This window comes from Ruegeria sp. AM2, assembly GCF_056540685.1.
Map to the genome: position 1 here is coordinate 1,074,635 of NZ_JBQFXE010000001.1, position 42,624 is coordinate 1,117,258.

The following is a 42,624-nucleotide window of genomic DNA, read 5'->3' on the forward strand; positions in this document are numbered from 1 at the left end:
TTTGCGTTTTGCAATATTAGCTGTGATCACAGCGGCCCCAAGCCCGGGCATTTGACAGAAAGGCACGAGATGAGCGACGACACCACCTATACCCCTCCGAAGGTCTGGACCTGGGACAGCGAAAGCGGCGGACGCTTTGCCAATATCAACCGCCCCATCGCCGGTGCGACCCATGACAAGGATTTGCCCAAGGGCAAGCACCCCTATCAGCTGTATTCACTGGCCACGCCCAATGGCGTCAAAGTCACCGTGATGCTGGAAGAGCTTCTGGCTCTGGGTCATGAAGGCGCGGAATATGACGCTTGGCTGATCAATATCGGTGAGGGCGATCAGTTCAGCTCGGGCTTTGTCGGCGGCAATCCGAACTCGAAAATTCCGGCCCTGTGGGACCACTCGGGTGACACGCCGACGCGCGTGTTCGAAAGCGCTTCGATCCTGTTCCATTTGGCCGAGAAGTTCGGGGAATTTCTACCCGAAAGCGGGCCAGAGCGGACCGAGGTGATGAACTGGGTCTTCTGGCAGATGGGCAGCGCGCCTTATCTGGGTGGCGGGTTCGGGCATTTCTACGCTTACGCGCCCGAGAAATGGGAATACCCGATCAACCGGTTCACCATGGAAACCAAGCGCCAGCTCGACGTTCTGGACCGGGAACTGGCAGAAAATAAGTACATTGCCGGTGACGATTACACGATTGCCGATATGGCGATCTGGCCCTGGTATGGTCAGTTGGTGCTGGGCCGTCTCTATGACGCTGCCGAGTTCCTAGATGTGGAGTCGTACAAGAACGTCATGCGGTGGGCGAAAGAGATTGACGCGCGTCCGGCCGTCAGCCGTGGCCGCATGGTCAACCGTCCCTTTGGCGAACTTCATACCCAACTGCATGAACGCCATGATGCCAGTGATTTTGAGCATCGCACGCAGGACAAGCTTGAACCTGCTGACTAAGTACCCAAAAGCTGCCGGTCCTAACGCAAGATCGGCGGCTTCTCGGGATTCGAACCGGGCATGGGGCGCGATATCTCGGTCGGGGCTGGCTGCGGTAGATCGAATCTAAGGCCAACCCGCGCAAGCAATGCGCAAGCAGGGTCATCCGGATCAAAGAACCCAACGTCCAGCGCCCCCGCTTCGATACCCGAAAAAGTCAGCGCCTCGGACACAGCTCGCGCCAATGCAGGCTTTGCGCCGTCCACCGCGCCGACAAATCCCAACAGGTGACCATGCCCGCCCTCATCGGTCCGCGTGCCGACCAGAAAAGCGGCTGCTGCCAAACCGGTGGCTGTTGCCAGCTTGGTATCCAATGCCTGCAACAGGTGATCAGGCAGCCCGGATGGCGGCAGGAATTCGGCCAACCGCTCCTGAACCTCCTCCGGCCCATGTTGCAATGTGGCCGACAGCCAGCCCAATGCCTCGGCCGGGATCAACATTGACGACGGGGCCGTGTCCAGGTTCAAGCCCAGTCCGATACCCTGACCCGATAGCATGGACGACAAAACCCGCCCCGAAAGGGCAACGTAAGGAACAGGTCGGCCTGCAAAACGCGCCATGCGATCTTCGCGGTCGAAAACCAGAACAAAGCGGCCGTCGGCGACGTCAAACAACTCGGGCGAGATGTTTTCACCCTGCGCCTCTTCGGTGAGCATCAGGAACAGTTCGCTATCTGCCAGCCGTTCAAAAAAACGCAATCGCGCGGCATCATCCTGCGGCGCGGCCTCCATCGCGGCGTGGGCGGCGTCCAGGGCCGTCGTGTCAGTCATTCAGCACCTCTTGCACCCGCGCGCGCAGAACCGGCAGCAAATCCGCCTCGAACCACGGGTTTTTCTTCAGCCAAGCCGTATTGCGCCACGACGGATGAGGCAAGGCAAAGACCCGCGGCGCATGGTCCCGCCAGCGACTGACGGTCTCCGTGACCGGGGTCTTTGCGCCCAAATGATACTTGTGAGCGTGACCACCAACCAGAACGGTCAGCGGAACATCTCCGATCTCTTGCATCACCTTGTCATGCCAGGTGCGCCCGCAAAGGGGAGGCGGCGGCAGATCGGCTTTCCTGTCATTGTAACCCGGAAAGCAAAACGCCATTGGAACAATGGAAACACGCGACAGATCATAGAATTGCGCCTCGTCCACGCCCAACCAATCGCGCAAGCGATCTCCGGACGGATCGGTGAAGGGACGCCCCGAGGCATGCACCCTCGCACCGGGAGCCTGTCCTGCGATCAAAATCCGCGCGTTGGGACGAAACCAAACCACCGGGCGCGGCTCGTGTGCCGTGGCAGTCTGTGCAAAATTGTCGGCGCACAAACGGCAGGCTTGGATATCGGCGGCCAGGGAATTCATCTTATCGAAAGGCTTTCGCAATGCTTTGGCCTCAAGGTAGGTATCCGCAACGGTCGATCAAGCCAGGGCCTGCGTTGTGCAACACATCCGCGCGACCAACCAGAAGACGCATTGATCATTTGTTTCATATTTCGACATAATGTGGCCAACAAGGATCGGTAGAAAGGTGCTTTCAAGCCGACGCGAAACACAACGAATACAGGCCGCGCATGCTGGAGTTTGAGAATGTCAGCAAGTCTTTCTGGACCGGAACACGCCGCAAAGTGATTCTGGACCAAGTGTCGTTTCGTGTCGATCTGGGCACGTCGCTGGGCGTTTTGGCCCCGAACGGGACGGGCAAGACAACTTTGATCAACATGATGGCCGGGCTGGAAAAACCCGATGAGGGCGTCATCCGCCGCGACTGCCGTGTGTCCTTCCCAATGGGGTTTACCGGGGGTGTGGCCAAGCGTCTTTCTGCGCTTGAGAACGCGCGCTATATCGCCAAAATCTATGGCATGGACCCTGACTATGTTGAGGCCTACTGCAGTTGGCTCTGCAATCTGGGTGAGTACTTTAACCAACCTCTGGGAACATATTCCACCGGCATGCGCGCGCGGTTCACATTTGCACTTATGTTGGCGTTGGATTTCGATATGTACCTGATCGATGAAGGGATGCCCTCCTCGACCGATGTCGAATTCAACAAAAAGGCCGGTGCCATCCTGCAAGAACGGTTGCGGACGACGACGTTGGTGATTGTATCCCACAACCCCAAGGTGCTGGAGAAATTCGCGCGGCAGGCGGCGGTTCTATTGGACGGCCATCTTTACATGTTCGAAACCTTGGAAGAGGCAAAACAGTTATATGACTACCAAACCCAAGGCTAGAAAGTACAAACTGGGCGACGAACCCAAAGGCGAAGGCACGGCCGAGGCCCGGTCCGAGGCGATCTCGCGTATCCGCCGTGCAACGCAGGATATCGGAGAGGCAGAACAGCCCCCGGGAATCGAACTGGACGCCATAAAACGCGAGGGTTTGACTGGGCGTCAGTTGCGCGTCGCCAGACGGCTGGCGCAGAAAAACGGACTGGCGGCCACGTCAGATTATGACGCCGTGCGGCTGCTGCGCAAAAACGGAATTGATCCATTTCAGCGGTCCAACCTTCTGGACCTGGCCGCTGTGGATTCGCCGGAGCCTGACAGCGCCAAGGACAAGATAAAGGTCCAGCTTCCGCAGACAGCCAAAACGGCGCAGGAAAACCTGCCCGGGCCAGAGCTTAGCCCGGCGCAACGGCGCGACTATGAAATCGGTCAGATCCAAAAGGACATCGCCCGCCGCCGTCGCCGCAAGCTTTCTATGCTGTTTGCGCGTCTGGCAGCCTTTGTCCTGCTGCCGACGCTGTTGGTCGGATACTATTTCTACCGGATCGCGACGCCGATGTACGCAAGCGACTCGGCGTTTCTGATTCTGCAGGCAGATGGCGGCTCGGGCAGCATTGGCGGGCTATTGGCCGGGACACAGTTTGCAACGACACAGGATTCGGTGGCATCGCAGGAGTTTTTGGAATCCAAGGACGCGCTGGAACTGCTCGACCGCGATGCAGGCTTTGCGGACGTTTTCAAACCGGATTGGATCGATCCGGTTCAGCGCCTTTCGGCGGACGCGAGCTTGGAGGAGACGTACAAACTCTATAAACGCATGGTGACGGTCGGCTATGACCCTACGGACGGCTTGATCCGGATGGAGGTCGCCTCGCCCGATCCCGAGATCTCGGCCGAGTTTTCCAGAAAACTGATTTCCTACGCCGAAGATCGGGTGAACGCCCTGTCCGAAAAGAAGCGCGACGATCAGATGCGGGACGCACTGGATAGCTTTGAGGCTGCACAGGATGCACGTCGGCAGGCACAAGAAGACCTGATCGAATTGCAGCTGCAAGGCGCGATTCTGGACCCCGAAAACGTGATCGTCAGCCTGCGCGCCAGGATCGATCAGTTCGAGCTGCAGCTACAGGACAAGGAACTGCAACTGGCGGCCCTGCTGGACAATCTTCGCCCCAACAAGGCCAAAGTCGACGGCGTGCGCGCAGATATTGCGCGGCTGGAGGCGGTGCTTACCGAGCTGAATTCAGAAATGCTGGATGCCTCGGCAGGCGAAAACTCGCTGGCGCGGCTAAGCGTCCGGATTCAGATGGCCCAAGCTGATCTGGCGGCACGGGATATGATGCTGCAAAACGCCATGCAACATATGGAAACCACGCGAACCGAAGCCAATCGCAAGGTGCGCTATCTGACGGTCTCGGTGAACCCGGTGCCCAGTCAGGAACCCAGCTATCCGCGCAAATTCGAAAATACGATTTTGGCTTTCCTGTTGTTTGCTGGTATCTACCTGTTGATCTCGCTTACCGCGTCGGTCCTTCGTGAACAGGTATCCTCGTAAGACCCATGAAACATGTAAAAATCGCCGATCTGACCGTCGGCAACGACCTTCCGCTGACCATCATTGCCGGTCCGTGCCAGCTTGAAACTGCAGATCATGCACAAATGATCGCAGGCAAGATGAAAGAGGCCTGCGATGCCGCTGGCGCGCAATACGTCTTCAAGGCCTCCTACGACAAAGCGAACCGGACCTCGCTGTCCGGTGAGCGTGGCATGGGAATTGACGCCGGGCTCAAGGTCCTGGACGACATTCGCAAGACAATGGGCATTCCAGTCCTGACCGATGTGCACACCGAGGCGCAATGCGCCATCGCGGCCGAGGCTGTGGACGTGTTGCAAATCCCCGCGTTCTTGTGCCGCCAGACGGACATGCTGCTGGCCGCTGGCAATTCTGGCGCTGTGATCAATGTGAAGAAGGGCCAGTTTCTGGCCCCCTGGGAAATGCCCAACATCATCACCAAGATCGAAAGCACGGGCAATCACAACATCCTGTTGACCGAGCGTGGCACGTCCTTTGGCTATAACACTCTGGTGGCCGATATGCGGTCGCTGCCGCAGATGGCCAAGACCGGGTATCCGGTGGTGATGGACGCCACCCATTCAGTGCAGCAGCCCGGCGGTCAGGGTGGTTCGTCCGGGGGGCAGCGTGAATTTGCGCCTGTCATGGCCCGCGCCGCTGTGGCGGTGGGTACGGCTGCCGTCTTTATGGAAACCCATCAGGACCCCGACAATGCGCCCTGCGATGGGCCTAACATGATCTATTTGGACCAGATGCCCCATCTTGTTGACACATTGATGCGCTTTGATGCGCTGGCTAAAGAAAATCCGATTCAAATATAACGATTGAGATTTGTAATGATGAAACCCCTCCCCGAGGTGACTCCGAACACCTGGAGCTTTCTGCGCGACCCTATGATCAAGCCCACGGGCTTTCGCGAATATGACGCGCGCTGGAAATACCCTGATGAGATCAACCTGCCGGGCATGACGGCCCTCGGTCTCGGACTGGGCACGCAAATGCACAAGCGCGGGATCGCGCCGGTGATCGCGGTCGGAAATGACTATCGCGACTATTCCCTGTCAATCAAGAACGCACTGGTTCAGGGGCTGATGCAGGCCGGTATTCAGGTCAAGGACATTGGCCCGGCGCTCAGCCCCATGGCGTATTTCGCGCAGTTTCATCTGGATGTGCCCGCTGTTGCCATGGTCACCGCCAGCCACAACCCCAATGGCTGGACCGGTGTCAAAATGGGCTTTGACCGGCCCTTAACCCATGGTCCGGACGAGATGTCGGAGTTGCGAGACATCGTTCTGAAAGGCGAAGGGCAGGCGCGCGAAGGCGGGTCTTATGAATTCGTGGACGGCGTGAAAGAGGCCTATATCGACGACCTCGTCGGCGATTTCAGAATGTCCCGCCCGCTGAAGGTTGTCTGTGCAACCGGCAACGGCACCGCATCAGCATTCGCGCCGGAAATCTTTGAACGCATCGGTGTGGAGATAGTGCCCAGCCACAATGAGCTGGACTATTCTTTCCCGCACTACAACCCGAACCCCGAAGCGATGGAGATGTTGCACGATATGGCCGACGCCGTAAAAGCCAGTGGCGCTGATTTGGCGCTTGGGTTTGATGGGGACGGTGATCGCTGTGGTGTCGTGGACGACGAGGGCGAAGAGATTTTTGCCGACAAGGTCGGCGTCATCATGGCGCGCGATCTTGCCAAGCTCTATCCCGGCGCGACTTTTGTGGCCGATGTCAAATCAACCGGTCTGTTCGCCAGCGATCCCGAACTACAGGCGCAAGGTGTCAAAGCCGACTACTGGAAGACCGGGCACAGCCACATGAAGCGCCGGGTCAAGGAAATCGGAGCGCTGGCCGGATTCGAGAAATCTGGTCACTACTTCCTCGCCGAACCTATTGGGCGTGGCTATGACTGCGGCATGCGGGTAGCGGTCGAGATCTGCAAACTGATGGATCGCAACCCGGATCAAAGCATGTCGGACTTGCGCAAAGCGCTGCCAAAGACATGGTCGACGCCTACGATGTCTCCCTTTGCAGCGGATACCGAGAAATACGACATCCTTGGCCGCCTAGTCGACAAACTGGTCGCAAAAGCGGACGCTGGTGAGACCCTCGCGGGCCGTCCGATCAAAGAGGTCGTCACCGTCAACGGCGCACGTGTCATTCTGGATAATGGCAGTTGGGGACTGGTGCGCGCGTCATCGAACACGCCCAATTTGGTGGTGGTCTGTGAAAGCAGCGAATCCGAAGCTGAGATGCGCGCGATTTTTGCTGACCTTGACGCGGTGATCCGAACCGAACCGGGCGTCGGTGACTACGACCAAACCATCTGATTTCACTCGTGGGGCCCGCCAAGGGCCCCGCAACTGAACCTAATTGTTGCCTAAAAGTTTGAGCAGGCCTTTCTTCGCCTCGTCCTCCAGCTTTTTCTTGAGCGCTTTTTCGGTGTCTTCCGTACCTGTGACGGTCGAATCGAGCTCATTCCCAACTTTTTCAAGCACTTTAGCCTTGGCGTCACTTTCAAGCTCTTTCAGCTTTCCGTCGGCCGCCGCCTCAATCACTTTTGACAAGTCCGGCTTGATAGAAGGATTGCTCCAAGGACCTTTGATTTTCACCGGCACCGCCAGGCCTTCACCAGAGTTCGCGCGCAACGCGACCGGGGTGAACAGGTAGTCAATATCCCGCGCGCCCAGGCCCACACGGCCCTTCCCATCGGCACGGAAATTATTCAACTGCATCAGCAGGTCGTTGTTGGTCAGGTTTCCGTCAGTGATGGAAAAACTGGCCGTCAGACTGTTGAAAACTGTTGTACCCCCGGATAGGTCGCCGCGCCCCATCAGACGATCCAGATCGAAGCCCGAGATCACACCCTTGCCTATATTTATGTTCCCCTTGCCGCTGAGCGATCGCATGATCTGGTCTTCGGTCTGACCAACCCCAAGGAACTCAAACGCGCCTGATCCTGTGCCCGAAAGTCTTTCGACCCCGGCCAAAGCCGTCAATGCCTGTTGAACATTGATCCCATCTGCCTTGACGTTGCCACCGACGGAAAGCCCGCTGCGGTTATTGGCCACGACCTGTCCGTTCAACTGACCCGAAAACAACGTCGCCGGATGCATTTTGAGCACTGCCCGCGACTGCTCGAGGCTGAGTGTCAGGTCGCTGGGTCCGAGGGTAAGGCCTGGTACCGCGATCGAATCCGCCTTCAACCGAATGGTGCCGTTGGCCAGCGACAGAGCAGACGCATCGATGGGGTCCTTTGACCACCCATCGCTTTTGGACGACGACCCACCACCACTGCCACCACCGCCGCCGCTGTCGGACCCAGCAGCTCGGGAAAGGTCAAGATCGCCTGCGGACACACGGGCTGTAATCTCAGGTGTGCTGGCAATCTGGATATCCGCTTCGCCGGTCAACCGGTTGTCGTCCAGTTGGGCCGTCATATCGCGCAGCGAGATACGCCCATCACTTGTGTACGTCATTTGGCCCGAGATATCCGCCACCCGCCCCAAACCATCGGGAACGGTCACTCCGCCCTGACCAAAAGCCGCCAGCATCTTGTGCGTGTCTTTGGACGAAACCGTCATCTGGCCGTCCATCTCACCAGCAAGATTCACGCGACCTGAGAACCGAACGGACCCGCCTGGCGCGATCAGGTTGGCCTCTAGCGGTGTCACTGCGCCCGAGGAAAACGCAGGCAGGTCCGGGATGGTCATATCCACATCCACTGACCCACCGGGCACGGGCATCCTGGCCTGCATCTCCAGCGGGGCCGTCACATCTGGCCAACGCGCTGACAGGTCCACATTGGCGAAATCCATGCTGGTTTCGCCGTTTTCGATATAGATCAGGCGCGCGCGCGTCAGCTCCAGTTGATCCAGCGTCACCGCCGCGCTGCTCGTCTGAGCAGACGATGTGCTGCCTCCACCCGTTGAAGACGGGGTGGACGGTGTCGTCAGTTCCCAGTTTCCGCGCCCATCCGACAGCTCCAATCGCAGAACCGGGTTGTCTGCCACAACACGTTTGATCTGCAGATTACCGGCCATCAGGGCGGCGGCATCTACGCCTACGGCCAGACTTTCGGCGCTTAGCATAGGTTCAGGTCCGGCCCATGACGCGTTGCCAAAGCTCACCGGGCCGGTTTCCATTCCCAGAACGGGCCAGAAGGACAGGTTGACGTCGCCGGTCAGCGTCAACTCGCGACCCGTCTGCGCCTTGACCTGTTCAGCCAGAATCGCCGCCAGCTTGTCTCCGGGCATCAACAGCAACGCACCGATCACCAGGCCAATGACGGCCACCAGAACGAATAATATGCGAAACAACCACTTCATAATATGCCCGTGCCTTTCCGGCTTAATTGCTCATCAACAAGTCAGCCCTGACCGCGCGGCATTTGCAAGGGAAAGCTTTCCCCTCTATACGCCCCATCATGAGTAGCAACCCGCCAAATCTTCGCCCTGACCTGGCCCCAGCGGCCCGGATTTCCGACGCGCCCCGGCACGGCCAGCCCACACTTGGAATGGTGTCGTTGGGCTGCCCAAAGGCACTGGTCGATAGCGAGCGTATTCTGACCCGCCTGCGCGCGGAAGGATACGGGATTTCGCCCGACTACGCAGGGGCGGATGCCGTGATCGTGAATACATGCGGTTTTTTGGACTCCGCCAAGGCTGAATCGCTCGAAGCGATTGGCGAGGCTCTGGTCGAAAATGGGAAGGTGATCGTGACGGGCTGTCTGGGCGCCGAGCCCGACTATATCCGCGAGCATCATCCGCGCATTCTGGCCGTCACCGGCCCGCATCAATATGAGCAAGTTCTGGATGCGGTGCATGCGGCCGTGCCGCCTGACCCGAACCCCTTTGTCGATCTGCTGCCCGCCTCTGGCGTCAAACTGACCCCACGCCACTATAGCTATCTCAAGATATCTGAAGGCTGTAACCACAAGTGCAAGTTCTGCATCATCCCGGATATGCGCGGCAAACTGGCCAGCCGCCCGGCACATGCGGTGCTGCGCGAGGCGGAAAAGCTGGTCGAAAATGGCGTGCGCGAGCTGCTGGTGATCAGCCAGGACACCTCGGCCTACGGGTTGGACAGCAAATACGATGTGAACCCCTGGAAAGACCGCGCGGTGCGCAGCCATATCACCGATCTGGCGCGGGAGCTGGGGCAGTTCGATGCCTGGGTCCGGCTGCATTATGTCTACCCCTACCCGCACGTGCGCGACTTGATCCCGCTGATGGCGGATGCGGAATGCAACGTGCTGCCTTATTTGGACATCCCGTTCCAGCATGCGCATCCGGATGTTCTGAAACGGATGGCCCGCCCCGCTGCTGCAGCCAAAACGCTGGACGAGATCGCCGCCTGGCGCGCGACTTGCCCGGATATCACTCTGCGCTCGACCTTCATCGTTGGATACCCTGGTGAAACCGAGGCGGAGTTTCAGACGCTGCTGGATTGGATGGACGAGGCGCAACTAGACCGCGTCGGGTGTTTCCAATACGAAAACGTCAAAGGGGCCCGGTCCAACGACCTTCCGGGTCACGTTCCGGCCGAGGTCAAGCAGGATCGCTGGGAGCGGTTCATGGAAAAAGCGCAGGCCATATCCGAGGCCAAACTGGCCGCCAAGGTGGGCCGCACCCTCGATGTCATCATTGATGATGTAGACGAAGAGGCCGCAATCTGCCGCACAAAGGCCGACGCGCCCGAGATCGACGGCAATCTGTTCATTGACGAAGGGTTTGAGGGTTTGAAACCCGGCGAGATCGTCACTGTCCAGGTCGATGAGGCCAGCGACTATGACTTGTGGGGCAAGATCACCGCGCGCTGACGTGGTAAGGAAGGTTCGGGGTTTCCTGATCCCTGTTCGAAGTTGGCCTTACGCCTACAGCATGCCGAGCAGAACAACCACCCAGGCCACGCCTGCGGCAAGCGCGGTCAAGGCCACCGCAGCACTGGCCGCGTCTTTGGCCTGACCCGCCAGCGGATGGTGATCGGTTGATGTATGATCCACCGCACGTTCAATCGCCGTGTTGAACAGCTCTGCCACCAGGACGAATATCCCGAGAACAAGAATCAAGGCGCGGGCTTCGGTTCCGATGGGCAGCCACAGCGCAAGGCCAGCGGATATCAGGTTGGCCCAGACCCACGCCCGAAAAGAATACTCCTGACGCCAAGTCGCGCTCAGTCCCTGCCAGCTCCAACGAGTGCGGTCTGCCAACCGTTCAAAGAAATAGCGCATGAACCCTCCTGCCCGACCACTTTCATCTTTGCTCGTTCTCGAACTGCCGCGCAAAGGCAAGAAAAAACCGCCCAATGGGCGGTACGAAATGCTGAAATAGTGCAGGTCGGCCTCAATTGGCCGACCTGCGGAACACTTATTGTACGACCGGGTTACACACGGTTTGGCCAGCTTCGGTTGTGGCCAGTTCATAGCCTGCCGCACAGCTCGGCGTGCCGAATTTGTCATAGTCGGGCTGGATGTAAACGGGCGTCGGCTCTTCCTGCTGCGCGCAGGCGGTCAACACTACAGCGGTGGCACAGATGGCAGCGAATTTCAGCTTCATGTCCTTCAGTCCTCTATTACTTTTCTGATATTGCCCAACTTTTCGGGGCCAGAATCAGAATAAGACCAACTCTGCGCTGTGGCAACAGAGTTGATCACAAGGCCGTGAATAGAGGCAAAGCCGCGCCTGTTTTGGGCGGGCTTCCATTTCTACCTGCGCGCGCTAGGCTAGGTAACTGACACCAGAGAAACACGGAGTATCCAGATGTCAGACACCCCGAAAATCGCCCAGAAATCACCCTTTCCAGTCGAGGTGACCGAGGGCAAAAGCTATTTCTGGTGCACCTGCGGAGAATCTCAAAAGCAGCCGTTCTGCGACGGCTCACACAAGGGGTCGAACTTTGAGCCCGTAAAATACACGGCAGAGGCCACTAAGAAGGTGTTCTTTTGCGGCTGCAAACACAGCACCAACCCACCGCTTTGTGATGGCACCCATTCAAAGATGGACGACTGATCAGATCAGGTCGTTCAGAGCCTTGGCATTGACGCAAAATGTTGGTGCGCTGGCCGGTCTGGTTTGTTGGGTGGCCAGCCAGATCTGGCAATCGTGGCTGCAATTTGCCGCCCGACAGCGCGTAACCATTTCTGCATAGCCGTCGGCGGACAGTTTGCCTTCGGCCATCGCTTCGGTCAGCGAGACATCCAGACAGCGTGCGACGGAACGCGTTAGCCAAAAGTGCTTTTCGACGTCGCCCAGTGGAACTTGTGGCATCAGTTCACCTGTGAATTCTGTGCCCTGAGCGCGGCAAACCTGTTTCGGTTGCGGCAGTTTCGCGGCGCTGCATCGGCAGTTTCGTTTTCGTCCAGCCAGTCCGGACAGGAACTGGCCCATTCGCACCCGCGGCAGTATTGAACCATGTCCGCCCACTCCTCTGGCTTCAGCCGACCAGCCTTGTGCGCATCGGCAAGGTCGGTGCCGGTGGCATGTCCCATGCGCGATAAGAGGCGAAGATGGGTCATGATATGTCCCTGCCGCTGCATGGGTATCTCCTTATTCAGGGCTTTACCCTGTTCAACAATTCCTGATTCCGGCAGTAGTCCGGCGTTTGATCTACAGAGTGATTGCGGTCCAGAAACGCCTGACAATTGGCCGGGTTCGGGCAATCGGCACACCGCAGAACAGCGTCCGAGATTTCATCAAACCGCACAGCGCCTTTTATTGCAGCTTCCTGCAGGTCTACGCCCAAAGTCGTGGCCATCTGATCAACCAGACCAGCATGGTGCCGTAACGTTTCCCGTCTGGACATTCGGAGTCCTTTCCTACTTGCACCCCTAGGAACACCTAGCGCAATTCAGGTCTCCAGCCCTTGATGCAGGTCAATCCGGCCCAGGCAGCTGATCCAGGTACAGGCGTGTGGCATCCTGCACGCGACGAAACCGATCTCCGCCCAGCTTTTTGCCGCCATACCAGCGCGTAACAATAATGACGTGGTCCGCCAGCCCGGCCCTTTGCATCATACGCAGAATGACCATACCGGCGCCGGATTCACCGTCATCGGCCTTGAGCGCTCCGGCTGGGAGCGTCGCCGCCCATGTATTATGGGTCGCCTTCGCGTAAGCCTTGTCCGACTTGAGTTCTGCCAAAACGGCATCCACGTCTTCTCGGCTGCGTACCGAGCCGCCAGAAACTGCGTATTTTGAACCTCGGTCGCTGAGAACGACACCCAAACGCGTGATGTTGCTCATTGCGTCAGGCCAAGCGATGCCGCTGTGCGCAAGACGGCCTCAACACGCTGTGCGTTGGGTGGGTGTGTTGCCAGAAACCTGTCGCCCGGGTCGGGAATGCGCTGAAAGAACTTCAGCCCCACCAATGGGCTATACCCAGCGTTGTTTGTGATGATTGTTCCCAACTCATCCGCTTCAAGTTCGAACTCTTTCGAATAGTTTTGCGCCCCGACCTCGGCGCCAAGCGCCTGGGCCCGCTCGACGCCTGCATCATCTTCGCCCTGCTCTCGGGCCAGGTCGCCAAAGATACGGGCGCTTTCCTTGGCGTTTTTAGCCTGTTTTGAAATGTGACCCAGAATGTGATGCGCCGCTTCATGCCCCATGACAAAGGCCAACTCATCGGCATTCTGCGCTGACCGGATCATCGGTTGCGTGAAGATAATCAGTGGGCGACCATCCTCGTCCACAGTCTGAAACGCGTTTGCCGGCGCCCGTGGGTTGAGATCGACCAGAATCACGAAGTCACAATTGACCGCGCGGGTGCGGCGTTTGCATTCCTTGGTTGCGGCTGGGCCGACAGCGCGGCTGACCTCAAGAAACATGCGGGCGACCGGTTGCCACTCCGACGAACGGGGCTGCCATTTGTCCGCCTGTACGGCAATCACCGAAGGAGAAGTGCACGCCGCCAGAAACAGAAGCGACAAAAGTGCAAGACGGCGCATTCCATTTCCTTTCCAAGGGTCTGCCAGCATGTCAACATAGCGCGGCAATTCAGGTGCTTCCACAGCAGATTGCGCGGTTGGCGGGTTGCAATAGCAACTGTGTCCTTGCACTCTGCCCCTATGTTTTCGATTGAGCATGAATTCGACTCGACGGTTATCACGCTTGTGGATGAGGGCCCCAAACCCTTGCAGGAGGATGTCGTCATCAACAGCTTTGCCGAGTGTGTGACGCTGGAACAACTGGACCCCCGGACCGACCAGATGCAAAAGATCACCTTGTCCCCGGAACAAGTGCGAGATCTGGCCGCCGCCTTGGACCTGCCAGAGGGTGTGTACCAAATTCGCGAAACTGGAACCGAGGAAACGTAGCGGCGTTCGTTCTTTGACGCGCAAAGCCTGCGTTGGCCGGCGATCCGCGTTTTCGGTCTCAAAATCTGATTTCAACTCACATTGGCCTTGAAACGGGCGCGCGACTGCACGACATACCAACAGGCCCATGTAAAGAAAGTTAACATATGTCTCTGAAAAGCCCAGAAGCGCTGGAGTTTCTACAGGTGCGCCGGTCACGCCCGGCCAAAACGCTGGTCGCGCCTGCGCCGACACGGGATCAGCTACACCCACTTTTGACAGCGGCGGCACGCAGCCCGGATCATGGCAAGCTGGAACCCTGGCGATTCATCGTTTTGGAAAAAGGTGCCATGCCCCGGTTGTCGGAGCTGACCCGGGAAAGAGGCGCGGCATTGGGCAAAGCGGCAGAAGACATTGCCAAAGCCCGCAGCCAGTTCGACATGGGACATCTTGCCGTTGCGGTCATCGAGGTTCAAAAACCGTCTGAAAAAATACCTGCGATTGAACAGTCGTACTCGGCTGGCGCTGTTTGCCTCGCGCTATTGAATGCGGCGCTGGCGGCGGGCTGGGGGGCGAACTGGTTGTCCGGCTGGCAATCGCATGACAGGGTTTTCTGCGAAAAGGCATTTGGTCTGGCCGAAAACGAACGAGTGGCGGGGCTCATCCACATCGCGACCGAGGGCTCGGCCCCACCAGAACGCCCACGCCCCGATGTATCAGCGCTTACAGAATGGGTCGATGAATGATCATCCTGAACGCCTTCTTCGCTGCATTGGGCCAAGTCGGAGACCCCAGATTCCGCGCCGTCCTGTTGCGTGGCGTCGGGTTGACGATCCTGCTGCTGATCGTCGCTTGCGCTGTGGCGATTTGGTTTATCAACCGTCTTTCGGGTAACGAGATTTCGCTACCCTTCATTGGGGCCGTCCCTTGGCTGAACGATGTCCTGAACTATTCCGGGATTGTGCTTGTGCTGATCCTGCCGGTTTTTCTGATGGTCCCAGTTGCCTCGGCCATCACGTCGATGTTTTTGGAAGAGGTCGCGCAAGCGGTTGAAGATCGCCACTATCCCACTTTGCCCACCGTTCCTGGCATTCCATTCAGCGACGGGCTGCGTGATGCGATTGGCTTTATGGGCGTGCTGATCGTTGCAAACCTGTGTGCTTTGATCCTCTATGCGATTTTCACGCCTTTCGCCCCGTTTATCTTTTGGGCCATGAATGGATTCCTGCTGGGGCGCGAGTATTTCACACTGGCCGCCATGCGCCGTATCGGGCGTGAAGAAGCCCGAAAATTGCGCTCCAAACACTCAACAACCATCTGGGTGGCGGGGACGTTGATGGCTATCCCTCTGTCCATACCGCTCGTGAACCTTGTGATCCCGATCCTGGGCGCGGCGACTTTCACGCATATCTATCACAGCCTGTCTGGGTCCCGACCCTGACTGCTATTCGCGTGGTTCCAACTGGTTGAGCCAGTCAAAATCATGCACGGAAATCGCGCCTGACAGGATGATCCCCGCAATGATCGCCCACAGCACAATCGTAATACCCGTGGTGATCCAGAGTTTTTTCTTGATGTGATGCTCTTCCGGTGCCCCGGCATGGGTTCCGGGCACGATGTCACCCAGGTCGCCTTGCGTTTTGATGCGCACCGGCAGCACGATCAGCAGAGTCAGAAACCAGATAACGGCAAACAGAACGAGCGCGGCTGTGATCGTCATGGTGGACCCTCCGGGCTCAGACCTGCTCTAGCTCGACGAGACAGCCATTAAAGTCCTTGGGATGCAGGAACAACACGGGCTTACCGTGGGCTCCGATTTTGGGCTCTCCGGATCCAAGAACGCGGGCACCGGTTTCTTTCAAGTGATCACGCGCAGCGATGATATCATCGACCTCGTAGCAGACATGATGAATGCCGCCCGACGGGTTCTTTTCCAGAAACCCGTTGATCGGACTGTCTTCGCCCAGGGGATACAGCAGTTCGATCTTGGTATTCGGCAGTTCAATGAACACAACGGTCACACCGTGATCCGGCTCGTCCTGCGGCGCGCCAACCTTGGCACCCAAAGCGTCCCGATATTGCGCGGACGCGGCCTCGAGGTCTGGAACAGCGATGGCAACGTGGTTCAGGCGACCGATCATGGGGCTCTCCTTTGTTCTGCGTTGCAGCGGTTATGCGGACTGTTTGTGCAAAGAACAAGTGCGCCAAATCGTCGTTAACGCCGTGTTAGCCAGAAGTTCCTAGCGTGAGGCATCTGCTGATTAGGAGTTCTGCTATGGACGATTCGGGACCTTTCGCCGCGCCACCACTGCCCACGAAACTGCGGCCGTTGCTGGGCCAGACCATACTTGTTGTTGAAGACAGTCGCTATGCCTGCGACGCCATCCGCCTGATGTGTTTGCACAGTGGCGCGCGGATCCGGCGGGCGGATTGTTTGAAATCGGCGCGGCGGCACCTGCAGATCTATCGGCCTTCGGTGATTATCGTCGATATGGGCCTGCCCGATGGTTCGGGCGCGGACCTCATCGCTGAACTGAATGAGGCGGCCCCAAGGATTGGAGTCATTCTGGGTCTCTCCGGCGATGATGATGCACGGCAAGAGGCACTAATCGCCGGGGCAGACGGATTTTTGGCCAAGCCGCTGACCTCGGTGGCGTATTTCCAGACGTCTATTCTGGAACTATTGCCTGAAGATCGACGCCCGGTCGAATTGCACGCAGTTCGCGACGACTTTGTTCTGCCAGACCCTTTGGCTTACCAGGATGATATGGCCCATATCGCCGATGTTTTGACCGGTCCAACCGACCAGAAAACGTTGGACTATGCGACGCAGTTTTTACGCAGTGTCGCGCGGGATGCCGACGATTTGGTCTTGGCCGAGGCCGCGCAGCAACTGGCACGTTCGCGGGCTCAGGGGGCACCGGTTACAGCGCAAGCCGCGCGGGTCGCCGGGTTGGTTCAAAACAGGCTGGAACGGCAAGAGGCGATCTGAAAATGGTCACCGCATATTTTATCACGGCAAGTCTCTTGTGTGTCTGGTGCTATCGCCAGACCCGTCTGGCTGCCAAGGCCATTCGGGGCAGACGCCGCAGGATACAAGACCAGTGGGGTTGAGGCCGGGCGCGTCTTGATGCGTGCTTGGCATCATCCAAAAACACGCAAAATGAAAAACGCCCGCACAAGGGCGGGCGAAATTCGATCACTCTTGCGGGATAATCCGCAGCCCGAGGTCCATCAACTGATCCGAGGTCGGATCAGAAGGCGCGTCCATCATCAGGTCTTCGGCGCGTTGGTTCATCGGGAACATCATGACCTCGCGGATATTGGCCTCATCCGCCAGCAACATCACGATCCGGTCGATGCCCGCAGCACAGCCGCCGTGCGGCGGCGCACCATAGTGGAAGGCATTAAACAGCGCGCCAAAGCGAGACTTCACCTCATCCGCGCCGTAGCCTGCGAGCTCAAAGGCCTTCAGCATGATCTCTGGCTTATGGTTCCGGATCGCGCCTGAAACCAGTTCGTAGCCGTTACAGGCCAGATCATACTGATACCCACGCACGTCCAGGGGGTTGCCGTTCAGCGCATCCATCCCGCCCTGTGGCATCGAGAACGGGTTATGTTCAAAGTCGATCGCGCCGGTTTCTTCGTCCTGCTCATAGATCGGGAAATCAACGATCCAGGCAAAGGCAAAGCGGTCTTTTTCGGTTAGGCCAAGCTCTTCGCCGATCACATCGCGCGCTTTGCCCGCGACCTTTTCAAAGGCTTTGGGCTTGCCGCCCAGGAAGAACGCGGCATCGCCCACACCCAGGCCCAGCTGCTGACGGATCGCCTCGGTCCGCTCGGGGCCGATGTTCTTGGCGAGCGGTCCTGCAGCTTCCATCCCTTCACCCTGATCGCGCCAGAAGATATAGCCCATGCCGGGCAGACCTTCTTTCTGGGCGAACGCATTCATCCGGTCACAGAATTTGCGGCTGCCCCCGGTCGGCGCTGGGATGGCGCGAATTTCAGTGCCGTCCTGCTCCAACAGCTTCGCGAAGATCGCGAAGCCAGACCCGCGGAAGTGGTCGGAGACCACTTGCATTTTAATTGGATTGCGCAGGTCGGGCTTGTCGGTGCCGTACCACAGGGCCGCGTCCTTGTACGAGATCTGCGGCCAGTCCTGATCCACTTTGCGACCACCGCCGAACTCTTCGAACACGCCGGTCAGAACAGGCTGAATGGTGTCGAACACGTCCTGCTGTTCAACAAACGACATCTCAAGGTCCAACTGGTAGAAGTCGGTCGGGGAACGGTCGGCGCGCGGGTCTTCGTCCCGGAAACACGGGGCGATCTGGAAGTACTTGTCAAAGCCCGACATCATGATCAGCTGTTTGAACTGCTGCGGAGCCTGCGGCAGCGCATAGAACTTGCCCGGATGCAGGCGCGAGGGCACCAAGAAGTCGCGCGCGCCTTCAGGCGACGAGGCTGTGATGATCGGCGTCTGATACTCGCGGAACCCCTGATCCCACATGCGGCGGCGCATCGAAGCCACGACGTCAGAACGCAGGGTCATGTTCTGCTGCATCGCCTCGCGACGCAGGTCCAGATAGCGATAGCGCAAGCGGGTTTCCTCAGGGTATTCCTGATCGCCGAACACCATCAGCGGCAACTCATCGGCCGCGCCCAAAACTTCCAGCTCGCGCACGTATACCTCGATCTCACCGGTCGGCAGTTTCGAGTTTACCAGTTCAGGGTCGCGCGCTTTGACATTCCCGTCGATGCGGATGCACCACTCGGATCGCACTTTCTCAAGCTCGGCAAAAGCCGCGCTGTCGCCGTCGCACAGAACCTGTGTCACGCCAAAATGGTCGCGCAGGTCGATGAACAGCACGCCGCCGTGATCTCGGACCCGATGCACCCAACCAGACAGGCGGACGGTTTCACCGACATTGGCGGCGGTCAGTGCGGCGCAGGTGTGGCTGCGATAGGCGTGCATGGATCATATCCCTTCGGGCGCAGAATTCGTCGCGCCGATACACCCTGTCAGGTCCGGAAAGTCAAGCCAGCTTGGCCCGTCAAAACGGCCTTTGCACGTTGCCCGAGTAGAAATAGATGCCCAGACCGGCAGCGAAGATAATATTGCCCGCAATGGCGTGCAGCAGGACCGCGTAGAAAAACGACCCGCGTTTGCGATAGGCCCAAGTAAACAGCAACCCTCCGCCAAAGGTCATAATGGCGACGATCCAGCTCCAGTACATCAGGTGTGCCAGTGAAAACAGGGCCGCGTTCAGTAGATAGGCGGCTATCCCGTCTGGCAAAATCGCATGGTACCGACGGAAGAACAGCGATCGAAACAGCAATTCCTGCGGCAATGCCGACAGTATCGGATAGAACAACCAGATCATGGCCAATAGCTCGGGGCGAACCCTTAGCAGGGCAAAGGCGGCGTCCGGACGGGTCATCTGCACGAGCGCCGTGCACAGTACCGCCATTGCGACCGTGAAGCCCAAAACCTCGGGCCAGGACCAGTTTCGCCAGTTGTCGCGAAGCTCGGCCCAGGAAAAACCGGGTGTGTAGTGCAGCAGCAAAATTCCAATAGAGGTGAATGACAGCAGCGCGGTGAACATCCGGTTGGGTGGTAAGAACACGGCAATGGCGATGGGCACCACGATGAAGAACAGACAGAATTCCAGACGCAGCCACATATGCGGAGTGGCGGCTCGGGCCCAATCGCTTTGTTTACTCACTGATTTGCTCGCTCTGCTCGGATCAGGCCCCTGAGGGAATTCCCGACATAGATGTTTCTTGCGTTTTCGAGATCGGTCATGGTCAGGACCGCCTCGGTTACGTCACCGTTATCCAGCAACTCTTCGCGAAGGATACCCGGCAACAGCCCGCAGGTTAACGCGGGCGTCAAAAGACGACCACCCGGCATTTCGAGAAAGAGGTTGGTGATCGTCCCTTCACACAACTCGTCCCGCTCGTTCAAGAATATCAGTTCGTTGACATCCATCGGCAACGCGGCGCGGGCATTGTCGTAAACCTGACGTTGCGTTGTCTTGTGCCGCAACCAAATGTCAGAAGAGTCGAGGCGTGTTTCGGCCAAGCCCAATCTCCAATGCGCGGGGTTGGTTGTCATCGGAGAGCTTGTCACCTCGCACCGACCCTCTGTGTCGAGCGTAAGGCGGCACCGCAATTCGCCGTCCCCGTCCACTTGGTTCAGACATTCGATAGCGGTCGGCGTGTCGAATCCGATGCCCAGCGCTGCAGCGGTCCGCGCCATACGGGCTAGATGCCGGTCGCGACGCACAAATCCCTGGCCGGGTTTAAAGCCCAACGTCTCGATTATGCGGAAGTCAGGGTCAGCTGGTGCGCAAAGCGGGCCTTCCATAACGCCTCCTCGTATTCCGATGGGGCCGTGCTGTCCCAAACCACGCCGCCGCCGACGTTGAGCGTGGCTTTGCCGTCTTCGACCATCAGCGTGCGGATCGCCACATTGAATTCCGACCGTCCGTCCGGCGCGGCCCAGCCGATTGCCCCGCAATAAATGTCTCGCGCCCACGGTTCGAGGTCTGAGAGGATTTCCATCGCGCGTATCTTGGGCGCGCCGGTGATGGAACCGCATGGGAACAAGGCGGTCAGGATGTCAGACAGGCCCGCGCCCCGATGCAACTGCGCCTGCACCAGCGATACCATCTGGTGAACGGTGGCATAGGTCTCGACCTTGAACAGCTCGGGCACATTGACTGATCCGGCCAGCGCCACGCGGCTGATATCGTTGCGCAGCAGATCGACGATCATCAGGTTCTCGGCCCGGTTCTTATCGTCTGATGACAAAAACGCACGGCGCCGCGCATCCTCAACCGGGTCTTCGCTGCGCGGCTGTGTGCCCTTCATCGGGCGCGTTTCGATCCGCCCGTCCGCATCGGTGCGGAAAAACAGTTCGGGCGAGCGGCTGAGCAAGTCGGGCAACCCGTCCTGTTGAACCAATGCGCCGTGCCCAACCGGCTGCCCGGCTGAGAGCGCCGCGTACAGCCCCGCACTGTCGCCGTCGACGGTCAGGTCGATGGGGAAGGTCAGGTTTGCCTGATAGATATCGCCCGCACCGATGGCATCATGCACCTGGCGAAAAGCCTTTGCATATCGGGCTTCGTCCCAGCGCGGTGTGAATTCGGCGATCCCACCCGCCGGAGGTGGCAGTTCCTGCGACAAAGGGGCGTTGTAGACCCCAAAGCACAGCAACGGCAGGCGACGACCTTGGGGAAGGCGGTCACTCAGGCGCGGTTCTAACGTATAGCCGAGTTCATAACTGGCGTATCCGGCCAGCCAGGCACCATCCCTGCGCGCCGCATCCAGCGCCGCCATCGCCTGCGGCACGTCCTCCGCCCTGTCTGCGCGGATGACCTGTGCGGGCCGGTCAAAGCTGGTGCCCGGTCCGGCCGGTCCTTGATCGAAACGAATACGCACTTGCATCCTCATTTGCCGTGCTGCGCGGTATAGAGAATACGGCAACAAGGGAAAGGGGGGAAAGCGGCAATTTCACCGCTGTTTCCGATAGCTCTTGCACCTTTTCGCGCGGTCCCTATAACGCAGGACAATTTGGGCGCTGGGGCGGTGCCCTGACTCGCGGACAATCGAAGGAACAAGGCCATGCCGAGAAGAACCGACATCCAGTCGATCATGATCATCGGGGCGGGCCCCATTGTCATCGGTCAGGCCTGCGAATTCGACTATTCCGGCGCTCAGGCCTGTAAGGCGCTGCGTGAGGAAGGATACCGGGTCATTCTGGTGAACTCGAACCCCGCGACGATCATGACCGACCCCGGCTTGGCTGACGCGACATATATTGAGCCGATCACGCCCGAGGTTGTCGCAAAGATCATCGAGAAAGAACGCCCCGACGCCCTGCTGCCCACCATGGGTGGGCAGACCGGTCTGAACACCTCGCTGGCGCTGGAAGAGATGGGTGTTCTGGACAAATTCAACGTCGAGATGATCGGCGCCAAGCGCGACGCCATCGAAATGGCCGAAGATCGCGCCCTGTTCCGTGAGGCGATGGACCGCCTGGGCATCGAAAACCCCAAGGCCGAGATCGTGACTGCGCCCAAGGATGATACCGGCAAGAAAGACCTGGATGCTGGTGTGGCGCTGGCTCTGGACACGCTTGAAACCGTCGGCCTGCCTGCAATTATCCGTCCCGCCTTTACGCTGGGTGGTACGGGCGGTGGCGTGGCTTATAATCGTGAGGATTACATCCACATTTGCCGCTCGGGTATGGATGCCTCGCCCGTTGGTCAGATTCTGATCGACGAAAGCCTACTGGGCTGGAAAGAATACGAGATGGAGGTGGTGCGCGACACTGCCGACAACGCCATCATCGTCTGTTCCATCGAAAACGTCGATCCGATGGGTGTGCATACCGGCGACTCGATCACCGTGGCCCCGGCGCTGACTCTGACCGACAAAGAATACCAAATCATGCGCAACCACTCGATTGCCGTGCTGCGCGAGATCGGTGTCGAAACCGGCGGCTCGAACGTGCAATGGGCGATCAACCCGGTCGATGGCCGCATGGTCGTGATCGAGATGAACCCGCGCGTGTCGCGCTCATCCGCTCTGGCCTCCAAAGCGACCGGTTTCCCGATTGCCAAGATCGCCGCGAAACTGGCCGTGGGTTATACGCTGGACGAGCTGGACAACGACATCACCAAGGTCACGCCCGCATCGTTCGAGCCGACCATTGACTATGTCGTCACAAAAATCCCGAAATTCGCCTTCGAGAAATTCCCCGGCTCGGAGCCCTACCTGACCACCGCTATGAAATCGGTGGGTGAGGCCATGTCCATCGGTCGCACGATCCACGAATCGATGCAAAAGGCGCTGGCCTCGATGGAATCGGGTTTGACCGGGTTTGATGAGATCGAAATCCCCGGTCTGAATGTTGGTGTTTGGGACGAAGCCGACGACAAGGCTGCCGTGATTAAGGCGATCAGCCAGCAGACACCGGATCGTCTGCGCACCATCGCGCAGGCCATGCGGCACGGGCTGAGCGACGACGAAATCTTCGGCGTCACCAAGTTCGACCCGTGGTTCCTCGCCCGTATCCGCGAGATCATCGAAGCCGAGCGTCAGGTCCGCAAAGACGGCCTGCCCGTCACCGAGGACGGCATCCGCAAACTGAAAATGCTGGGTTTCACCGATGCGCGTCTGGGCAACCTGACCGGTCGGGACGAGGCCAACATCCGCCGCGCCCGCCGCAATCTGGGCGTGCACGCTGTTTTCAAACGGATCGACACCTGCGCGGCTGAGTTCGAAGCGCAGACGCCCTATATGTACTCGACCTACGAAGCCCCGATGATGGGCGAGGTTGAGTGCGAGGCCCGCCCAAGCGACCGCAAGAAGGTTGTCATACTGGGCGGCGGTCCGAACCGGATCGGTCAGGGCATCGAGTTCGACTATTGCTGCTGTCACGCCTGTTTCGCGCTGACCGATGCGGGGTATGAGACCATCATGATCAATTGCAACCCCGAGACCGTGTCGACCGACTATGACACTTCGGACCGGTTGTATTTTGAACCGCTGACCTTCGAGCACGTCATGGAAATCCTGACGAAGGAACAGGAAAGCGGCACCCTGCACGGTGTGATCGTTCAGTTCGGTGGCCAGACACCTCTGAAATTGGCGCACGCGCTGGAAGACGCTGGCATTCCGATCCTCGGAACCACCCCGGACGCGATTGATCTGGCCGAAGACCGTGAACGCTTTCAAGCATTGGTCAACGATCTTGGACTGAAACAGCCCAAGAACGGGATTGCGTCTACCGACGAACAGGCGCTGGAGATCGCCGAAGAGATCGGTTTCCCTCTGGTCATCCGCCCCTCTTATGTTTTGGGCGGGCGTGCGATGGAAATCGTGCGCGATATGGACCAGCTGAAACGCTATATCAACGAGGCCGTTGTCGTCTCGGGCGACAGCCCGGTTCTGCTGGACAGCTATCTGGCCGGAGCGGTCGAACTGGACGTGGATGCACTGTGTGATGGGTCGGACGTGCATGTCGCGGGCATCATGCAGCATATCGAAGAGGCTGGCGTGCACTCAGGCGACTCGGCCTGTTCACTCCCGCCCTATTCATTGTCCGAAGATGTGATCGACCGGATCAAGGAGCAGGCGTTCAAACTGGCCAAGGCGCTGAATGTCGTCGGCCTGATGAACGTTCAATTCGCGATCAAGGATGATGAGATCTACCTGATCGAAGTGAACCCCCGTGCCTCGCGCACAGTACCGTTTGTGGCCAAGGCGACCGACAGCGCGATTGCGTCCATCGCCGCGCGCATTATGGCTGGCGAGAAACTGTCGAACTTCCCGTTGCGCCCACCGTACCAAGAAGGCAAAGACACCAAAATCGCGGATCAAATGACTTTGGCCGATCCGGACATGCCTTGGTTCTCGGTCAAAGAGGCGGTGATGCCATTCGCCCGTTTCCCCGGCGTCGATACGATCCTTGGTCCGGAAATGCGCTCGACGGGCGAAGTTATGGGCTGGGATCGCGACTTCCCGCGCGCCTTCCTGAAGGCGCAGATGGGGGCCGGCATGGTTCTGCCGTCCTCGGGGCGCGCATTCATCTCGATCAAGGATGCGGACAAGGGCAAGGCCATGCTTGAGGCGGCACAGGTTCTGACCGCGCAGGGGTTTTCGCTGGTGGCGACACGGGGCACGCAAAGCTGGCTGGATGCTCAGGGCGTAGCCTGCGAGGTGGTCAACAAGGTCTATGAGGGCCGCCCAGACGTTGCCGACATGCTGAAAGACGGTCAGGTGCAATTGGTGATGAACACGACCGAAGGCGCGCAGGCGGTTGAAGACAGCAAGGCCATCCGCTCGATCGCGCTCTATGACAAAATCCCCTATTTCACGACCGCTGCGGGGTCACATGCGGCGGCTTTGGCAATCAAGGCGCAAGCCGAGGGTGATGTCGAGGTAAAGTCGCTGCAGGGGTAACCCGCTAAGTTGGACAATGAAAAGCCCCGGCAGAATTTGCCGGGGCTTTTTTCGCTTAAACAACCGGTTGTGGTGCCAACGCGCGCTTTTCGTCGCGGCCAAAGAACAGCAGATAGAAGACCGGCGCCGCGACCATGGTCAGGATCGTGGCAAAGGCCAGACCGCCCATGATCGTGACCGCCATCGACACGAAGAAGGCGTCCGTCAGCAGAGGTGCCATGCCCAGAATGGTCGTGATCGCGGCCAGCATCACCGGGCGCAGACGCGAAACTGAGGCTTCGATGATCGACTCGCGCAAAGCTTTGCCCGTGGCGCGGACCAAATCGATCTCTTCGACCAGCACGATGCCGTTCTTGATCAGCATCCCCGACAGGCTGAGCAGCCCCAGCAGCGCGGTGAAGGTGAACGGCAGCCCAGTGCCCAGCAATCCGATGACAACGCCGTTCACCGACATTGGAACCAAAAGCCAGATGATGATCGGCTGTCGGATCGCGTTGAACAGCAGGATCGAGATCAGAACCATGATCAGCAGGCTCAGCGGGAGTTGCCTTCCAAGACTGGCTTGCGCATCGCCCGAGTCTTCAAACTCGCCGCCCCATTCCAATTTGTAGCCTAGCGGCAGGTCCATATCCTCAATCGCGCTGCGAACCTCGGCATGAACCTGTGCCGCGGTCAGCTCCGGCGGAATGTCCGCACCGACGGTGATCGTCAGAACACGGTCGCGACGGTGAACAAGCGTGTTAAGCGCCCGATACTCGAACCCATCGACCATCTGCTCGATGGGCACAAATCGTTCTGACTGATCGGAATAGACCACCTGATCGACAATCGAATAATCGCCATCAGCGGGTCGGCGTAAAATGATCGGGATCAGGCGGTCTCGTTCACGCAGGACCCCGCCGGTAATTCCGTCGGTCGAAAACTGAAGAGTTGCAGCAATATCTTCGCGGGTGACACCCGCCGTCTGCGCCCGTTCGGTCGCGTAGATCGGCTGCACCGCCAGTTCCTGCTCGCGCCAGTCGTGGTGGACATGCAGCGCATTGGGCGATGCGGCAGCCATTCGCTGCACAGCTTCGTCCGCCAACTGACGCAGCACCACCGGATCACTGCCCGAGAACCGGGCCTGGATGGGGTCACTGCCACCGGGGCCAAAGATCAGGCGTTTCGTACGAAACTCTCCTTCGGGGAACTGCGCCGCACCGAATGCCTCCAACTCGGCCTGCAGTGCCGGGATATCGTCCAGCGTTTCCGTTCTGATGATCATATGCCCATAGCTGGGGTTCGGCTTTTCCGCCGCATAGGTCAGCATGAACCGCGTCGCCCCTTGCCCGACGAACGTGGTGACCGACACCACGTCATCGCGGTCTACCAGCCAGTTTTCGAACACGGCCATATCCTCGGCGGTGCGGGAAATCGGTGTACCCTGTGGCAGTTTGTAGTGCACAAAGAACAGTGGCGTGTTCGAGTTGGGGAAGAACTGTTGCTTCATCAGGCCAAAGCCCGCGTAGCAGACAACCGTGATCCCGACCAGACCTGCGACGACCAGCCAACGGAACCGCAACGCCCAGCGCAGAATTGCGCCGTAGACGCGGAACAGAATGCCACCATAGGCGTCAATTTCGCCTTCCTTGCCCTGTTTGAAAAAGTAATGTCCCAGCATCGGAGTCACGGTAATCGCCAACAGCCAACTGAGCAGCAGCGAGATGCCGATGACCGCAAAAAGCGAGAACAAGAATTCCCCCGTCGCATCGGGGCTGAGGCCAATACCGGCAAAAGCCATGATCCCGATCACGGTCGCGCCCAGCAACGGGATTTGCGTTTTCGAAGATACATCCTCGGCCGCATCGCGCGAGGATTTGCCGCGCAGCATCGCAATCTGCATCCCTTCGGCCACGACGATCGCGTTGTCTACCAGCATTCCCATGGCAATGATCAGCGCGCCCAACGAGATTCGCTCCATCTCGATGGAGAACATCGCCATGAACAGCACGGTTCCAACAACCGTCAGCAAAAGGGTCGAGCCCACTACGATTGCCGCGCGCCACCCCATGAAGATACCCAGAACAGCGACCACAATGGCGACCGACATCGCAAGATTTACGAGGAAATCGTTCGAAGCCTGCTCAACCACAACATGCTGCTGATAGATCGGCAGGACTTCGACGCCATAGGGAATTGAGCCGTCAAGTTCAGCCAGTTTGGCGTCAGCGCGCTTGCCGACCTCGACGATGTTTTCGGTGGCCAACCCGGCAATACCCAAGGTGAACGCTTCGGTTCCATCAAACCGGATGATGATATCGGGATCGGTTTGGCGGTCGCGGTAGACATCAGACATGTCGAACAGATTGATCACCTGCCCTTGCGACCCCACCGAAAGCCCTGCAATGGCCGACACGCTGTCGGACCCTTCGGCGGTCAGGATCGTGGTTCGGTCACTTTCGGACCGCAGCGACCCCGACGCGTTGACCGAATCCGCATTAGCGATGGCTTCGTTGATCGCCTGCAGTGGAACGTTCTGGTTAACCGAGATTGAAAGGTCAGGTTCCACGAAAATGGCCTCGTCCGGCAGGCCCTGCACTTCGACATCGGCGACACCGTCAACCGTCAGCAACTCGCGCCGCAGGAACGTGGCCAGGTCGTGCTTTTCCGCATCGGAAAACCCATCCGCCGTCACCGCGTAGAACAGGCCGAACACATCGCCAAAACCGTCATTCACATAAGGTTCACTGACACCCGACGGCAATCCACGGGCGGCGTCGCGGACCTTGGCGCGTAGGCGGGTCCAGATATCCGGCAGTTCAGTGCCGTCATAGATCGACTTAATCTCGACCTCGATCAGCGATCGGCCCGGCTGGTTGATCGAGGTGATGACGTCCACCTCTCCCATCTGTTGGATGGCGGATTCCAGCGGTTCCGAGACCTCAAACGCGACCTGTTCGGCCGTCGCGCCGGGATATTGCGTGGCAATGACCGCCTGTTTGATCGTGAAGGCCGGATCTTCCAATCGACCCAGAGACAAGAAGCCCCAGATGCCGCCAATCAGGGCAATCAGGATGATCAACCACGTATAGAGCGGCCGGTCGATCGAGGCGCGTGCGATGCTCATGACGCCCCCCTTTAGTTCGCGAAGCCGGCAAAGCGGCGAACAGATTGGCCATCGGCCAGTGTTGCACCCCCGGCCACCACAATCTCGTCCCCGTCCGAAAGGCCCGTGATCACCTGAACCTCACCAGTTTGAGTGGGCTCAATCGTGACAGGAACACGCGTGACCGTACCTTCATCAGCGCCGCCCGGAGAAAAGACAACCACGCCCAGCCCCCCCTGCGCATCCGCGACGATTGCCGTTGGGGGCACAAAAATCCCGGTGCGCTGGTCCTGGACCTGCACGTTTACCGTCACGGACGAGCCCGGAAGGATCTGCAGGCCCTCAGGCGGCGTTAGACCGAATTGAATGCGGAACGTTTGCCCGACACTTGACGATTCGGCATCAAACTCGCGGATTTCCAGCGGAAAAATCTCATCGCTGACCGGGAACCTGGCCGTGATGGTGATGTCGTCCTCTTGCCCGGACCTTTGGAACAGGATTTCTGGCACGTCCACTTCGATGCGCAATTCGGACATGTCATGGAGACGCACAATCGGAGTGCCCGCAGAAACAGTCGTAAACGCCTCGACCGCGCGGCTAGAAACCAAAGCGTCGAACGGAGCGGTTAACGTCGCATGCTCTAGCGCATATTCGGCATCGCGCGCCGCGATTGCGGCCAGTTGCGCCGCCGTCTCGGCGTCATCGACGGCCACCTGACTGGCCGCCGTTCCGCGCAAGCGGGACAAGCGCGCAACGGTTCGGTCTGCCTGGTCCTTTTGCAGGCGCGTCCGGTCATGCTCTCGCTCGAACGGTTCCTGATCTAAGCGGGCGATCAGTTCCCCCTGCGGGATGACAAACCCTTCAGAAATCGGCATCTCGACGATCTGACCCGAGACCTGAAACGCCAGATCAACCGTCTGACGCGCCGCGACGCGCCCAAAAAATTGGCGCGAGAACCCAGGCGTGGTTTCAGAAACCTGCATCAGCTTTACCGGTTTGGGGGCCTCTTGCGCGAAACCCGGCAGGCCAGCTATGGCAAATGCAAGGGTCAGTGTGGTCAGGATTTTCATTTTGTCAGCCCCTCGGGAATTCCGGTTTTCAAAACGTTTTCGCGTATTTTCTGTGCCAACCGCGCGAAATCGGCTGTTTCTTCCGAGTTCAAGCCCGCAGCGCTGCGGAATAATTCACCTGCCATCGCTACCAGCATGTTCCGTGTCTTTTCGCCTTTGTCAGTCAGAACCAGCAGCCACGCCCTGCGGTCGTCGGGGTCGCGTTCCCGTGTCAGATACCCGGCCTCGGTCAGCGCGTCAGCGGTCGCGGTGATCGTCGACGGGACGGACAGCATATCCGCCGCCAAAACTCCCATTCTTTTTGGAGTCCCAAGTTTAATCAGCATGTGGCATTCTTGATGGCTCAGCGGGGTTTCGATGCGGTCAAAGCTTTCCTCAAGCTTCCAGTAGAGCGCATAGACGCCCATCATTGCCTCTATTTCCGGGCTCATTCGATTGGTTCTTCCGCCAAGATCAACTTCCATGCCGCCCTCCTTGAACAATCGGGTCGGATATACTTCAAAAAATGAACTATTCAAGAGGTGAAGTTTCCCTTTACCCCCTTCCCCAAGGTAACCATCCGTTGATTTGGTCATCATGTCTTGATCAATTCGCATTGTGACTGCATTTTGAGCGAACCCAAAAGTTCAGGACCCACCATGTACACGCCCGCCATCACCGGTTCCGGTGTTTTCACGCCAGAACATGTCATTACAAACGCCGAACTGGTCACAGCGTTCAACGCCTATGCTGATAAAAAGAATGCAGAAAATGCGGAAGCGATCGCGGCCGGCGAAATGGAGCCGATGCAGCATTCCTCGGAGGAGTTCATCATTAAGGCGTCGGGTATCGAGAATCGCTTTGTCGTAGACAAGGAAGGGGTCCTCAACCCCGACATCATGCACCCGACTTTAAGACAGCGCAGTGATGATGAACCGGGCATCATGACAGAAATGGCAGTGGACGCCTGTCGCAAGGCTCTGAAGCAAGCCGGGCGCTCTGCGGAAGACGTCGATCTGGTGATCTGCGCGGCGTCAAACCACGAGAGAGCCTATCCGGCGATCGCAATCGAAATTCAGGACGCGCTTGGAATCGAAGGATTCGGGTTTGACATGAACGTCGCCTGTTCTTCGGCCACATTCGGCATTCAGGCTGCGGCCGACATGATCCGTTCGGGCTCGGTCCGCTCGGCGCTGGTTGTGAACCCCGAGATTTGCACCGGCCATCTGGAATGGCGCGACCGTGATTGTCATTTCATTTTTGGCGACGTTGCAACGGCGACGCTGATCGAACGCATCGAAGATGCCAAGGGCCCGCACTTCGAGATTCTGTCAACACGCTGTGCGACCGAATTTTCCAACAACATCCGCAACAACCTGGGCTTCCTGCGCCGCACGCGGCCTGACGGGGTGGAGGACCGGCGTGACATGCAGTTCATGCAAAACGGGCGCAAAGTCTTCAAAGAAGTGCTGCCAATGGTCAGCAAGCATATCAACGACCACATGGACTCGGAAGGTGTGGATAGCGCAGATCTGAAACGCCTGTGGCTGCATCAGGCCAACAAATCCATGAATGATTTCATCGGCAAAAAAGTTCTGGGGCGAGACCCTGAACCCGGCGAGCAGCCAAACATCCTGCAAAATTATGCCAACACGTCTTCCGCCGGGTCCATCATCGCGTTTTCACAGAACTCCGACGATCTGTCTGCCGGAGATGTCGGGCTTATCTGTTCCTTCGGGGCAGGTTATTCGGTAGGCTCGGTGATCGTAAAACGCCACGAATAGTCGCCGAACCGCCGGTTTTGCCAGTCTACACAATGGGGTACCGGCGGGTTTCCTAAAGGTAAGTTCAGAAGACGGAAATTTCTCCTTAATTCGCCCTCCACATATCGGGATCGGGTGCGTGATGCATCTGCGTGATCTGAAATGAGGAGATTTGGCGATGCGTAAACGCGCAATCAACGGCATGGCGGCGTTTGTGGCCGTTCCTGCCATCAGCCTGCTGGCGACAAGCGCCGCAGCCGAGACCGAAATTTGTACCGCGAACCTGGCAAGGTCGGCCGCCAATTCCGGCGATTATGAAACGCTCTGCGACTGCTCGCAGGTGACCAAGGGCTTTGTTCTGCACCTGCAGAACCGGTCTGACTTTGCCAATGTCCTGCAGAACACCTCTCAGCAATGTGTGGGGTTGGCCGAGCTGTTGACCGACTTGCCCACAGCCTCGGTTCAGAATGCCAATTTCGGAGAGGCGCGCAGCAGCGATGGCTCGTCAGGCTCGACCGGGCCTGGACCGGGTGACAACGCGGGCTCGGGCGGGGGCAGCAGCTCGCCGGGTGATGGCGCCGGACCGGGCGACGGCGGAAGTGACCCGGGCGATGGCGGCGATGGTGGCGGCAAGCCGGGCGACGGCGGCGGCAAACCCGGCAAGGGCGGAGAAGGCAAACCCGGCAAAGGTGATGGCAAGGGTAAAGGCGACGGAAAAGGCAAAGGTAAGGGTGAAGGAAAAGGAAAGGGCAAAGGCGACGGGAAAGAAAAGGGCGGCGGCAAGGGCAAAAGATAAAGCTACGCCCGAAACCTGCGCAGCGCTTGGCAACTTCGGTGCCGCGCTGCGTATTCACCCATACCGAATACAGGAAAGTGTTAGCTGACGCTTTCCTCTTCCAAATGCAGCTTCATCTCGATCAAAACCTGCTGCAGCATACTGGTTTCCTTCAACAGGCGCTTGGCTTCGTTGACCGTAATAATTCCATCCTCAATCGCGGATTGATATTCGGTCATCAGCATCGCAAAACGCTGGCTTAGAGCGATAACGTCAGAATTTACTCCGCCCGTGCGCGGCCCGTCTGAATTTCGCCCGTCATAAGACAGAGTGATATTCTTGAGATCCGCAAGCGCTGAGGTCACATGCGGGTAATTTGCCGCATTTTCCAATTGTGCGACCGCATCCACCGGCATGAAGCGATCTGCGTGCTCCGCATTGTCGGAATAGTATCTTCCCAGTGTTGCTTTGGACTTTCCAGTGATTTCACACGCCGCTTCAATGCCGACATCCTTAACCAACGCTTCGGTGTGCTTTTTCAGATAGGCCCCGATATCTGCCATTGTGCTCCCTTTGTTACCTGCGCACCCGCCCTCTGCCTGTCCAAGCCGGGGAATGGGTGGAGAAATTTCCCATATCCCAGTCATAATGGAAAGGGCATAAATTAACTATCCCTCAGATATGCGGGGATTTTGTGAGTGAGTGGCGGCCTTTGATGCCGGTAATGAGTAACAGCGAGGCACTTTTGTTCGCCTCGCCTTGTCTTGGCCTTGTGCAGGCCAACGGCGTCGCTGTTGCGGTAGCTGGGTTATCCATCCCCAAGAGCATCTGCTCGGCCTTTGCGACCGTAATGGCGGCGTCACCCCCCAAGGTCTAACCAAGGCTTGCCCCTTGGAACCGCGCCAATTAGACCCGGAACCATGGCAAAACTATACTTCAACTACTCGACCATGAACGCGGGCAAATCGACCGTGTTGCTGCAGGCATCCCACAACTATCGCGAGAGGGGGATGGACACATATCTGATGACCGCCGCATTGGACGGGCGGGCCGGTGTCGGGAAAATCGCGTCGCGCATCGGAATTTCTGCCGAAGCCGATACGTTCAGTCCCACCGATGACGTTTTTGCCATGATCGAAGCCCGGCTGAACCAAGACAAGGTCGCCTGTGTGTTCATAGATGAGGCGCAATTCCTGACCGAAGATCAGGTCTGGCAACTGGCCCGTACTGTGGACGACTTGAACGTTCCCGTGCTGGCTTACGGGTTGCGGGTTGATTTTCAAGGGCGGCTGTTTCCCGGCTCTGCCGCGTTGCTGGCTTTGTCGGACGAAATGCGCGAGGTGCGCACGATCTGCAAATGCGGACGCAAAGCGACAATGGTCATCCGGCAGGACGAAAAGGGCGACACAATCACCGAAGGTGCGCAGGTGCAGATCGGCGGGAACGAGACTTACGTCTCGCTCTGCCGCAAGCACTGGCGTGAGGCTGTGGGGGCCTAAACGGGGTTAAGTAAGGGACGCCCAGCCGCAAAGGCCGCGACATTGTCCAGTGCCATCTGTCCCATATCGGTCCGAACCTCTTCGGTCGCAGTGCCCAGATGAGGCAACAGTGTCACGTTCTCCATCTCTGTAAGGGCCTTGGGGACCGCGGGTTCGAATTCATAAACGTCTAGCCCCGCCCCGGCGATCTGCTTGGATTTCAAAGCTGAAATCAGCGCGGTTTCGTCAACGACTTCGCCGCGTGCAATGTTGATCAGGATGGCCGAAGGGTTCATGGCCGTAAGAATCTGCGCGTTGATCAGATGCCGGGTTTCCGCACCACCTGGCACTGCAACGATTAGGAAATCCACTGAGGTTGCCAAAGCCATCAGGTCTGAGACGTATTCTACGGGGAAGTCCACATCTTTAGCACTTCGCGATTGATACGCCACTTGCATCCCAAAGCCAAAATGGCATCGCCGCGCAATCGCTTGCCCGATGCGGCCCATACCCACGATCCCAACCCGTTTTCCGGTCACGTGATGACCCAGCATCTGGGTGGGGTGCCAGCCCTGCCAATCCCCCATTCGAACCAGCCGCTCTCCTTCGCCAGCGCGGCGCGCGGTGGACAATAGCAGGGTCATGGCGATGTCCGCCGTGGCGTCCGTGACGGCGCCCGGCGTGTTGGTGACATTGATCCCAGCGGCTCGTGCCGCCTCGACGTCGATGTGATTGTATCCAACGCCAAAATTGGCCAACAGCTTACAGCGCGGCTTTGGGACATCCGCAATCAATTGCGCCGAGAACAGGTCTCCGAGCGTTGGTACGACCACGTCAAACTCGGTCAGCGCGCGGCGCATCTCATCCAGTTTCATGGGCAAGGTCTCGCTGCGAATTTCAACATCGAATTCGGCGCGGGCGCGGGCCTCGACCGCAGCTGTCATTGGGCGGGCAATCAACAGCTTCATCAGTGCATCCGCCCACCAACAGGAACCTCTCCGTCCGGTCCGATCAACACGATCTCGCCATTCTCATCGGGCAGACCAAGGACCAGAACTTCGGACATGAACCGGCCGATCTGGCGTGGCGGAAAGTTCACCACGGCCATCACCTGTTTCCCAACAAGGGTCGCCGGATCGTAGTGCGTAGTGATCTGGGCTGAGGTCTTGCGTTCACCAATCTCGTCGCCGAAATCGATCCACATCTTTATCGCTGGCTTTCGGGCCTCTGGGTATGGTTCCGCGTGGATCACTTGGCCCACGCGGATGTCGACCTTGAGAAAGTCGTCAAACGAAATCTCACTCACGAGACAGCTCCTTGGATCGGTCGGTGGCTGCTTTGACCGCGCGGTGCAACAGGTCTGGGAAACCTTGTTCTTCGTGCATCAAAACCTCAAGCGCGGCTTGGGTGGTGCCGTTGGGGGACGTGACATTCACGCGCAGTTGCGACGGATCCTCGTCGGATGCCATCGCCAGCGCCCCTGCTCCGGCCACGGTCGATTTTGCCAGTCGCATCGCCAATTCGTGGGGCAAACCTTGCGCCTGCCCGGCGGCAGCAAGGGTTTCGATCAGGTGAAACACATATGCGGGGCCTGATCCGCTAAGCCCAGTAACCGCATCCATCTGGGATTCGTCGTCCAACCGGACGGTCTCACCGATGGCGGACAGAAGGTTCTCGGCCATGGAGACATCCGCATCGGATGCGACCGAATTTCCGATCAGGGCCGTGATCCCCTGCCGGATCGCGGCCGGTGTGTTTGGCATTGCACGCACGATAGGGGTGCCCGCGCCCAATACGGATTCAAAAGTAGAAATTGACGTTCCGGCAGCGACCGAAACAAATAGGCTGCCACCGCCGCCCAGCGCCTTTATCGCGGGCAATGCCTCGCCCATCATCTGAGGTTTGACGGCCACCAGCACAACGGCGGGCGCCTCGGGCAGCGGAGTGTTGATATTGACGCCCTGCGCCTTCACCCAATCCGAGGGGAACGGATCCACAACCCAGACCGAAGACGCCGGAAGGCCATGCTCTAGCCATCCGGCGAGCATGGCCGATCCCATCTTGCCGCATCCCAGAAGGACCAACCCCTGTTCGGCGACCCGTGACATGTCCATGATTGCCCCTCCCCCCTTATTCGGTTCGGGGCAAAGCTTTACGCGCGGCCGTAGGCCTCTGCAATGGCGACTTGCATTGCTTCTTCTGGATCACGGTTGCCCCACGTGACCAGTTGGATTGCCGGGTAATAGCGCTCGGCACTCAGAACAGCGGCGGTGATCATCGTGTCAATCTGTTCGGGGCTTGCCATCTGTCCCCCGGCCAGAACCAGACCATAGCGATAAACCATCAGCTTCTGGTTCGCCCAATAGGTGAACGCCCCGGCCCAGCACTGATCGTTCATTTTGTTCAAAAGCGCGTACAGTTCGCTCTCGCGCTCGGCCGGCGGCTCCATCTCGAACGAGCAAACCATGCGCAGGGTTTCGTCAAAATTCGACCAGGCCAATGTAATCGAGTATGTGCGCCACTGCCCCTCGACAGCCATGGCGATCTGATCGTCGCCGATGCGGTCAAAATCCCAGTCGTGATGTTCGGCCAGGTGCTCAACAATATCGATCGGATGAAGGTCTTCTTCGAGAAACTGTTCGGAAAGGGCCATAATGCCACCTCACTATTATCTAGCATTTTGGGGCTGGCAGCGCCCCAGCGCTAGTTGCCTGCTCTACAAGCCGGGCTTCCCCCGTGGGCCTGTACTAAATATGGTGCGCTGTGGGTGAGACTCTGACAACCCCCATTTTTGGGGATAACAGCAATAAGTTGTGGACGAATGGCAACGGCGCTCAAAATATTGGCGTCAGCCTCAGCTTTGCCTTGATTAATTTCCGCGCGGCGGCATGATGCACGGCACCGCCCAATCCGTTCTGCGAATTGCGCGGTGCGTGATTTTTCTTACAGAGTTGAAAGCGTGCGTTACTTGTCCAGCTTCGCCTCAAGCGCGGCGATCCGCTCTTCAAGTGCGGCGTTTTCCTCGCGCGCTTTTTGGGCCATCGCGCGCACGGCATCGAACTCCTCGCGTGTGACGAAATCGCGATCGGCCAGCCACCGGTCAATCATTGACTTCATCGCATTCTCGGCCTCCTCCCGCGCGCCCTGCGCCACGCCCATGGCGTTGGTCATCAGCTGGGATACGTCGTCCAGTATTTTGTTGCGGGTTTGCATGGGTTCCCTCCGGTTTCGCGGTTGCTCTCTATATGGGGAAAGATATCGCCGGGCTCAAGGTTGACTTGCCCTGCAATCCCCGGGCAATGAGACGCACATGCAGGCTGTTCTGAATTTCCCCGATCTGTCACCCGAATTGTTCTCGATCTCGCTGTTCGGGATGGAATTCGCGCTCAGGTGGTACGCGCTGGCTTACATCGCGGGCATTCTGATTGCGTGGCGTATGGGGGCGATGGCGTTGAAACGCCCTGCTTTATGGCCCAACAAAACCCCTCCGATGCGCCCCGAACAGCTTGAAGATTTGCTGACCTGGATCATCGTCGGCGTGATTCTGGGTGGGCGACTGGGCTTCGTGCTGTTTTATCAACCCGCATATTACCTGTCGCATCCGCAGGACATTTTGAAAGTCTGGCAAGGTGGCATGGCCTTTCACGGCGGGCTGCTGGGTGTCGTTATTGCGTCGTACCTGTATGCGAAGCGTCATCAGATTCCGGTTCTGTCGCTTGCAGATTTGATCGCGCACGCGGTGCCGCCGGGGCTGCTGCTGGGAAGGTTGGCCAATTTCACCAACGCAGAGCTTTGGGGACGCCCCAGTGACTTGCCGTGGGCCGTAGTCTTCCCTGGTGCAGCCGCGCAGGACTGCCGTGACGTGGTCGCGGGCCTTTGCGCGCGGCACCCATCGCAACTTTACGAAGCCGCGCTCGAGGGGCTTTTACTGGGGCTGGCGTTGTTGTGGTTGGCTTACAGACGTGGCGCATTTCAGCGGCCCGGGCTGATCATGGGTGTTTTTCTCGCAGGCTATGGCGCGTCACGGTTTGTCGTCGAATTCGTCCGGCAGCCGGATGCTCAGTTCATCTCAGCGGGCAATCCGCTTGGGTTGGCCTGGCACTTCGGCGGGTACGGTCTGACGATGGGCCAATTGCTGTCGCTGCCCATGATCGCACTGGGATTGTGGTTCGCCCTGCGCGCTAGGGCTGCGCGGTGACCCTTAAGGACCACTTACTGGCGCGCATTGCGCAGGACGGTCCGATGAGCGTGGCCGATTACATGACCGAATGTCTGCTGCATCCAACATTGGGCTACTATTCCACTCGCGATCCGCTGGGGGCTGAAGGGGATTTTGTCACCGCCCCCGAAATCAGCCAAATGTTCGGCGAGCTGATCGGGCTCAGCTTGGCTCAGTCCTGGATGGATCAAGGGAAACCGGACCGGTTCACTCTGGCCGAGCTGGGTCCCGGACGCGGCACATTGATGGCCGATATACTGCGCGCAACGCGCAACGTACCGGGATTTGTTGATGCAGCGGATATTGTTCTGTTCGAAGCCTCGCCAACACTGCGGGACATTCAGGCGAAAACCCTGACAGGTTGCGCACCCTGCTGGATCGACACCATCACAGATTTGCCCGATGCGCCGCTGTTTCTTGTCGCAAACGAGTTCCTTGATGCGCTGCCCATCCGACAATTCCTGCGTGACGGCGACGGTTGGCGGGAACGGCTGATCGGAGCAGACGGCGAATCGCTCACCTTCGGGCTGGGACCTTGTACAGATCAGGTGGCACTGACGGCGCGGCTGGAAGACACAACAGACGGCGACCTGATCGAATTGTGTGCACCGGCGATTCCGATTGTGACCTTCATCGCCAGCCGGATCGCGACGCATGGCGGGACTGGCCTGATTGTGGACTACGGCGACTGGCGCTCGCTCGGCGACACATTTCAGGCCCTTCGCGCGCATAAGCGAACCGACACGCTGGACACACCGGGACAAGTCGATCTGACCGCGCATGTGGATTTCGAGCCATTGGCGATAGCAACCCGCGCGGCGGGATGTGCCCATAGCCGATTGACCCCGCAGGGCGTGTTTCTTGAGCGGTTGGGCATCACTGCCCGAGCTCAGTCGCTGTCCAAGGGCTTAAGCGGAAATGGGCTGGACGCATTGGTCGCCGCACATCGCCGGTTGACGCACCCGGATGAAATGGGAAATCTGTTCAAGGTGATGGGAATTTACCCGTCCTACGCCGCACCTCCTCCGGGACTGGAACCATGACGCTGGAAATTCTGACTTCAGATTTGATGTCGCCCGTTCGGCACGGGTTCTTCACCCGGCGCGGCGGCGCCTCATCAGGTATCTTCCAAGGTCTGAATTGCGGGACAGGGTCCTCGGACCTGTCCGAGGCGGTGGCTTTAAACAGACGCCGGGTGGCCGAGGCCATGGATGTGGCACCCGAATCCATGGTTGGAGTGTATCAGGTGCACTCACCCACCGTTGTTGCCGTTGATCGACCCTTGGACGGCGACAAACCTAAGGCTGACGCGCTGGTGACGGCAACTCCGGGATTGGCGCTGACGATACTAACGGCCGATTGCCAGCCGGTGTTATTTGCCGACCCAGACGCAAAAGTGATCGGCGCCGCACATGCGGGTTGGCGCGGCGCGTTGGACGGTGTGCTCGAAGCGACGCTGGACGCAATGGAAACGCTTGGCGCGCGGCGTGAAAACACTGTTGCTGTCATTGGCCCAACAATTTCCCAACAAGCCTACGAAGTCGGGCCAGAATTCTTGGATGACTTCATGGCGGATTCCGCGGAAAACACACGCTTCTTTGCCAATGGGCAAGGCGAAAAGCTGCAATTCGACCTTCCGGCTTTTGGCCTGCACAAGCTGCGCCAAGCCGGGATTGGACAGGCGGAATGGACCCGCCACTGCACCTATTCTGACCCGGATCGGTTCTATTCCTACCGACGTGCTACACATGAGAATGAGGCTGACTACGGGCGTCTGATTTCGGCGATCAGACTGTAGAGTTAGCCTGAAATAAGGCAGCCTTGCCCACATTCCGCCACATTTGTTGTGTTTATGTGTCACGGAATCGTTTCAAATTATCAACGAAACTCAGTCATATACCGTTTAATGGTCACAAATGGACTGGGTTAAATCGCGAAAGGACTCCACAACCTTCGATTTGTCCTCAATTCATCCCGGATCAGCCACAACTGCGCCGCAAATCAGCGTCATACAGAAGGCTAGATCAGAACAGGGGCATCAGACCCCGCGAGGAGCAGGACAAATGAAGAAAAGATCACGCTTTCTGAGCGCAGTCATGGCGACCGTGAAAGCACAAGAGCCGGAAATGCCCTGGAAGCGTGTTTCAAGTCACTCTGCCCGGGTTCAGCGCCGATTGGCGTCCCGGCGATAGCAAGAATACCCACAAGACCAGCTGCCGGTTTTGTGGGGAAAGGCGCATAGCGGGCGTTACTCCGGCCTGAAATGTGACATCGCAGATGGGTTTGCGATTTTTTCGGAGTGTGTGTGCGTAGGCAATTTTAGCTTGCGGTTTATGAGTTTGTCTGGGGGGTCAGAGTATTGACCAAAATACACCTGTTTTCATTCGCGGCGCGGCGCCTTTGCAGCGGTCGCCCGATGATTGCCCTATTGATTAAAGACAAAGAACATGTCGGCCAGGCGAAATGCACGGGGGTTCAGCCCGCTGGGTCGATTTTTTAGAGGGGTGGAAAGTCAATGACTATTCCAAATTCTCTGGCCCGCGCGGCCAGAAACGCGGTTGAGACGTCTGCACTATTGCGCGACGCACCTCGGCCAACGACAAGCCCAAAGGCACAGCTGAGGCGATACGAGGTCAGTTCACTGCTGGCGAATGGCAATGTGGCACAGACACGCCATATCGCGCCAGCGCTGCCCATGTTCGAGGACGCATTTTGTGCGTTTACTCGGGGGTCTCTGGTTGAAACGCCGCTCGGACCAATGGCGATCGAGGATCTGATGCCGGGTGACGAGGTTCTGACACAAGATGGTTCCTGTGAGACGGTCGTTTGGAAGGGCGCTGTCACATTGATTCCGGGGCGTGAAGACACGCGCGGACGAACACGGCCTTTGACCCGGATTATGGCCGACACGTTTGGCATGCAAAAGCCTATGTCAGGGGTGATTGCTGGTCCATCGGCGCGCCTGCTGGGAACACCCGCGCACCTGCGGCACTTGCACGGGGGTCAGCCGATTCTGACACCTGTTGGCGAATTCCAAGACGGTACGAGCGTAATTGAAACGCTGCCGCCTACTCCGGTGGAACTGTTTCACATATGTCTGAAGCGGCATTCCGTCATCCGGGTCGACGGGCTTCAGTTCGAGACTTACCATCCCGGAGTGAATGCGGTTCGGATGATCAGCCACTCTTTGCGGTCGATCTATCTAAACCTTTTCGCACATATCGAATCATTGAACGATTTCGGACCCTTGCTTATGCCGCGGGCCGGAGATGGAGAGGTAGACGCGATCACTGCGTGAAAGTGTTAACTGTAACTGCAAATGTGGGGGCATCATGCAGATATTACTAAGTTGGGTGTTTTTTCTTGCGGTGGCAGCTGTGCTGCCACCGAGCACAGCGGCCGGAGGCGTGACCAGGTTCAGGCCGTCCGACTCATCCGCTCTTCCAATACGTCAAATGGTACGCCTGGCTCGTCTTTTGCGCCTCGGATAACCAGAGATGTTTTAACGCTGGCCACGTTCGGCGTGGTCAGCAACTCACCCGTCAGAAACTGCTGAAAACTGCTGAGGTCGGGGGCAACGCATTTCAGGATGAAATCAACCTCGCCGTTCAGCATGTGGCATTCGCGGACCAAAGGCCACTCGCGGCAGCGATCCTCGAATGCGCTCAGTTCCGCTTCGGCCTGGCTTTCCAGACCGACCATGGCAAAGACCTGAACTTCGAACCCCAATTCGCGGGCGTTAACCTCGGCGTGATAGCCGCGAATGTAGCCGGATTCCTCAAGCGTCCGCACGCGTCGCAGGCATGGCGGCGCTGAAATACCGACACGTTTTGCAAGCTCGACATTGGTCATGCGACCGTCCGCCTGTAACTCTGCCAGAATTTTGCGGTCGATTTCATCGAGCCGGGTCGCAACCATCGCGCACTCCTGAGTTTTCAGTTCTTATAACAGCCCCCATTCAAGGCGCAATAATCTTTCGCTGTTGCGCAATAATCTTTGCTTACTCTGCCCTGGCGTCATGCAAGCCATTCGCTCAGAGCAATTCAGCCCTGCGTCAGGAAAGGGCTTTAAGCCCTGCCCCGCCATCGCTATATCCATCGGCACTGGGCAAAATGCCCGCAAGGCAGATCGAGTTGGGGGTACCATGGCCGACACAAGACACACTAGGGTTCTGATCATCGGTTCAGGACCGGCCGGATACACGGCAGCTGTTTACGCAAGCCGCGCCATGCTGGAACCCATCTTGGTGCAGGGCATTGAACCGGGCGGTCAGTTGACGACAACAACCGAGGTTGAAAACTGGCCCGGCGACACCGAGGTTCAGGGCCCCGATCTGATGGTTCGGATGCAGGACCATGCAAAAGCCATGGGCACAGAAGTGATCGGCGACATCATTAGCGATCTGGATCTCAGCCAGCGGCCTTTCACCGCCAAAGGCGACAGCGGTACTGTCTACACGGCCGATGCGGTGATCCTGGCCACTGGCGCGCGCGCCAAATGGCTGGGCCTTCCCTCGGAAGAGAAATTCAAGGGCTTTGGTGTGTCTGCCTGCGCCACTTGCGACGGGTTCTTCTATCGCGGGCAAGAGATCGTTGTGATCGGTGGCGGCAACACGGCGGTCGAAGAAGCTCTGTTTTTGACCAATTTTGCGAGCAAAGTGACCTTGATTCACCGCCGGGATGAGTTGCGGGCCGAGAAGATTCTGCAAGACCGCTTGATGAAAAACGAAAAGATCGAACCCCTGTGGTTCCACGAGTTGGATGAGGTCATCGGGACTGACGCACCTCTGGGTGTCGAAGGTGTCCGCGTCAAGAACGTCAAAACCGGCGAGATCACCGAGATTCCTTGTAAAGGCGTCTTCGTTGCCATAGGCCACGCCCCTGCGAATGAGTTGGTCAAGGACACTCTGGACACACATATGGGCGGTTATGTCGTGACCAAACCTGGCACGACCGAGACTTCGGTTCCGGGTGTTTTCGCCGCTGGGGATCTGACGGATCACGTCTATCGCCAGGCCGTGACCAGCGCCGGAATGGGATGCATGGCCGCGCTGGACGCCGAGCGTTTTCTGGCCGAAAACGACTGAATATGCACGAACACAATCGGCGGCTGCGTTTGGTTGTTGTTTTTTTTGTGCTTTGGTTTTGTGGTGTTTGACGGTCTGAGCGCCGAGCGGTGAGCATGTTTGATCTTTTTTGTCAGACGGGCGCGCGGGCG

Annotated in this window: 46 protein-coding genes; 20 read left to right on the forward strand and 26 right to left on the reverse strand. The window is 58.3% G+C overall.

The annotated features are described in order from the left end of the window. Positions 1-69: 69 nt before the first annotated feature. The gene (yghU, locus tag ACR0CR_RS05340) at positions 70-945 is read left to right on the forward strand and encodes a glutathione-dependent disulfide-bond oxidoreductase (RefSeq protein WP_480597410.1); all 876 of its coding nucleotides are present in this window, start codon (positions 70-72) and stop codon (positions 943-945) included. Between the two features lie 20 nt (positions 946-965). On the opposite strand, the gene ACR0CR_RS05345 is transcribed toward yghU, so the two are convergent. Then, on the reverse strand, positions 966-1,754 hold the full coding sequence (locus tag ACR0CR_RS05345) for an SseB family protein (RefSeq protein ID WP_480597413.1): 789 nt from the start codon (positions 1,752-1,754) through the stop codon (positions 966-968). Beyond that, positions 1,747-2,334 carry a uracil-DNA glycosylase family protein gene (locus ACR0CR_RS05350; protein WP_480597416.1) on the reverse strand — a complete coding sequence of 196 codons (588 nt, stop codon included), beginning with the start codon at positions 2,332-2,334 and terminating at the stop codon, positions 1,747-1,749. Before ACR0CR_RS05350 ends, ACR0CR_RS05345 begins: the two co-directional genes overlap by 8 nt. A 209-nt stretch (positions 2,335-2,543) precedes the next feature. On the opposite strand from ACR0CR_RS05350, the gene ACR0CR_RS05355 reads away from it, so the two are divergent. From ACR0CR_RS05355 to ACR0CR_RS05370, 4 genes are read left to right on the forward strand one after another with little or no spacing between them, the layout of a single operon-like run. Continuing rightward, positions 2,544-3,203 carry an ABC transporter ATP-binding protein gene (locus ACR0CR_RS05355; protein ID WP_480597419.1) on the forward strand — a complete coding sequence of 220 codons (660 nt, stop codon included), beginning with the start codon at positions 2,544-2,546 and terminating at the stop codon, positions 3,201-3,203. Next, positions 3,181-4,752 (forward strand): KpsE/RkpR family capsule polysaccharide export protein, encoded by a 1,572-nt coding sequence (locus ACR0CR_RS05360; RefSeq protein WP_480597421.1) that lies wholly within the window; start codon positions 3,181-3,183, stop codon positions 4,750-4,752. The genes ACR0CR_RS05355 and ACR0CR_RS05360 overlap by 23 nt, the downstream gene beginning before the upstream one ends. A gap of 5 nt (positions 4,753-4,757) precedes the next feature. Next, positions 4,758-5,591 carry a 3-deoxy-8-phosphooctulonate synthase gene (gene kdsA / locus ACR0CR_RS05365; RefSeq protein WP_480597424.1) on the forward strand — a complete coding sequence of 278 codons (834 nt, stop codon included), beginning with the start codon at positions 4,758-4,760 and terminating at the stop codon, positions 5,589-5,591. A gap of 15 nt (positions 5,592-5,606) precedes the next feature. Continuing rightward, positions 5,607-7,103 carry a phosphomannomutase/phosphoglucomutase gene (locus ACR0CR_RS05370; RefSeq protein WP_480597426.1) on the forward strand — a complete coding sequence of 499 codons (1,497 nt, stop codon included), beginning with the start codon at positions 5,607-5,609 and terminating at the stop codon, positions 7,101-7,103. A gap of 39 nt (positions 7,104-7,142) precedes the next feature. On the opposite strand, the gene ACR0CR_RS05375 is transcribed toward ACR0CR_RS05370, so the two are convergent. Then, positions 7,143-9,101, reverse strand: coding sequence for an AsmA family protein (locus tag ACR0CR_RS05375; RefSeq protein WP_480597427.1), 1,959 nt, complete (start codon positions 9,099-9,101; stop codon positions 7,143-7,145). A gap of 98 nt (positions 9,102-9,199) precedes the next feature. On the opposite strand from ACR0CR_RS05375, the gene rimO reads away from it, so the two are divergent. After that, positions 9,200-10,594: a 30S ribosomal protein S12 methylthiotransferase RimO gene (gene rimO / locus ACR0CR_RS05380; RefSeq protein ID WP_480597430.1), complete on the forward strand. Its 1,395-nt coding sequence runs from the start codon at positions 9,200-9,202 to the stop codon at positions 10,592-10,594. A gap of 54 nt (positions 10,595-10,648) precedes the next feature. On the opposite strand, the gene ACR0CR_RS05385 is transcribed toward rimO, so the two are convergent. Next, complete coding sequence (locus ACR0CR_RS05385) at positions 10,649-11,005, reverse strand: diacylglycerol kinase (RefSeq protein ID WP_480597432.1); 357 nt, start codon at positions 11,003-11,005, stop codon at positions 10,649-10,651. Between the two features lie 136 nt (positions 11,006-11,141). Continuing rightward, positions 11,142-11,330 carry a hypothetical protein gene (locus ACR0CR_RS05390; RefSeq protein WP_480597434.1) on the reverse strand — a complete coding sequence of 63 codons (189 nt, stop codon included), beginning with the start codon at positions 11,328-11,330 and terminating at the stop codon, positions 11,142-11,144. 204 nt (positions 11,331-11,534) lie between these two features. On the opposite strand from ACR0CR_RS05390, the gene ACR0CR_RS05395 reads away from it, so the two are divergent. Beyond that, positions 11,535-11,783: a CDGSH iron-sulfur domain-containing protein gene (locus ACR0CR_RS05395; protein WP_480597436.1), complete on the forward strand. Its 249-nt coding sequence runs from the start codon at positions 11,535-11,537 to the stop codon at positions 11,781-11,783. On the opposite strand, the gene ACR0CR_RS05400 is transcribed toward ACR0CR_RS05395, so the two are convergent. From ACR0CR_RS05400 to ACR0CR_RS05420, 5 genes are all read right to left on the reverse strand, one after another. Then, a complete protein-coding gene (locus tag ACR0CR_RS05400; RefSeq protein ID WP_480597438.1) occupies positions 11,784-12,041 on the reverse strand; it encodes a DUF6455 family protein in 258 nt (85 codons plus the stop codon). Next, entirely contained in the window at positions 12,041-12,310 is a 270-nt protein-coding gene (locus tag ACR0CR_RS05405) for a DUF6455 family protein (protein WP_480597440.1), read from the reverse strand. The genes ACR0CR_RS05400 and ACR0CR_RS05405 overlap by 1 nt, the downstream gene beginning before the upstream one ends. A gap of 14 nt (positions 12,311-12,324) precedes the next feature. After that, entirely contained in the window at positions 12,325-12,576 is a 252-nt protein-coding gene (locus tag ACR0CR_RS05410) for a DUF6455 family protein (protein ID WP_480597442.1), read from the reverse strand. A gap of 70 nt (positions 12,577-12,646) precedes the next feature. Further along, on the reverse strand, positions 12,647-13,015 hold the full coding sequence (locus ACR0CR_RS05415; protein WP_480597444.1) for a YigZ family protein: 369 nt from the start codon (positions 13,013-13,015) through the stop codon (positions 12,647-12,649). Further along, positions 13,012-13,716, reverse strand: a complete 705-nt coding sequence (locus ACR0CR_RS05420) for a M48 family metalloprotease (RefSeq protein WP_480597445.1) — start codon at positions 13,714-13,716, stop codon at positions 13,012-13,014. The genes ACR0CR_RS05415 and ACR0CR_RS05420 overlap by 4 nt, the downstream gene beginning before the upstream one ends. Positions 13,717-13,836: 120 nt before the next feature. Here ACR0CR_RS05420 and ACR0CR_RS05425 point away from each other — a divergent pair, with 120 nt between their 5' ends. The 3 genes from ACR0CR_RS05425 to ACR0CR_RS05435 all read left to right on the forward strand — a co-directional run bounded on the left by ACR0CR_RS05425 (position 13,837) and on the right by ACR0CR_RS05435 (position 15,505). Then, positions 13,837-14,085: a hypothetical protein gene (locus ACR0CR_RS05425; RefSeq protein ID WP_480597447.1), complete on the forward strand. Its 249-nt coding sequence runs from the start codon at positions 13,837-13,839 to the stop codon at positions 14,083-14,085. 146 nt (positions 14,086-14,231) lie between these two features. Then, positions 14,232-14,810, forward strand: coding sequence for a nitroreductase family protein (locus ACR0CR_RS05430; RefSeq protein WP_480597449.1), 579 nt, complete (start codon positions 14,232-14,234; stop codon positions 14,808-14,810). Next, positions 14,807-15,505 carry an EI24 domain-containing protein gene (locus ACR0CR_RS05435; protein WP_480597451.1) on the forward strand — a complete coding sequence of 233 codons (699 nt, stop codon included), beginning with the start codon at positions 14,807-14,809 and terminating at the stop codon, positions 15,503-15,505. Before ACR0CR_RS05430 ends, ACR0CR_RS05435 begins: the two co-directional genes overlap by 4 nt. 3 nt (positions 15,506-15,508) lie before the next feature. Here the strand turns inward: ACR0CR_RS05435 and ACR0CR_RS05440 are convergent, their stop codons facing one another. Then, positions 15,509-15,784 (reverse strand): DUF1467 family protein, encoded by a 276-nt coding sequence (locus ACR0CR_RS05440; RefSeq protein ID WP_480597452.1) that lies wholly within the window; start codon positions 15,782-15,784, stop codon positions 15,509-15,511. A gap of 16 nt (positions 15,785-15,800) precedes the next feature. Next, a complete protein-coding gene (gene mce / locus ACR0CR_RS05445; protein ID WP_170655881.1) occupies positions 15,801-16,205 on the reverse strand; it encodes a methylmalonyl-CoA epimerase in 405 nt (134 codons plus the stop codon). Positions 16,206-16,339: 134 nt separating this feature from the next. On the opposite strand from mce, the gene ACR0CR_RS05450 reads away from it, so the two are divergent. After that, complete coding sequence (locus ACR0CR_RS05450; RefSeq protein ID WP_480597453.1) at positions 16,340-17,056, forward strand: response regulator; 717 nt, start codon at positions 16,340-16,342, stop codon at positions 17,054-17,056. Positions 17,057-17,263: 207 nt separating this feature from the next. On the opposite strand, the gene aspS is transcribed toward ACR0CR_RS05450, so the two are convergent. The 4 genes from aspS to ACR0CR_RS05470 all read right to left on the reverse strand — a co-directional run bounded on the left by aspS (position 17,264) and on the right by ACR0CR_RS05470 (position 21,516). Further along, a complete protein-coding gene (gene aspS / locus ACR0CR_RS05455; RefSeq protein ID WP_480597454.1) occupies positions 17,264-19,039 on the reverse strand; it encodes an aspartate--tRNA ligase in 1,776 nt (591 codons plus the stop codon). Positions 19,040-19,118: 79 nt separating this feature from the next. Then, entirely contained in the window at positions 19,119-19,790 is a 672-nt protein-coding gene (locus ACR0CR_RS05460; RefSeq protein ID WP_480597455.1) for a CPBP family intramembrane glutamic endopeptidase, read from the reverse strand. Beyond that, positions 19,787-20,434, reverse strand: a complete 648-nt coding sequence (locus tag ACR0CR_RS05465) for an aminotransferase class IV family protein (RefSeq protein ID WP_480597457.1) — start codon at positions 20,432-20,434, stop codon at positions 19,787-19,789. Before ACR0CR_RS05465 ends, ACR0CR_RS05460 begins: the two co-directional genes overlap by 4 nt. After that, positions 20,389-21,516: an aminodeoxychorismate synthase component I gene (locus ACR0CR_RS05470; RefSeq protein ID WP_480597458.1), complete on the reverse strand. Its 1,128-nt coding sequence runs from the start codon at positions 21,514-21,516 to the stop codon at positions 20,389-20,391. The genes ACR0CR_RS05465 and ACR0CR_RS05470 overlap by 46 nt, the downstream gene beginning before the upstream one ends. A gap of 177 nt (positions 21,517-21,693) precedes the next feature. On the opposite strand from ACR0CR_RS05470, the gene carB reads away from it, so the two are divergent. Further along, on the forward strand, positions 21,694-25,038 hold the full coding sequence (gene carB / locus ACR0CR_RS05475) for a carbamoyl-phosphate synthase large subunit (RefSeq protein ID WP_480597459.1): 3,345 nt from the start codon (positions 21,694-21,696) through the stop codon (positions 25,036-25,038). A 55-nt stretch (positions 25,039-25,093) separates the two neighbouring features. On the opposite strand, the gene ACR0CR_RS05480 is transcribed toward carB, so the two are convergent. Genes ACR0CR_RS05480 through ACR0CR_RS05490 form a run of 3 tightly spaced genes read right to left on the reverse strand, consistent with a single transcriptional unit; the run spans position 25,094 to position 29,657 of the window. Then, the gene (locus ACR0CR_RS05480) at positions 25,094-28,144 is read right to left on the reverse strand and encodes an efflux RND transporter permease subunit (RefSeq protein WP_480597461.1); all 3,051 of its coding nucleotides are present in this window, start codon (positions 28,142-28,144) and stop codon (positions 25,094-25,096) included. A gap of 11 nt (positions 28,145-28,155) precedes the next feature. Beyond that, complete coding sequence (locus ACR0CR_RS05485; protein WP_480597462.1) at positions 28,156-29,193, reverse strand: efflux RND transporter periplasmic adaptor subunit; 1,038 nt, start codon at positions 29,191-29,193, stop codon at positions 28,156-28,158. After that, the gene (locus ACR0CR_RS05490; RefSeq protein WP_480597464.1) at positions 29,190-29,657 is read right to left on the reverse strand and encodes a MarR family winged helix-turn-helix transcriptional regulator; all 468 of its coding nucleotides are present in this window, start codon (positions 29,655-29,657) and stop codon (positions 29,190-29,192) included. Before ACR0CR_RS05490 ends, ACR0CR_RS05485 begins: the two co-directional genes overlap by 4 nt. Before the next feature lie 174 nt (positions 29,658-29,831). On the opposite strand from ACR0CR_RS05490, the gene ACR0CR_RS05495 reads away from it, so the two are divergent. Both ACR0CR_RS05495 and ACR0CR_RS05500 read left to right on the forward strand, forming a co-directional pair. Then, a complete protein-coding gene (locus ACR0CR_RS05495) occupies positions 29,832-30,956 on the forward strand; it encodes a beta-ketoacyl-ACP synthase III (protein ID WP_480597465.1) in 1,125 nt (374 codons plus the stop codon). A 157-nt stretch (positions 30,957-31,113) separates the two neighbouring features. Beyond that, the gene (locus tag ACR0CR_RS05500) at positions 31,114-31,731 is read left to right on the forward strand and encodes a hypothetical protein (protein ID WP_480597466.1); all 618 of its coding nucleotides are present in this window, start codon (positions 31,114-31,116) and stop codon (positions 31,729-31,731) included. 80 nt (positions 31,732-31,811) lie between these two features. Here the strand turns inward: ACR0CR_RS05500 and ACR0CR_RS05505 are convergent, their stop codons facing one another. Next, a complete protein-coding gene (locus ACR0CR_RS05505) occupies positions 31,812-32,273 on the reverse strand; it encodes a hypothetical protein (protein ID WP_480597467.1) in 462 nt (153 codons plus the stop codon). 357 nt (positions 32,274-32,630) lie between these two features. Between ACR0CR_RS05505 and ACR0CR_RS05510 the strand changes: the two genes are divergently transcribed. Beyond that, a complete protein-coding gene (locus tag ACR0CR_RS05510) occupies positions 32,631-33,209 on the forward strand; it encodes a thymidine kinase (RefSeq protein WP_480597469.1) in 579 nt (192 codons plus the stop codon). On the opposite strand, the gene ACR0CR_RS05515 is transcribed toward ACR0CR_RS05510, so the two are convergent. From ACR0CR_RS05515 to ACR0CR_RS05535, 5 genes are all read right to left on the reverse strand, one after another. Further along, positions 33,206-34,156, reverse strand: coding sequence for a 2-hydroxyacid dehydrogenase (locus ACR0CR_RS05515; protein ID WP_480597470.1), 951 nt, complete (start codon positions 34,154-34,156; stop codon positions 33,206-33,208). The genes ACR0CR_RS05510 and ACR0CR_RS05515 overlap by 4 nt on opposite strands. Further along, positions 34,156-34,494, reverse strand: a complete 339-nt coding sequence (locus tag ACR0CR_RS05520) for a tRNA-binding protein (protein WP_480597471.1) — start codon at positions 34,492-34,494, stop codon at positions 34,156-34,158. The genes ACR0CR_RS05515 and ACR0CR_RS05520 overlap by 1 nt, the downstream gene beginning before the upstream one ends. Further along, complete coding sequence (gene proC, locus ACR0CR_RS05525) at positions 34,487-35,302, reverse strand: pyrroline-5-carboxylate reductase (protein WP_480597473.1); 816 nt, start codon at positions 35,300-35,302, stop codon at positions 34,487-34,489. The genes ACR0CR_RS05520 and proC overlap by 8 nt, the downstream gene beginning before the upstream one ends. Positions 35,303-35,340: 38 nt before the next feature. Further along, a complete protein-coding gene (locus tag ACR0CR_RS05530) occupies positions 35,341-35,841 on the reverse strand; it encodes a YbjN domain-containing protein (protein ID WP_170655909.1) in 501 nt (166 codons plus the stop codon). 311 nt (positions 35,842-36,152) lie between these two features. Beyond that, positions 36,153-36,401 (reverse strand): accessory factor UbiK family protein, encoded by a 249-nt coding sequence (locus ACR0CR_RS05535; RefSeq protein WP_170384762.1) that lies wholly within the window; start codon positions 36,399-36,401, stop codon positions 36,153-36,155. Between the two features lie 97 nt (positions 36,402-36,498). Here ACR0CR_RS05535 and lgt point away from each other — a divergent pair, with 97 nt between their 5' ends. The 4 genes from lgt (at position 36,499) to ACR0CR_RS05555 (ending at position 40,705) form a co-directional block, all read left to right on the forward strand. Next, positions 36,499-37,386 (forward strand): prolipoprotein diacylglyceryl transferase, encoded by an 888-nt coding sequence (gene lgt / locus ACR0CR_RS05540; RefSeq protein WP_480597474.1) that lies wholly within the window; start codon positions 36,499-36,501, stop codon positions 37,384-37,386. Next, entirely contained in the window at positions 37,383-38,450 is a 1,068-nt protein-coding gene (locus ACR0CR_RS05545) for a class I SAM-dependent methyltransferase (RefSeq protein WP_480597475.1), read from the forward strand. Before lgt ends, ACR0CR_RS05545 begins: the two co-directional genes overlap by 4 nt. After that, the gene (pgeF, locus tag ACR0CR_RS05550) at positions 38,447-39,205 is read left to right on the forward strand and encodes a peptidoglycan editing factor PgeF (protein WP_480597478.1); all 759 of its coding nucleotides are present in this window, start codon (positions 38,447-38,449) and stop codon (positions 39,203-39,205) included. Before ACR0CR_RS05545 ends, pgeF begins: the two co-directional genes overlap by 4 nt. Positions 39,206-39,922: 717 nt before the next feature. Beyond that, entirely contained in the window at positions 39,923-40,705 is a 783-nt protein-coding gene (locus tag ACR0CR_RS05555) for a Hint domain-containing protein (RefSeq protein WP_480597479.1), read from the forward strand. Between the two features lie 119 nt (positions 40,706-40,824). Here ACR0CR_RS05555 and ACR0CR_RS05560 read toward each other — a convergent pair whose 3' ends face one another. Then, complete coding sequence (locus tag ACR0CR_RS05560) at positions 40,825-41,325, reverse strand: Lrp/AsnC family transcriptional regulator (protein WP_170655919.1); 501 nt, start codon at positions 41,323-41,325, stop codon at positions 40,825-40,827. Positions 41,326-41,551: 226 nt separating this feature from the next. On the opposite strand from ACR0CR_RS05560, the gene trxB reads away from it, so the two are divergent. Continuing rightward, positions 41,552-42,493: a thioredoxin-disulfide reductase gene (gene trxB, locus ACR0CR_RS05565; RefSeq protein ID WP_480597480.1), complete on the forward strand. Its 942-nt coding sequence runs from the start codon at positions 41,552-41,554 to the stop codon at positions 42,491-42,493. Positions 42,494-42,624: the final 131 nt, after the last annotated feature.

What these genes read in the sequence shown, in the direction of transcription:
- ACR0CR_RS05405 (WP_480597440.1), bottom strand. Translation starts at nt 12,310, where the DNA reads ATGCAGCGGCAGGGACATATCATGACCCATCTTCGCCTCTTATCGCGC.
- ACR0CR_RS05440 (WP_480597452.1), bottom strand. Translation starts at nt 15,784, where the DNA reads ATGACGATCACAGCCGCGCTCGTTCTGTTTGCCGTTATCTGGTTTCTG.
- ACR0CR_RS05395 (WP_480597436.1), top strand. Translation starts at nt 11,535, where the DNA reads ATGTCAGACACCCCGAAAATCGCCCAGAAATCACCCTTTCCAGTCGAG.
- ACR0CR_RS05560 (WP_170655919.1), bottom strand. Translation starts at nt 41,325, where the DNA reads ATGGTTGCGACCCGGCTCGATGAAATCGACCGCAAAATTCTGGCAGAG.
- ACR0CR_RS05495 (WP_480597465.1), top strand. Translation starts at nt 29,832, where the DNA reads ATGTACACGCCCGCCATCACCGGTTCCGGTGTTTTCACGCCAGAACAT.
- aspS (WP_480597454.1), bottom strand. Translation starts at nt 19,039, where the DNA reads ATGCACGCCTATCGCAGCCACACCTGCGCCGCACTGACCGCCGCCAAT.
- ACR0CR_RS05370 (WP_480597426.1), top strand. Translation starts at nt 5,607, where the DNA reads ATGATGAAACCCCTCCCCGAGGTGACTCCGAACACCTGGAGCTTTCTG.
- ACR0CR_RS05355 (WP_480597419.1), top strand. Translation starts at nt 2,544, where the DNA reads ATGCTGGAGTTTGAGAATGTCAGCAAGTCTTTCTGGACCGGAACACGC.
- ACR0CR_RS05480 (WP_480597461.1), bottom strand. Translation starts at nt 28,144, where the DNA reads ATGAGCATCGCACGCGCCTCGATCGACCGGCCGCTCTATACGTGGTTG.
- pgeF (WP_480597478.1), top strand. Translation starts at nt 38,447, where the DNA reads ATGACGCTGGAAATTCTGACTTCAGATTTGATGTCGCCCGTTCGGCAC.
- ACR0CR_RS05390 (WP_480597434.1), bottom strand. Translation starts at nt 11,330, where the DNA reads ATGAAGCTGAAATTCGCTGCCATCTGTGCCACCGCTGTAGTGTTGACC.
- ACR0CR_RS05530 (WP_170655909.1), bottom strand. Translation starts at nt 35,841, where the DNA reads ATGGCCCTTTCCGAACAGTTTCTCGAAGAAGACCTTCATCCGATCGAT.
- ACR0CR_RS05345 (WP_480597413.1), bottom strand. Translation starts at nt 1,754, where the DNA reads ATGACTGACACGACGGCCCTGGACGCCGCCCACGCCGCGATGGAGGCC.
- ACR0CR_RS05430 (WP_480597449.1), top strand. Translation starts at nt 14,232, where the DNA reads ATGTCTCTGAAAAGCCCAGAAGCGCTGGAGTTTCTACAGGTGCGCCGG.
- trxB (WP_480597480.1), top strand. Translation starts at nt 41,552, where the DNA reads ATGGCCGACACAAGACACACTAGGGTTCTGATCATCGGTTCAGGACCG.
- ACR0CR_RS05450 (WP_480597453.1), top strand. Translation starts at nt 16,340, where the DNA reads ATGGACGATTCGGGACCTTTCGCCGCGCCACCACTGCCCACGAAACTG.
- ACR0CR_RS05415 (WP_480597444.1), bottom strand. Translation starts at nt 13,015, where the DNA reads ATGAGCAACATCACGCGTTTGGGTGTCGTTCTCAGCGACCGAGGTTCA.
- lgt (WP_480597474.1), top strand. Translation starts at nt 36,499, where the DNA reads ATGCAGGCTGTTCTGAATTTCCCCGATCTGTCACCCGAATTGTTCTCG.
- ACR0CR_RS05510 (WP_480597469.1), top strand. Translation starts at nt 32,631, where the DNA reads ATGGCAAAACTATACTTCAACTACTCGACCATGAACGCGGGCAAATCG.
- ACR0CR_RS05465 (WP_480597457.1), bottom strand. Translation starts at nt 20,434, where the DNA reads ATGGAAGGCCCGCTTTGCGCACCAGCTGACCCTGACTTCCGCATAATC.
- ACR0CR_RS05485 (WP_480597462.1), bottom strand. Translation starts at nt 29,193, where the DNA reads ATGAAAATCCTGACCACACTGACCCTTGCATTTGCCATAGCTGGCCTG.
- ACR0CR_RS05410 (WP_480597442.1), bottom strand. Translation starts at nt 12,576, where the DNA reads ATGTCCAGACGGGAAACGTTACGGCACCATGCTGGTCTGGTTGATCAG.
- kdsA (WP_480597424.1), top strand. Translation starts at nt 4,758, where the DNA reads ATGAAACATGTAAAAATCGCCGATCTGACCGTCGGCAACGACCTTCCG.
- ACR0CR_RS05505 (WP_480597467.1), bottom strand. Translation starts at nt 32,273, where the DNA reads ATGGCAGATATCGGGGCCTATCTGAAAAAGCACACCGAAGCGTTGGTT.
- ACR0CR_RS05515 (WP_480597470.1), bottom strand. Translation starts at nt 34,156, where the DNA reads ATGAAGCTGTTGATTGCCCGCCCAATGACAGCTGCGGTCGAGGCCCGC.
- ACR0CR_RS05385 (WP_480597432.1), bottom strand. Translation starts at nt 11,005, where the DNA reads ATGCGCTATTTCTTTGAACGGTTGGCAGACCGCACTCGTTGGAGCTGG.
- ACR0CR_RS05500 (WP_480597466.1), top strand. Translation starts at nt 31,114, where the DNA reads ATGCGTAAACGCGCAATCAACGGCATGGCGGCGTTTGTGGCCGTTCCT.
- ACR0CR_RS05420 (WP_480597445.1), bottom strand. Translation starts at nt 13,716, where the DNA reads ATGCGCCGTCTTGCACTTTTGTCGCTTCTGTTTCTGGCGGCGTGCACT.
- yghU (WP_480597410.1), top strand. Translation starts at nt 70, where the DNA reads ATGAGCGACGACACCACCTATACCCCTCCGAAGGTCTGGACCTGGGAC.
- ACR0CR_RS05435 (WP_480597451.1), top strand. Translation starts at nt 14,807, where the DNA reads ATGATCATCCTGAACGCCTTCTTCGCTGCATTGGGCCAAGTCGGAGAC.
- ACR0CR_RS05425 (WP_480597447.1), top strand. Translation starts at nt 13,837, where the DNA reads ATGTTTTCGATTGAGCATGAATTCGACTCGACGGTTATCACGCTTGTG.
- ACR0CR_RS05360 (WP_480597421.1), top strand. Translation starts at nt 3,181, where the DNA reads ATGACTACCAAACCCAAGGCTAGAAAGTACAAACTGGGCGACGAACCC.
- ACR0CR_RS05375 (WP_480597427.1), bottom strand. Translation starts at nt 9,101, where the DNA reads ATGAAGTGGTTGTTTCGCATATTATTCGTTCTGGTGGCCGTCATTGGC.
- mce (WP_170655881.1), bottom strand. Translation starts at nt 16,205, where the DNA reads ATGATCGGTCGCCTGAACCACGTTGCCATCGCTGTTCCAGACCTCGAG.
- carB (WP_480597459.1), top strand. Translation starts at nt 21,694, where the DNA reads ATGCCGAGAAGAACCGACATCCAGTCGATCATGATCATCGGGGCGGGC.
- ACR0CR_RS05490 (WP_480597464.1), bottom strand. Translation starts at nt 29,657, where the DNA reads ATGGAAGTTGATCTTGGCGGAAGAACCAATCGAATGAGCCCGGAAATA.
- proC (WP_480597473.1), bottom strand. Translation starts at nt 35,302, where the DNA reads ATGGACATGTCACGGGTCGCCGAACAGGGGTTGGTCCTTCTGGGATGC.
- ACR0CR_RS05555 (WP_480597479.1), top strand. Translation starts at nt 39,923, where the DNA reads ATGACTATTCCAAATTCTCTGGCCCGCGCGGCCAGAAACGCGGTTGAG.
- ACR0CR_RS05400 (WP_480597438.1), bottom strand. Translation starts at nt 12,041, where the DNA reads ATGCCACAAGTTCCACTGGGCGACGTCGAAAAGCACTTTTGGCTAACG.
- ACR0CR_RS05350 (WP_480597416.1), bottom strand. Translation starts at nt 2,334, where the DNA reads ATGAATTCCCTGGCCGCCGATATCCAAGCCTGCCGTTTGTGCGCCGAC.
- ACR0CR_RS05470 (WP_480597458.1), bottom strand. Translation starts at nt 21,516, where the DNA reads ATGCAAGTGCGTATTCGTTTCGATCAAGGACCGGCCGGACCGGGCACC.
- ACR0CR_RS05535 (WP_170384762.1), bottom strand. Translation starts at nt 36,401, where the DNA reads ATGCAAACCCGCAACAAAATACTGGACGACGTATCCCAGCTGATGACC.
- rimO (WP_480597430.1), top strand. Translation starts at nt 9,200, where the DNA reads ATGAGTAGCAACCCGCCAAATCTTCGCCCTGACCTGGCCCCAGCGGCC.